Here is a 40,629-nt window from a genome sequence, read left to right on the forward strand (position 1 = left end):
GCGCCGCGGGCGCCGGGCGCCAGGGGTGCGGAGCGGGCCGACGATGCGTCAGGTGCGGCATAAGCACGCCCCGTTGGTGGCACGATGGTTCCAGCGGGGGCGCGGGACGGCGTCGCCGGGCCGGGAGAGCGGACCGACCGAGGGTGTGATCAGTTGTGGCCATTTCACTGTCAGTGGTGCTCTTGTTGGCAGTCATTCTGGTGGTGTTGATCAGAGGGGGATCCATCAAGGCCGGGCCGGCGATCATCGCCGTGCTCTTCGGCTTCTTCCTCGCCTCCACCGGCATGGCCCCGTCGATCAGCCGCTTCATGAACTCGATAGCGGAGACGATCAACTCGATCAGCTTCTGACGCGGGCGGACCCCCGGCCGGCGCCGGGGTCCGCCGCCACACCCCCGGACACGACACAGGGCCAGGCGGAGAAGCGAACCTCCGGCCTGGCCCTGCACCAGTGGAGCGGGCGACGGGAATCGAACCCGCGTAGCCAGTTTGGAAGACTGGGGCTCTACCATTGAGCTACGCCCGCACATGACGCGCGCCGCGCATCGAGCGGCCGCGGCACACAAGGCATCGTAGCGGGTCCTGGCCCGCCGACGCACACTCCTTCACTGGGACCCGCCCTCCGGCTTCCCCGGACCCGCCCTCCGGCTTCCCCGGCACCTGCCTTCGGGCTAACCCGAGGTCTCCGGCTTCGGCTCTCCCGGGACCGCCCGCTCCGAGACGCCCCGCGCGCCGCGCTCCCGGCACCCCGCGCGCCGCGCTCCCGGCCCCCGCGCGGCCGTCTCCCCAGCCTCACCGGCCCCACCGCCTGCGCCAGTCACGTCGCCGCGTCACGCCCCGCTCCCGCCCCGGCACCCTTCGTGACCGTCTCGCCCGCCTCGCCGCCCGCACCGATCACGCTGGCCACGTCGCCGTATCGCACCCCGCCCCCGAGTCTCGCCCCCGCCTTCGCCGCGCGTTCACCCCTACGCCGTTCGTGTGTCGTGCCAGCGGGCACGGCGTGTTCGCGCCATCGGCGTGCGCCCCGGCGTGCACGGGGGCGGATGCGCGGCGGGGCGGGCGGAGGACGGGGGGCGCTCGCGGGGGCGCACGGGAAATACGGCGGCCGTACTGGCCGCGGGGCATGTACCCTCGTCTCGCACCAGACGGGGTGTGGCGCAGCTTGGTAGCGCGTCCGCTTTGGGAGCGGAAGGCCGTGGGTTCAAATCCCGCCACCCCGACCACCCGCCGGCCGCCGGCCGGCGCCGCCTTCCGCGGTGCGTCGGCGCCGCCCCGCGCGCCGGTTTCGATCGGCTTTTGGGGCGTTGAGCGGCTGCGGCTACTATGCAGACTGCGCGGCCCGTGTGTCCGGCCCCCAGGGCCTACGAACTCCTTCGGGCGGCGATCCGCCGGACCCTCGCCGGTTCCGGCGACACCCAAGAAGTCAGCCACAAGGAGACCGAACCGTGAAGAGCGCCGTGGAGACCCTGAACCCGACCCGGGTTCGGCTCACTGTCGAGGTGCCCTTCGAGGAGCTCAAGGACAGCCTCGACGCGGCGTACAAGAAGATCAACCAGCAGGTCACGGTGAAGGGCTTCCGCAAGGGCAAGATCCCGGCCCGGGTCATCGACCAGCGGTTCGGCCGCGGTGCGGTGCTGGAGGAGGCCGTCAACGAGGCCCTTCCGCGCTTCTACACCGACGCCGTCAACGAGGCCGAGCTGAACCCGCTGGGCCAGCCCGAGGTCGACATCACCGAGCTGAAGGACGGCGAGACGCTGAACTTCACCGCCGAGGTCGACATCCGCCCGGCCATCGAGATCCCGGACTACTCCGGCATCGAGGTCGAGGTCGACGCGATCGAGGTCACCGACGAGGACGTCGACAAGGCCGTGGAGCAGCTCCGCGAGCGCTTCGCCTCCACCGCCCCGGTGGAGCGCGCCGCCGCGGACGGCGACGTCGTCACCATCGACCTGGAGGCCAAGGTCGACGGCGAGGTGCTGGAGGACGGCATCGCCAGCGGCGTCTCCTACACCATCGGCTCCGGCGAGCTGCTGGACGGCGTCGACGAGGCCGTGACGGGCCTGGAGGCCGGTGGCGAGGCCACCTTCGCCTCCGAGCTGAAGGGCGGCTCCGCGGCCGGCCGCGAGGCCGAGGTCACCGTCAAGGTCACCGAGGTCGCCGCCCGCGAACTGCCCGAGCTGGACGACGACTTCGCGCAGCTCGCCTCCGAGTTCGACACCCTCGAGGAGCTGCGCGCGGACAGCCGCAAGCGCCTCCAGGACATGAAGCAGTTCGACCAGGCCACGCAGGCCCAGGAGCGCGTCCTGGAGAAGCTGCTGGAGCTGGTGGAGGTCCCGGTCCCCGACAAGCTGCTCGAGGACGAGATCAACACCCGCAAGCACAACCTGGAGCACCACCAGCTCGGGCAGATGGGCCTGACCCTCGACAAGTACCTGGAGATCCAGGGCAAGACCGCCGAGGAGTTCGACGCCGAGACCCGCGAGGCCGCGGTCAAGGGCATCAAGACCCAGTTCGTGCTCGACGAGCTGGTCAACAAGGAGCAGCTCAACGTCAACCAGGAGGAGCTGACCGAGCACCTCATGCGGCGCGCCGCCTCCTCCGGCATGTCCCCCGACCAGTTCGCCCAGGCCGTAGTGCAGCAGAACCAGGTTCCGCTGCTGGTCGGCGAGGTCGCCCGCGGCAAGGCCCTGGCCGTCGTGGTCGAGGCCGCGACCGTGAAGGACTCCAACGGCGAGACCGTCGACCTGGACGACGAAGAGGACGAGACGGCCGAGGCGGACGAGACGGGCGAAGCGGCCGCGACCGCCGGGACCGCGACCGCCGAGGGCGAGGAGAAGGCCGAGGGCTGACCTGCCCGAAGCCGCGCCGCGCCGGCGACGTACGTACGATGGGCCTCGGGGCGCTCCCCGGGGCCCATCGGCCTGTTCCCGGGCCCCGGCGCTACGCCCCCGGCGAACACTCCGGTCTGCGGGATTCCCCGAAGGGAGCCGCGCGTTAGGGTCCATGAATACGAGGGCAGGGGAGTCCCCTAGCAGCGCCGGACGGCCCCACGCCCCGGCAGAACACGTGAGACGGCCCGGCGCCGTCGTAAGACGAGCAGGTGGATACGTGACGAATCTGATGCCCTCCGCCGCCGGCGAGCCCTCCATCGGCGGCGGCCTCGGCGACCAGGTCTACAACCGGCTGCTGGGCGAGCGGATCATCTTCCTCGGCCAGCCGGTCGACGACGACATCGCGAACAAGATCACCGCACAGCTTCTGCTCCTTGCCGCCGACCCGGACAAGGACATCTACCTGTACATCAACAGCCCCGGCGGTTCGATCACGGCGGGCATGGCGATCTACGACACCATGCAGTTCATCAAGAACGACGTGGTGACCATCGCCATGGGTCTGGCGGCCTCGATGGGGCAGTTCCTGCTCAGCGCGGGCACGCCCGGCAAGCGCTTCGCGCTGCCGAACGCCGAGATCCTGATCCACCAGCCCTCCGCCGGTCTCGCGGGCTCGGCCTCGGACATCAAGATCCACGCCGAGCGGCTGCTGCACACCAAGAAGCGCATGGCCGAGCTGACCTCGCAGCACACCGGCCAGTCGGTCGAGCAGATCACCCGGGACTCCGACCGCGACCGTTGGTTCGACGCCTTCGAGGCCAAGGAGTACGGCCTCATCGACGACGTCATCCCCACGGCCGCCGGAATGCCGGGCGGCGGCGGCACCGGGGCCTGAGCCGCACACCGGAGGGCCGCGCGCCCCCAGCCAGCCCCCAGCCGACCGCCCAGCCCCCTTCCAGGAGACATCGTGAACGACTTCCCCGGCAGCGGCCTCTACGACCTCCCGCACCGCCTCCAGGGCGCGGGAGGCGCCCCCAGGGCCCAGTACACCGGCCCGACGGCCCAGTACACCGGCCCGACGGCCCAGTACACCGGCCCGACGGCCGAGTCCCGCTACGTCATCCCGCGCTTCGTGGAGCGCACCTCGCAGGGCGTGCGCGAGTACGACCCGTACGCGAAGCTCTTCGAGGAGCGCGTGATCTTCCTCGGCGTCCAGATCGACGACGCCTCCGCCAACGACGTCATGGCGCAGCTCCTGTGCCTGGAGTCGATGGACCCCGACCGGGACATCTCGGTCTACATCAACAGCCCCGGCGGCTCCTTCACGGCGCTGACGGCCATCTACGACACGATGCAGTTCGTCAAGCCCGACATCCAGACGGTGTGCATGGGCCAGGCGGCCTCCGCGGCCGCGGTCCTGCTGGCCGCCGGCACCCCGGGCAAGCGCATGGCCCTGCCGAACGCGCGGGTGCTGATCCACCAGCCCTACAGCGAGACCGGCCGGGGCCAGGTCTCCGACCTGGAGATCGCCGCCAACGAGATCCTGCGGATGCGCTCGCAGCTCGAGGAGATGCTGTCCAAGCACTCCACCAGGCCGATCGAGAAGATCCGCGAGGACATCGAGCGCGACAAGATCCTCACGGCCGAGGAGGCGCTGGAGTACGGGCTGATCGACCAGATCATCTCCACCCGGAAGATGAACAACGCCAACGTCCGCTGAGCGGACGACCACCCGCCCGTCGCTCCCTGGCACGGTCACGGCGAAGCGAACCGTGCCAAGGGGGGCCCGGACGGGGGGCCCGGCAAGGTACCGTCGACATAAGGCAGCACCAGGAGCCGCTGGACTCAACGCGTCCAGGCGTCTCCCAGGCGAAGGGGAAGCACACCGTGGCACGCATCGGTGACGGCGGCGATCTGCTCAAGTGCTCGTTCTGCGGCAAGAGCCAGAAGCAGGTCAAGAAGCTCATCGCAGGGCCCGGTGTGTACATCTGCGACGAGTGCATCGACCTCTGCAACGAGATCATCGAGGAGGAGCTCGCCGAGACGAGCGAGGTGCGCTGGGAGGAACTGCCCAAGCCCCGCGAGATCTACGAGTTCCTCGACGGGTACGTCGTCGGCCAGGAGGCCGCGAAGAAGTCCCTGTCGGTCGCGGTGTACAACCACTACAAGCGCGTCCAGGCCGGGGAGAACGGCGGCGGCCAGGGCCGCGAGGACGCCATCGAGCTGGCCAAGTCGAACATCCTGCTGCTCGGCCCCACCGGGTCCGGCAAGACCCTGCTGGCGCAGACCCTGGCCCGCATGCTGAACGTGCCGTTCGCCATCGCCGACGCCACCGCGCTGACCGAGGCCGGCTACGTGGGCGAGGACGTGGAGAACATCCTCCTGAAGCTGATCCAGGCGGCCGACTACGACGTCAAGAAGGCCGAGACCGGGATCATCTACATCGACGAGATCGACAAGGTCGCCCGCAAGAGCGAGAACCCGTCGATCACCCGGGACGTCTCCGGCGAGGGCGTCCAGCAGGCCCTGCTGAAGATCCTGGAGGGCACCACCGCCTCGGTCCCGCCGCAGGGCGGCCGCAAGCACCCGCACCAGGAGTTCATCCAGATCGACACGACGAACGTGCTGTTCATCGTGGGCGGCGCCTTCTCGGGCCTGGAGAAGATCATCGAGGGCCGGGCGGGCGCCAAGGGCATCGGCTTCGGCGCGACGATCCGCTCCAAGCGGGAGCTTGAGGCCAAGGACCAGTTCGAGGAGGTCATGCCGGAGGACCTGGTCAAGTTCGGCATGATCCCGGAGTTCATCGGCCGTCTGCCGGTGATCACCAGCGTGCACAACCTCGACCGCGAGGCCCTGCTCAAGATCCTCGTCGAGCCGCGCAACGCGCTGGTCAAGCAGTACCAGCGCCTGTTCGAACTCGACGGCGTGGAGCTGGACTTCGAGCGCGAGGCGCTGGAGGCCATCGCCGACCAGGCCATCCTCCGCCAGACCGGCGCCCGCGGCCTGCGCGCCATCATGGAGGAGGTGCTGATGTCGGTGATGTACGAGGTCCCCTCCCGCAAGGACGTGGCCCGGGTCGTCGTCACGGCGGACGTCGTCCGCTCCAACGTCAACCCGACCCTGATCCCGCGCGACGCCCGCGGCCGGGGCTCGGGCGAGCAGAAGTCCGCGTAGCCGCCCCGGCGCCGCGCGCGAAAGAGCGAGACGCGAAAGAGCAAGAGAAGGGCCCTGGTCGGTCGACCGGGGCCCTTCTCTTGCGCCGGGCGTCAGCCCTTGAGCCGGGCGTCAGCCCTTGACGCGGACGTCCGTGCGGAACTTCGCGGTCATCTCCGCGGCGCCCGGCAGGTCAGGGCTCTTGCCGGTCATGGCGCCGGCCATGTCCACGTGGATGATCACACCGATGGTGCTGTGGTCGCCCCAGATGCACACCGGCATGTGGATCTCGCCGGGCCCGGAGGAGGCGCCGGAGGAGGAGTCCCCCTTCACCTTCATCTCCTGGCACTTGAGGACCGCGCCGTCCAGGCCGCTGGGCCGGTACGCCTTCGGGCTGCCCACGACCTCGCCGCCGCCCTCCTTCGCGGCGTTCTTCCGCGTCTCGGCGAACATGCCGTCGACGACCTTCTCCGGGTCGTCGATCTGGCCGTACACGCCCATGAAGTTGATCATCTTCAGGGCGAGCGGGTTGCTCTTGTCCCCCGACTGGTAACCGGCGTGCACGTCCTGGGCGTTCTTCACCCCGTGCTTCTCGGCGTCCTGGACGTCGCTCTTGTCGAAGCCGCCGCTGTCGGAGTCGCCGGTCTTCTTGTAGGCGCCGGCGAGGACCGCCCCGGGCGTCGTCAGCTTGTGCGGCCCGTCGTCCGCGACCGAGCCGCCGCCGCTCCCGGCGGTCAGGAAGTAGACGGCCACCGCGATCGCCGCCACGACCGCCACCGCTCCGACGACCAGGCCGGTCTTCTTCTTGCCGCCGCCGGGGGCCGGGGGCTGCGGGGCCGCGCCGTAGGGCGGCTGCTGGCCATAAGGGGGCTGCTGCCCGTGCGGCGGCTGCTGGCCGTACGGGTGGGGCTGACCGTACGGGTCCGGCTGGGGCGGGACGCCCTGCGGGGCCTGCTGGGGGTAGCCGTAGCCGGGCTGCGGGGCCTGCTGGGGGTAGCCGTAACCGGGCTGCTGCGGCGCGGGCGGGACGCCCTGCGGGGGCTGCTGCGGATAGCCGTAGCCGGGCTGTCCGGGCGGCGCCTGCGGGGGCTGCTGGCCGTAGGGGCCCGGCTGACCGTACGGGCCGGGCTGCTGGGGCTGCCCGCCGTACGGGCCCGGCTGCTGGTAGCTCATTCCTCGGTTCCCCTCCGGATGCTTATGCGTACCTGACATCCTGGCGCAGCCGGGGCGGCCGCAGGGGGCCGGGGCGCCCACCGTTACACGAACAATCCGGTTCGGGACACGCCGGTGACCCCTCTAAACTGGCCCCGTGACCGACAACGCTCAGCAGCAGCCGCCAGCGCCCGCCACCGAACTGCCGACCCAGTACGCGCCGGCCGAGGTAGAGGGGCCGCTGTACGAGCGCTGGGTGGAGCGGGGCTACTTCGAGGCGGACGCGTCGAGCGACAAGCCGCCGTACACCGTCGTCATCCCGCCGCCGAACGTCACGGGCAGCCTGCACCTGGGCCACGCCTTCGAGCACACGCTCATCGACGCGCTCACCCGCCGCAAGCGCATGCAGGGTCACGAGACCCTGTGGCAGCCCGGCATGGACCACGCGGGCATCGCCACGCAGAACGTGGTCGAGCGCGAGCTGGCCAAGGAGGGCAAGTCCCGCCACGACCTGGGCCGTGAGGCGTTCGTCGAGCGCGTCTGGCGGTGGAAGGCCGAGTCCGGCGGGCAGATCTCCGGGCAGATGCGCCGCCTCGGCGACGGCGTCGCCTGGTCCCGCGAGCGCTTCACCATGGACGAGGGGCTCTCCAGGGCCGTCCAGACCATCTTCAAGCGGCTCTACGACGACGAGCTGATCTACCGCGCCGAACGCATCATCAACTGGTGCCCGCGCTGCCTGACGGCCATCTCCGACATCGAGGTCGAGTACCAGGACGACGACGGCGAGCTGGTCTCGATGAAGTACGGCGAGGGCGACGACGCCCTCGTCGTCGCCACGACCCGCGCCGAGACGATGCTCGGCGACACCGCCGTCGCCGTCCACCCCGAGGACGAGCGGTACCGGCACCTGGTGGGCCGCCAGATCAGGCTGCCGCTGACCGACCGCTCCATCCCGGTCGTCGCCGACGAGCACGTCGACCCCGAGTTCGGCACCGGCGCCGTCAAGGTCACCCCGGCCCACGACCCGAACGACTTCGAGATCGGCCGGCGCCACGGCCTGCCGTCCCTCACCGTCATGGACGAGCACGCCGTCATCACCGCGCACGGCCCGTTCCAGGGCCTGGACCGGCTGGAGGCCCGCTCCGCGATCGTGGCCGCGCTGCGCGCCGAGGGCCGGATCGTCACCGAGAAGCGGCCCTACGTCCACTCCGTGGGCCACTGCTCGCGCTGCAAGACCACCGTCGAGCCGCGCCTGTCCCTCCAGTGGTGGGTCAAGGTCGGCCCGCTGGCCAAGGCCGCCGGCGACGCGGTCCGCGAGGGCAAGGTCGCCATCCACCCGCAGGAGATGGAGAAGCGGTACTTCGACTGGGTCGACAATCTCCACGACTGGTGCATCTCGCGGCAGTTGTGGTGGGGCCACCGCATCCCGGTCTGGTACGGCCCGGACGGCGAGGTCGTCTGCGTCGGCCCGGACGAGGCGCCCCCGGCGGGCGAGGGCTGGCGCCAGGACACCGACGTCCTCGACACCTGGTTCTCCTCCGGCCTGTGGCCCTTCTCCACGCTCGGCTGGCCCGAGCAGACCGACTCGCTCGCGAAGTTCTACCCGAACTCCGTCCTGGTCACCGGCTACGACATCCTCTTCTTCTGGGTCGCCCGGATGATGATGTTCGGCCTGTACGCGATGGACGGCGTCCCGCCGTTCCACACCATCGCCCTGCACGGCATGGTCCGCGACCAGTTCGGCAAGAAGATGTCCAAGTCCTTCGGCAACGCGGTCGACCCGCTGGACTGGATGGACGAGTACGGCTCCGACGCGCTGCGGTTCACGCTGGCCCGCGGCGCCAACCCGGGCGTGGACGTGCCGATCGGCGAGGACTGGGTCCAGGGCTCGCGCAACTTCGCCAACAAGATCTGGAACGCCACCCGCTTCGCCCTGATGAACGGCGCGACGGTCCAGGGGCCGCTGCCGGAGGCCGCGCGGATGTCGGCCGCCGACCGCTGGATCCTCTCCCGGCTGAACTCGGTCGTCGCCGAAGTCGACGCCCACTACGACGACTTCCAGTTCGCCAAGCTGTCCGACGCGCTGTTCCACTTCGCCTGGGACGAGGTCTTCGACTGGTACGTCGAGCTGTCCAAGACGACGTTCCAGGCGGGCGGCGAGGCGGCCGAGGTGAGCAAGCGGGTCCTGGGCGAGGTCCTGGACGTCACCCTCCGGCTCCTGCACCCGGTGGTCCCGTTCGTCACCGAGACGCTGTGGACCGCGCTCACCGGCGGCGAGTCGGTCGTCATCGCCGACTGGCCGGCCGACAGCGGCTTCCGCGACGCCGGGGCCGAGCGGGAGATCGAGTCGCTCCAGTCGGTCATCACCGAGGTCCGCCGCTTCCGCGCCGACCAGGGCCTCCAGCCCGGCCAGCGGGTCCCGGCCCGCCTGGCGCTGGACGGCACCGCGCTCGCCTCGCACGAGGCCGCCATCCGCCAGCTCCTGCGCCTCCAGCCCGAGGGCGAGTCCTTCACGGCCACGGCCACCCTGCCGGTGGCCGGCGCGGAGGTCGCCCTCGACCTCTCCGGCACGATCGACGTGGCCGCAGAGCGCAAGCGCCTGGCCAAGGACCTCGCCGCCGCGGAGAAGGAGAAGGCCCAGGCGCACGCCAAGCTCGGCAACGAGGCGTTCCTCGCCAAGGCCCCGGACCAGGTCGTGGACAAGATCCGCACCCGGCTCGCCAAGGCGGACGAGGACATCGCCCGGATCGCCGCCCAGATGGCGCGGCTGCCCCAGGCGTAGCCCCGCCCCGGCCGCGCAGGGCCCCGGCGCCGTCGTGCTCCGGGGCCTTCCGCCTGCCTGGGCGGCGGCACGAGGCGGCACGACGGTGCCTGACCGCGTACGTAGACTGGGCCTGTGAACGACCTCCCCCCGAACGACGACAGCGACCAGGCCGGACCCGGAGATCCCCTCGACTCCTTCGAGGAGATCGTCTCCGCCAAGACCGACCGCGACCCCGACCTCGCCGTGATCGAGGCGGGCAGCCGCACCCTGCGCACCCAGGGCGGCCCGCCGGACGCGGACGTGCCGGGGCGCCCGGAGGACCCCGAGGTCGACAAGGCGCTGCGCGAGGTGGAGGCCGAACTGGCCACGCGCTGGGGCGAGACCAAGCTGGAGCCCTCGGTCAGCAGGATCGCCGCGCTGATGGACGTGCTCGGCGACCCGCAGCGCTCGTACCCCTCGATCCACATCACCGGCACCAACGGCAAGACCACCACCGCCCGCATGATCGAGGCCCTGCTCGGCGCCTTCGAGCTGCGCACCGGCCGCTACACCTCGCCGCACGTGCAGTCGGTCACCGAGCGGATCAGCCTGGACGGGGCCCCGGTCTCCGCCGAGCGGTTCGTCGAGACGTACCGGGACGTCGAGCCCTACGTCCAGATGACCGACGCCGCGCAGGAGTACCGGCTGTCCTTCTTCGAGGTGCTGACCGGCATGGCGTACGCCGCCTTCGCCGACGCGCCGGTGGACGTGGCCGTCGTCGAGGTGGGCATGGGCGGGAGCTGGGACGCGACCAACGTGATCGACGCGGGCGTCGCCGTGATCACGCCCATCGCGCTCGACCACACCGACCGGCTCGGCGAGACCACCGGCGCCATCGCCGCCGAGAAGGCCGGGATCATCAAGCAGGACGCCACCGTGATCATGGCCCAGCAGCCGGTGGACGCGGCCCAGGTGCTGCTGAAGAAGACCGTGGACGCGGGCGCCGCCGTGGCCCGCGAGGGACTGGAGTTCGGCGTCGTGTCCCGTCAGGTCGCCGTGGGCGGCCAGGTGGCGACCCTGCGCGGACTGGGCGGGGAGTACCCCGACGTCTACCTGCCGCTGCACGGCGCCCACCAGGCGCACAACGCGGTCGTGGCGCTCGCCGCCGTGGAGGCGTTCTTCGGCGTGGGCGCCCAGCACGCGCAGACGCTGGACCCCGACACCGTCCGCCGGGCGTTCGCCGCGGTCGGCTCGCCGGGCCGCATGGAGGTCGTGCGGCGCTCGCCGACCGTGGTGCTGGACGCCGCGCACAACCCCGCCGGGGCGCAGGTCACCGCGGAGGCGGTGCGCGAGGCGTTCGACTTCAGCCGGCTGATCGGCGTGGTCGGCGCGAGCGCCGACAAGAACGTGCGCGGTCTGCTGGAGGCGTTCGAGCCGCTCTTCACGGAGGTCGTGGTGACGCAGAACTCCAGCCACCGCGCGATGAACGCCGACGAGCTGGCCGCCGTCGCCGTGGAGGTGTTCGGCGAGGACCGGGTCCAGGTCGAGCCGCGGCTGCCGGACGCGCTGGAGGCGGCGATCACGCTCGCCGAGGAGGAGGGCGAGTTCGCCGGCGGCGGCGTGCTGGTCACCGGTTCCGTCATCACCGTCGGCGAGGCCCGACTGCTGCTGGGGAAGGGCTGACGTCCCATGCGCACGCTGTGTTCCTCGACCCTGCTCGGCGAGTTCTTCGTCATCGGCTTCGCCGGGCTGGTCGCGATGAAGGACCCGCACCTGTCCACGGCGGCCGTGTGGACGGTCAGCGGCGTCGCGATGGCGCTGTGCGTGCTGCTGTGCGGCATGGTGACGCGGCCCGCCGGGGTGGCGCTCGGCTGGGCGCTCCAGATCGCGCTGATCGCCTCCGGCGCGGTGCTGCCGACGATGTACTTCCTGGGCGCGGTGTTCGCCGGACTGTGGGGGGCCTCGGTGCACTTCGGCCGGAAGGTCGACGCGGCCAAGGCGCGGCACGCGGCACGGGCCGCCGAGGCCGGCTCCGCTCCGGCTGACGCTGCGTGACGGCGGCGGTGACACGCCCTGTAACCTCGTGCCACCGCACCTCAGCAGGAGAAGGAGTCCTCCCGTGACCCAGCGCACCCTCGTCCTCCTCAAGCCCGACGCCGTCCGTCGTGGCCTGACCGGCGAGATCATCGGCCGCATCGAGCGCAAGGACGGCTGGCGGATCACCGCGCTGGAGCTGCGCACGCTGGACGCCGACACGCTGGAGCAGCACTACGGCGAGCACAAGCGCAAGCCCTTCTACGAGCCGCTGGTGGCCTTCATGTCCTCCGGCCCGGTGGTGGCCATGATCGTCGAGGGCGACCGGGTCGTCGAGGGCGTCCGCGCGCTGGCCGGTCCCACCGACCCGATCGCCGCCGCGCCCGGCTCGATCCGCGGCGACTACGGGGTGATCGTCCGGGAGAACCTGATCCACGCCTCCGACTCCGAGGAGTCCGCCGAGCGCGAGGTGAAGATCTTCTTTCCCGGGCGCGCCTGATCCCGTAGCCTTCGGCCATGACCGAGCCATCGGCCATGGCTTCTCTTTCTGACGTATCGTCAGGACGCTGGCGTGCGTGACCTGGGCGGCCGTGGAAACGGCCGCCCAGGGGCACATGGGCGATGCCGATCGGGGGAACGCGTGCCCCCGATGGACCGTCTCCACGAGCGAGGCGGTACGCCATCTGCTGACAATGGCGAAGACCCTCGCGCAGTGTTCGTGCAGGCGCGTCTACGATGGAAGCCTTCACGTCACCGCACCCACCTCGCCGCACCTGAAATGCCCTCAGAAGCTCCCAGGGAAGGCCAGACGAATCCTGATGGGGAACTCAATGTCGTTCATCGGCCGTGACATGGCTGTCGACCTCGGGACCGCCAACACGCTGGTGTACGTCAGGGGTCGCGGGATCGTACTCAACGAACCGTCCGTCGTCGCGATCAACACGAACACCGGCGGCATCCTCGCGGTCGGCGCGGAGGCGAAGAAGATGATCGGGCGCACGCCCGGCAACATCGTCGCCGTGCGCCCCCTCAAGGACGGTGTGATCGCGGACTTCGAGATCACCGAGCGGATGCTCCGCTACTTCATCCTGAAGATCCACAAGCGGCGGTATCTGGCGCGTCCGCGCGTCGTCGTCTGCGTGCCCTCCGGCATCACCGGCGTCGAGCGCCGTGCCGTCATCGAGGCGTCGTCCCAGGCCGGCGCCCGCCAGGTGCACATCGTCGAGGAGCCCATGGCCGCGGCCATCGGCTCCGGCCTGCCGGTCCACGAGGCCACGGGCAACATGGTGGTGGACATCGGCGGCGGCACCACGGAGGTCGCGGTCATCTCGCTCGGCGGCATCGTCACCGCCCAGTCCATCCGCGTCGCGGGCGACGAACTGGACAACGCGATCATCCAGCACGTCAAGAAGGAGTACAGCCTTCTGCTGGGCGAGCGCACGGCCGAGCAGATCAAGATCACGATCGGTTCGGCGTACGACCTCGACTCCGACGAGCACACCGAAATCCGCGGCCGGGACCTCGTCTCCGGACTGCCCAAGACCGTCGTCATCTCGGCCGCCGAGGTGCGCAAGGCGATCGAGGAGCCGGTCAACGCGATCGTCGACGCGGTCAAGACCACCCTCGACAAGTGCCCGCCGGAGCTGTCCGGCGACATCATGGACCGCGGCATCGTGCTGACCGGCGGCGGGGCGCTGCTGCGCGGTCTGGACGAGCGGCTGCGCCGGGAGACCGGCATGCCGATCCACATCGCCGAGGACCCGCTGGACAGCGTGGCGCTGGGCTCGGGCAAGTGCGTCGAGGAGTTCGAGGCGCTCCAGCAGGTCCTGGACGCCCAGCCGCGCAGATGACGCGAGGCGCCGGGTCCGCCGCACGAGACGACCCGCTCTCGTGCGGCGGACCGCTGACGTAGCCGACGTCACCGCACAAGCCCCCGCACCCGGTTCCCTCGGACCCGCGCTCCGCGCCCGCCCCTGGGGCCACTCGATCTCCTACGAGGAAGGCACGGCCGCCGCACGTGAGGGACACGAAAGAGAGCCGGCTGCTCCTGGTACTGCTGGTCGCGATCGCGTTCGCGCTGATCACGGTCGACATCCGGGGCGGCGAGAACTCCCCGGCGGACGGCGCCCGGCAGGCCGCCGCCGCCGTCTTCGGCCCGATCGAGAGCGGCGTGTCCAGCGCGGTCAACCCGGTCGGCGACGCGGTCTCCGCGGTCCGCGACTCCGGCGACCGGCACGACCGGCTCGCCGCCCTGGAGAAGGAGAACGCGGCCCTCAAGGCCAAGCTCGGCAGCGACGACCGCAACCGCAGCCGCCTGCGGCAGTTGGACCAGATGCTGAAGCTGTCCGGCGACGGCCAGTACGGCATCAAGGGCGCCCAGGTCATCGCCATAGGAGCCGCCCAGGGCTTCTCCTGGACCATCACCATCGACGCCGGCGCCGCCGACGGCATCCGCCGCGACATGACCGTCCTCAACGCCGACGGCCTGGTCGGCCGGGTCACCACCGTCGGCCCCGGCTCCTCCACCGTGCTGCTCGCCAACGACCCCGACTTCACCGTCGGCACCCGGCTGGAGGGCAGCGACGAACTGGGCTTCGCCTCCGGCCAGGGCGACCGGCCGCTGCGCGTGCAACTGCTCAACGGCAAGGCGGACGTGAAGAAGGGCGACCGGCTCGTCACCTTCGGCTCGCAGGGCGACAAGCCGTTCGTGCCCGGCGTCCCGGTCGGCGTCGTCTCCCGGCTCGACCCCACCGGCGGCGACCTCACCCGCACCGTCTACGTCACCCCCTTCGTCGGCTTCACCAAGCTCGACGTGGTCGGCGTCGTCGTCCAGGCGCCCAAGAAGGACCCGCGCGACGAGGTCCTGCCGCCCAAGCCCAAGCCGACCCCGACGCCCACGGTGACCGTGACGGCCACCCCCAGCCCGACTGACGGCGCCTCACCGGGGCGGTCCGACGAGCGGTCCAACGCCGACGACCAGCAGCAGTAGGAGCGAGAAGTCCCCATGCGTCTCAACCGGATCCTGCTCTCCAGCTCACTGGTCGTCGTCGCCCTGGTGGTCCAGGTCAGCGTCCTGGCCCGGCTGCACCTGCCAGGCGCCGTCCCCGACCTGCTGCTGCTCACCGTGCTGGCCCTGGCCATGGTCTACGGCCACGTCGGCGGCGCCCTGATCGGCTTCGGCGCCGGCCTGCTCGCCGACCTCGCCCCGCCCGCCGACCACGCCGCCGGCCGCTACGCCCTGGTGCTGTGCGTCGTCGGCTACCTCGCCGGGCTCATCAAACCCGAGAACGGCCAGGTCAAGTCGGCCCTCGCCCCGATGGCCACGGTGGTCGCCGCCGCCCTCGGCTCCACCCTGCTCTACGCGCTGGTCGGCGCCCTCGTCGGCGACACCGCCGCGCGGCACGTCGGCCTGGCCGGGCTGCTGGTCAGCGCCGCCGTCTACGACCTGCTGCTGGCCCCGTTCGTGGTCCCCGGCGTCATGTGGCTGGCCCGGCGCTCCGAGCACGACCCGCTCACCGAGACCGGCGCCGCCTCCAAGCAGGCCACCGACATCTCCTCCGGATGGCTCTCCGCCGGGACCGGGCTGCGCGTCGGCGGCCAGCGCGGCGCGCTCAGCGGGCTCAAGTCCCGGGCCCGGGTCCGCACCGCGCGGGTGGGCCGGATCAAGGGAGTCAAGCGGCTGTGACCACACGTCCGCGAACCGTCCCCGGGGCTCGCCGCCTCGCCGGACACGACCCGTACACGCACTGAGAGGGGGAGGCAGCACCCGTGACCAACATTCCCGAGACCGGCCGCAGCCCACGCGTCCAGACCCGGCTCGTCGTCATCCAGATCCTCGTCCTCTCCCTGCTCGGCACGCTCGGCGGCCGGCTGTGGTACCTCCAGATCCGCGAGGGCGCCTACTACCAGCGGGAGGCGTCCGGCAACCACGTGCAGCAGGTGGTCCAGCCCGCCGTGCGCGGCTCGATCCTGGACGCGCGCGGCGTCCCGCTCGCCGACAACGAGCCCCGGCTGGTGGTCTCCGCCTCCCGCACCGACCTGCTGAAGCAGAAGGACGACGGCAAGGCGGTTCTCGCCAAGCTGGCCGGCGTCCTCGGCATGAACCCGCACGACGTGCAGCAGAAGGTCCGGCTGTGCGACGCCAAGACCCCGCAGCCGTGCTGGAACGGGTCGCCGTACCAGCCCATCCCGATCACCGACAAGGCCACCGCGCGGCAGGCCCTGGAGATCCGCGAGCGCGGCGAGGACTTCCCCGGCGTCACCGCCGAGCCGGAGGCCGTGCGCCGCTACGCCGGACCCGGCAAGTCCAACACCGCGCAGGTCCTCGGCTACCTCTCCCCGGTCACCGACGACGAGATCCAGAAGGCCAAGGACACCTCCTCGCCCTACCTGCGCTCCGACATGGTCGGCCGCTCCGGCCTGGAGCGGCAGTACGACGCGCAGTTGCGCGGCAAGGCGGGCGTCACCCGCTACGAGGTCGACAACCTCGGCCGGGTCATCGGCAAGGCCAAGGCGGACGCCGCGCAGTCCGGCGCCAACCTGGTCACCAGCATCGACTCCCGGGTCCAGCGGGTCGCCGAGTACGAGCTGGACAAGGCGATGAAGGCCGCCCGCCAGCAGCACGACAACAACACCGGCACCAACTACAAGGCCGACTCCGGCGCCGTCGTCGTGATGGAGGCCAAGACCGGCCGGGTCGTCGCCATGGCGTCCGCGCCGACGTACGACCCCAACGTCTGGGTCGGCGGGATCTCCGCCAAGGACTACAAGGCGCTCACCGGCAAGGACTCCGACTACCCGCTGCTGAACCGGGCGATCCAGGGGCAGTCCGCGCCCGGTTCGACGTTCAAGGTGGTCTCCACGGCCGCCGCCATCGAGGCCGGCTACGACTTCAACGGCGACTACCCCTGCACCAGCTCCTATTCGGTCGGCGGCCAGGTCTTCAAGAACTTCGAGGGCGAGAACTTCGGCCCCATCTCCCTGGGCCGGGCGCTGGAGGTCTCCTGCGACACCGTCTTCTACGGCCTCGCGGACAACCAGTGGAAGAAGGACGGCGGCATCAACCCGAAGAAGGGCCAGCCCAAGGACTACTTCTTCAAGGCCGCCCACCAGTTCGGCCTCGGCAAGCAGACCGGCCTGGACCTGCCCAACGAGCTGACCGGCCGCGTCCCCGACCGCGAGTGGAAGCTGCGGTACTGGCAGGCCAACAAGGACGCCTGGTGCAAGAGCGGCAAGAAGGACGGCAGTTACGTCGAGAAGATCGCCTGGGAGAACTGCCTCGAAGGCAACAAGATGCGCGAGGGCGACGAGATCAACTACTCCATCGGCCAGGGCGACACGCTCGTCACGCCGATCCAGGAGGCCGTGATCTACGGCGCGATCTCCAACGGCGGCACCCTGTACACCCCGACCCTCGGCAAGGCCGTCGTCAGCGCCGACGGCAAGCACGTCGAGGAGATCAAGCCGCGCTCGCACGGCAGGCTGCCCATCGACAAGGCCACCCGCGACATGATGGACCAGGCGCTGGCCGGCGTCGCCACCCGCGGCACCGCCGCCTGGAAGTTCGCCGGCTGGCCGCAGGACAAGATCCCGCTGCACGCCAAGACCGGCACCGCGGAGGTCTACGGCAAGCAGACCACGTCCTGGCTGGCCACCTACAGCAAGGACTACTCGGTCGTCATGACCATCGCCCAGGCCGGCACCGGCTCCGGCGCCTCCGGTGAGGCGGTGCGCAACATCTACAGCGCCCTGTACGGCGTCCAGGCCGACGGCGCCGTCGACGGCAAGAGGGCGCTGCTGCCGACCCCGCAGAAGGGCCTGCCGAAGATCCAGCCGGACGGCACGATCCCGGCCCCGAAGATCCCCGGCGACCCGGCCAAGGACCAGGAGAAGGTGGCCAAGAAGGTCGCCGACCAGGGACCGGCCGCCCCCGACGACCAGCAGACGGGCGGCGCCGCCTCGCCGCCGACCAGCAACCGCGACACCCGCAGGCGCCCGCGCGGCGGGCGCGGCCGGGGAAGCCGGAGGACGACCGCATGACCGGCGCGAACAGCTTCTCCGTCTCCGGATACGGACCCCGGCGGGCCGGCTGGACCCGGCTGCTCGCCCGGGACTCGGTGGCCCGCCGGCTGGACTGGCCGATGCTGCTGTCCGCGCTCGCGCTGTCCGCGATCGGCGCCCTGCTGGTCTTCTCGGCCACCCGCAACCGCACCGAGATCAACCAGGGCGACCCGTACTACTTCCTGATCCGGCACACGATGAACACCGGCATCGGGCTCGCCCTGATGATCGGCGTGATCTGGCTGGGCCACCGCGGCCTGCGCAACGCCGTCCCGGTCCTCTACGGCCTGTCGGTCTTCGGCATCCTGCTGGTGCTCACCCCGCTCGGCTCCACCGTCAACGGCGCGCACTCCTGGATCGTGCTCGGCGGCGGCTTCTCCCTCCAGCCCTCGGAGTTCGTGAAGATCACGATCATCCTGGGGATGGCGATGATGCTGGCCGCCCGGGTCGACGCGGGGGACAAGCCGTACCCCGACCACCGCACGGTCCTTCAGTCGCTTGGCCTGGCCTCGGTGCCGATCCTTATCGTGCTGCTCATGCCCGACCTCGGGTCGGTCATGGTCATGGTCACCATCATCCTCGGCGTGCTGCTCTCCTCCGGCGCCTCCAACCGCTGGGTCTTCGGCCTGATCGGCGCGGGGGCCCTCGGCGCGCTGGCCGTCTGGCAGCTCCACATCCTGGACGCGTACCAGATCAACCGGTTCGCGGCCTTCGCCAACCCCAGCCTCGACCCGGGCGGAGTCGGCTACAACACCAACCAGGCCCGCATCGCCATCGGCTCCGGCGGACTGACCGGCGCGGGGCTCTTCCACGGCTCCCAGACCACCGGCCAGTTCGTGCCCGAGCAGCAGACCGACTTCGTCTTCACGGTGGCCGGCGAGGAGCTGGGCTTCCTCGGCTCCGGCCTGATCATCGTCCTGCTCGGCGTCGTGCTGTGGCGGGCCTGCCGCATCGCCCGCGAGACCTCCGAGCTGTACGGCACCGTCGTCGCCGCCGGGATCGTCGCCTGGTTCGCCTTCCAGGCGTTCGAGAACGTCGGCATGACCCTGGGCATCATGCCGGTCACCGGCCTGCCGCTGCCCTTCGTCTCCTACGGCGGCTCGTCGATGTTCGCGGTCTGGTTCGCGGTCGGCCTGCTCCAGTCGATCAAGGCCCAGCGGCCGATGTCCGCCTAGGCGGTTCCGTCCCGGGAGGCCGTGGACGGGGGAGCCGGGTCCCGGCTGAGGGGCCTTGAGCGCGGGAGGTGTCCTGAACGGGGGAGGCGTCTTGAACGGGTGAGGTGCCTTGAACGGGTGAGGCGTCCTGAACGGGTGAGTCGTCTTGAACGGGTGAGGCGCCGGTGGCTTCAGCCGGTGAGGCTCCGCGTCCCTGCGCCGTCCGGGGCCCGCACCGTCACTGGGGGCGGGAAGCACCCCGGTGCGTGAAAGTGCGTGACAGGGTGCGTGGAAGAAGGCCGCCTCTCCCAGGCGGCGCCGCGCAACCGGCCCCGACCAGCGGTTCACCGACCGCGTGCGGCACGGCGCCCGCCCGCTCCCACGGCGCCCAGCGCGCTTTCACACCGCGCCCCGCGCCTCCTCACTGCGCGCGCGGCCGCCCGCGCGTCCTACATTCGTATACATGGCGGTCACGAAGCGAGAGATCGAGCGGAAGTACGAGTCGGCGGCGGGCGGCCTGCCGGACCTGACCGGGGCCGGGCCCGTCGCCGCGGTCGCCGACCGGGGCGTCGACGAACTGGACGCCGTCTACTGGGACACCGACGACCAGCGGCTCGCCGCCGCCGGGCTCACCCTGCGCCGCCGCACCGGCGGAACCGACGCCGGATGGCACCTGAAGCTCCCGGTCGCCCCCGGCGTGCGCGACGAGATCCGGGCCCCCCTCTCCGACGCCGTGCCGCCCCTCCTCGCGAGCCTGGTGCGCTCCCGGGTCCGCGACGCGGAACTGCGCCCCCTGGTCCGGCTGCGCTCACGGCGCGCGGTCACCCACCTCCTGGACGCCGACGGCGCGCTGCTCGCCGAGGTGAGCGTGGACGCCGTACGGGCCCGGCGGCTGCCCCGCCCCGGCGGCACGGCGCGGTGGAGCGAGATCGAGGTGGAACTGGCCGAGGACGGCGACCCGGCGCTCCTGGACACGGTGGAGAAACGGTTGCGCAAGGCGGGCGTGCGCCGCTCCCCGGCCGCCTCCAAACTGGCCCGCGCCCTCGCCGAGACCGCCGGGCCCCGCTGCCCGGCCCCCACGGAGGAACCCGAGCCCGTCACGGCCGGGGACCATGTGCTGGCCCGGCTGCGCGCCCAGCGGGACGCCCTCGTCGCGCTCGACCCGGCGGTGCGCAGGAACGAGGAGGACGCCGTGCACCAGATGCGCGTCGCCGCCCGCCGCCTGCGCAGCGCCCTGCGCAGCTTCCGCACGGTCCTGGACCGCGCCGCCACGGACCGGCTGGACGGCGAGCTGAAACGGCTCGGCGCGGAACTCGGCGCCGAGCGCGACCAAGAGGTGCTCACCGCACGCCTCACCGAACAGCTCGACCGCCTGCCCCGCGCCCTGGTGACCGGCCCCGTGCACGCCCAGGTGCGCGCCTGGGACCGGGAGCGGCGCGGCGGCACGCGCCGCCGCCTCGTCAAGTTCCTGGACAGCCCCCGGCACCTGAAGCTGCTCGACGCCCTGGACGCGCTGCTCGCCGACCCGCCGCTGCGCCCGGCCGCCGGGAAGGCCCCGAAGAAGGTCCTCCGCAAGGCCGTGCGCAAGGACTTCCGCACGCTGGGCCGCCGGATCGAGCAGGCCCTCGCGCTGCCGCCCGGCGACGACCGGGACACCGCCCTGCACCAGGCCCGCAAGCAGGCCAAACGCACCCGGTACGCGGCCGAGGCGGCCGTCCCCGCGCTCGGCGCCCCGGCCTCCGACGCGGCGCGCGCCGCCAAGAAGCTCCAGAAGCTGCTGGGCGAGCACCAGGACGGCGTCATGGCCCGCGAGGCCCTGCGCGAACTCGCAGGGCTCGCCCAGCGGGCGGGGGAGAGCGCCTTCGCCTACGGGGTGCTCTACGGGCGCGAGGAGCGGCAGGCGGACGACGTCGAGGCCCGGCTGCCGGATCTCTGGTCGGACCTGCGGCCGTATGGGAAGGCGCTGCGCACGCGTTAGTCTTGAGGGTCACCCTCCCCCCGGCTCCGGTCGGGGACTGCCCCAGTCAGCTCACGAAGGTAATTCCCGCGATGTCTGTCGAGTCGGTCTTCCCGCAGCTAGAGGCCCTGCTCCCGCATGTGCAGAAGCCGATCCAGTATGTGGGCGGCGAACTGAACTCCACCGCCAAGCCGTGGGAGTCGTGCGACGTCCGCTGGGCGCTCATGTACCCGGACGCGTACGAGGTCGGCCTGCCCAACCAGGGCGTCATGATCCTCTACGAGGTGCTCAACGAGCGCGAGGGCGTCCTCGCCGAGCGCACTTACAGCGTCTGGCCCGACCTGGAGGCGCTGATGCGGGAGCATGGCGTCCCGCAGTTCACGGTGGACAGCCACCGCCCGGTGAAGGCGTTCGACGTGTTCGGCCTGTCCTTCTCCACCGAGCTGGGCTACACCAACATGCTGGCCGCGCTGGACCTCGCGGGCATCCCGCTGCTGGCCGCCGACCGCACCCTCGACGACCCGATCGTGATGGCCGGCGGCCACGCCGCCTTCAACCCCGAGCCGATCGCGGACTTCATCGACTGCGCGGTCATCGGCGACGGCGAGCAGGCGGTCCTGGAGGTCACCGACATCGTCCGCGCCTGGAAGGCGGAGGGCCGCCCCGGCGGCCGGGAGGAGCTGCTGTTCCGCCTGGCGCGGACCGGCGGGGTGTACGTCCCCGGCTTCTACGACGTCGAGTACCTGCCCGACGGCCGGATCTCCCGGGTCGTGCCCAACAAGTCCGGCGTCCCGTGGCGCGTGTCCAAGCACACGGTGATGGACCTGGACGAGTGGCCCTACCCCAAGCAGCCGCTGGTGCCGCTCGCGGAGACGGTGCACGAGCGGATGTCGGTGGAGATCTTCCGCGGCTGCACGCGCGGCTGCCGCTTCTGCCAGGCGGGCATGATCACCCGTCCGGTGCGCGAGCGCTCCATCACGGGCATCGGCGAGATGGTCGAAAAGGGTTTGAAGGCGACCGGCTTCGAGGAGGTCGGCCTGCTGTCCCTGTCCTCCGCCGACCACTCCGAGATCGGCGAGGTCGCCAAGGGCCTGGCCGACCGCTACACGGAGGACAAGATCGGCCTGTCCCTGCCCTCCACCCGCGTGGACGCCTTCAACATCGACCTGGCCAACGAGCTGACCCGCAACGGCCGCCGCTCGGGCCTCACCTTCGCCCCCGAGGGCGGCTCGGAGCGCATCCGCAAGGTCATCAACAAGATGGTCTCCGAAGAGGACCTGATCAGGACGGTCTCCACGGCGTACGGCAACGGCTGGCGCCAGGTGAAGCTGTACTTCATGTGCGGCCTGCCGACCGAGACCGACGAGGACGTCCTCCAGATCGCGGACATGGCGACCCACGTCATCCAGAAGGGCCGCGAGGTCTCCGGCTCCCAGGACATCCGCTGCACGGTCTCCATCGGCGGCTTCGTCCCCAAGCCGCACACGCCCTTCCAGTGGGCCCCGCAGCTCAGCGCCGAGGAGACCGACGCGCGCCTGGAGAAGCTGCGCGACAAGATCCGCGGCGACAAGAAGTACGGCCGCTCCATCGGCTTCCGCTACCACGACGGCAAGCCGGGCATCGTCGAGGGCCTGCTCTCGCGCGGCGACCGGCGCACCGGCGCGGTGATCCGCGCGGTCTACGAGGACGGCGGCCGCTTCGACGGCTGGCGCGAGCACTTCTCCTACGACCGCTGGATGGCCTGCGCGGACAAGGCGCTGGCCGGCTTCGGCGTGGACGTCGACTGGTACACCACCCGCGAGCGCTCCTACGAGGAGGTCCTGCCCTGGGACCACCTGGACTCGGGCCTGGACAAGGACTGGCTCTGGGAGGACTGGCAGGACTCGCTCGACGAGACGGAGGTCGAGGACTGCCGCTGGACGCCGTGCTTCGACTGCGGCGTCTGCCCGGCGATGGACACCTCCATCCAAATCGGCCCCACAGGCAAGAAGCTGCTGCCGCTGACGGTGAAGAAGTCTCCTCTGACCAGTTGAAGCGGGGGAGTGGGGGTGGACGAGCCGTTGCACTGCATCGCTGAGGGTGTGGCCGACGTCATAGAGGAAGACGCGGTGAAGGTGCTGAGCGCACTCGGCACGCGGAGGGGGCGGCAGCGGTTGGCGCAGATCGCGGCTAGGACGCCGCTGCCACCATCTGGTGTCTCCTCAACGATGCAGTCCGACGTGCTGTGGGTTTAAGGGGACTGGCACCCTCGATACGGCTGCCGCCTCCTCTTATCATCACTCTCCCCTGTAGCCGACAGATTTGGCTGAGCGCACGTCGGGAGCGGGAGTCGGCGCGCCTCAGCCTCAACCGTGTGGTGAGTGACTGAGCCTGCTGTCTCAGCGGACTGCTCTCTTATCCGAGACACTTGGATGGAACTACGGCACCGCCCACGCTCTAATTGAAGGGCTAGCCTCGCCCATTCCGATCTCGCACGGATGTCTGAGTCGGCCTTAGCAAGTAGGAACTGCCTTTTCTGCGCCGTACCATCAGGGGCTCTGCAGTATTGACGGCTCTAAAGTTTTGGGTACTTCCGAATGAGGCTTTGCTCGAACGCATTGAATTATTTGAATTTTGTCGAATTGTCATTCGTTTTGTCCCCATTCCGCAGTCCTAGTGCAATTGATGGACAAATCGAGACTGCCAGGGGAGAAGAGGTGTTTCCCGCGAATCTTGGGCCTCTCGGAATGGCCGGAGATGAGCACTGAGAAGCTGTGTTTGCTGGAAAATGGCGACAGGTCGATGACGCGCGCCTCACCGGAATCATCCAGGTGAATTTCAAGGTCTTCAAGATTAGGGAAAGCATTCGCTATTTTACGAAGGCCCGCGACCCCTCTTCTCGGATACCACAACTTCAGCACGGTCACACTAGGAATAACCATATCGGTTCCAAGTAGTTCCAGCTCGAATGATCCCAAACCTAGTACTTGCAAATGATCTTGCGAGGAAAGTATCTCATTCAGGTGGCCAGCTGTCACTCGCATGCGGGCAACGTCTACGATGCACATCGAGCTCAATTGGAGATTGCAAATCGCGGAAAGATCTTCAGGTCCCCAACCTCCAAAGACCTCTAGCGAGACAACTCCTTTCATTCGTTGCGCGAAGTTCAGACTGCCAAGATGCGTCGAGTTATATACTCCCAAAATGGCGGCCTCGACTCCATCAAAAGCGCCACTGTTGCACTCTTCGGATAGGCCATCGAGGACGAGCCTGCGCATGGGTCCCAGCTTTTTTAGTTCAGCCAGTTGATCGACCTCCGAAACCCAAATTGCGATTTCAGAGCAGTCAACTTGTGTCAGCAACTTATCGGCGAATTTACGAGTGTCGAACGACCTCCAAAGCTTGGCGACCCTGTCCAAAACGGCTGTATTTGCGCCTCTCGAAATCGACGTCAGAGCGTCAAAGGCCCGCTCGCTCCTTATTTCCCCAAGAACTTCAATAAGCCAAGGAGGGACGTCAGAGGTGGGAAGAATCGAGATTAGATCGTCACCAACAGCGGCAAGCCTGGCGACCTCGCCTCTGGCGGGATTGCCGACGTGCCCAAGATACTGGGCAACTCGATCGAGAATATCTTCGCGAACACTTGCGTCTAGCCGTGTGGCGTAAGGCAGGCAACTGCCAGCGAGTAGATGCATGTCGCGCCGCGCCCTCTCGTCTTCAGCGGAGTCAGCGATCTTCAAAATATTACGCAGTAGGACTTCCCTGTCCCTGTAGTCACAATGCCCTACAGTCATTCGAATTACATCAGCCCACTGATCCTCGTTCGCCCGACTCGCGAGCATTTTAAAACTGCGTGCTTCTTTGAACTCCTGCGCAGCGAGGTAGTCTTGAAAAGTGCGATGAATAAACTCAAAAGTTTCCGTGGTGGTCTCAGTAATTAGCCCACTACGCTCCACCACGTGATCGTATAGTTGCGTTGCATTAAACTTGTGGCTGATTCGGTTGAGACTCGGAACCATCCTAGCGATTTGGTTCACCGCGTCAGATTTTCCTCCCTCTACCAGCCCTTCGCCGACAAGCCAAGCTGCTATCTCTTGAAGGAGGGCACGGTGTTCATCCTCTTCGAGTTCGAGCTCAACCTGTCGCTCCTGATCTCGGCGGGCAAGTAGCATACCTAGGGCCGCTCTGTAAATCTCCATTCTCCCATTAGGCAAGGCCCCATGCCGGTCTCTGTGCAGAGCACAGATCATCGCGCAAAGCAATGGACTATCCGTCAGGGCTGCGAGTTGCGGTGTTACCTCCAGGGCCCTGAGCAAACCATCCTGAAGTTCTCGCAACTCGCGTGTAGTACGCTCACTTTCGAAAAGTGAACGAGCCACCCCAGGAGGTGATTCGAGGCCAGCTGCCTGATGCCACTTCTCAATAAAGATCGCTCGATCGACAGTATTCATTGGACGAAGAGCCAATTCGTCGAACTCGTAATCCTGAAGCCATGCAGGAGGTATCGCCGAAGGGCGTACAGTTACAAGCGCCCACACGTTAGGGTAGTGTTGTAGTACCCACCCAAGCCACCTTTTGGCCTCATCGCGCTTTTCATCAGGAATCTCATCCATTCCGTCAACCAAAAGTAGCCCCCGGCCACCACGGAGAACTCGATCCGCCCAACCACTGGGTTGGTCATCAGCTATCGGTATATTGCCGATTTCCAAGAATTGATTCGGTCTCGGGTGAAGGTTATCCAAACGGTACATCGCCCTAAGTCGAAGTATAAATGGCACCCGATTATTAAGAACGCCCAGATCTTCAGACAGGGATCCCGAAACGGATTTAATCGCAATCCACTGCATAAGTGTGGACTTTCCAGAGCCCGCTTGGCCGCGAAGAAGGATGCGACGTTTTCCTTTAAATACCTTTTCCACTCTCGCAGAAGAATTAATTGAATCAGCGTCGAGGTTGTACTCGCCAGAACGGTCGGCCGAAGTGGAGACTGCTTCCAGGCTGAGGTAGGCCGTTTCCAAGTCCAAACCGCGATTGTGAGTCCTCGAAATATCCAAACCGAAGATGCGGATCTTTCCGTGTTCTGCGCATATCGCTTGGGCATACCTACGCTCGAAGTCGGCATCAACAACTTCCTGTTCCGTAACTCCGGTAAAGGTTATTGCTTGCCCTGTGCGCTCTCGCACTGCCTGGGCAAACGAATCACTTTCCAAGAGTCTAGTTACAGGTAGAACGCCTACTCTTGAATGACGCCATCGGTTGGGTCTATCATCTTCAACAACCATGCCTACTAGCAGGCTGCGGAAAAACACGGCTGCTCCGGAAATTCCACTCCATGGAGACTCTTCTTCTAGAGATGCGAGGGGCGGAACTGCTTCGCTACTGAGTACAAAATTCCCTTCACCTGCACTCGCTCCCGGCGCTAGGGTGCCCCAGAACTGCTCAGCTCTGGGAATCGCGCCAGAATCCCTTCCGACTCGAGGAAAACCCGTGGCGTAACAACCCGGAACGGGCTCTAGCGTTCTAATTTCGCCCCACAACAACGGCTCGTAATCCTTGTACATTTCCGTCGGCACGACATCTTGCTCAGTGGCAAGGAGAACCGCGTCTAGTTTGGTATCGCCGTTGGGTGGCGCCCACAGAACGGAGCACTCGACATCGCCAATACTCTTGCTCGCGCACGCGTATATGGGTGTACTGTCGGAACCTTGTAGGCCTCTGCGGCCCACGACATGAGCAGCCGTTAGTATGAGTCGCGGAGAGAGCAACACGCCGCTACCTAGCCGCGCTGAGCGAACAGCAGCGACTCGATGTCGTCCCAGGTTCACTGTGTCACCTTTCCGGGGTCGCGTGTAGAGGCTTACGAAAACGGCATGGCTTCACTTAGGCTATTATCGCACTCATCTCCCACCTTGACGCTTTCACCCGTAATTCGCATCTTCGGCTTCAAAGATATTTTCACTCGGTGCGTACCGCTCGTGACGTGAGTAGTGTCAGCGCCCGTGCTTATCACCCATGCTTTGACGCCGCCACTTATTTTCCTGTCGCGCCGCACTTCAACGGTGAATTCCATTTCAAGGCTATCGACATCCATCTGCATCTGGTCCTGCTCGGCATTTGCTGAGGCCTCTTTGAGTTGCAGTCGTACTGCCTTGATGGCCTCTGCAAGATCAATTACGTCGCGCTCGGTAGTCACACGATCCTCCGGTGCGGTTCACGCTGAGCTGATGCGCATGATGCTAGCCGCACTGAGTCAACGCTGTGGTATTTCAACGGAGTTGTCCTCAAGATCGCTGACTCCCTACGCTGTTGCTGGGTAGGTGGCGTCTGAGGCGTGCATGGCGCACGTTCGGGTTGGGTCGCCCGTAGCTGTGTGCCGGTTGAGCGCGCGCGACTAGGGGAGCTGGTACGGGCATGGCGGTTGACGCTGCTCGGTCGGGTGAGACGTTCACGTCCGAGCAAGCCGTGCGGGTGATGAGGGCCGCTTGTCGGGCGACTGGGCTGGATGACAGAGGCGCCCATCTGATCCGCCTCGGGGAGAACGCGTTGTTTCGGCTGGCCTCAGTACCAGTGGTCGTGCGGGTTGCTCGCGGTGAGGAGTACCTATCCAAGGCCCGCAATGAGGTGGGGGTGTCACGGTGGCTTGCCGGGGAAGGGTTCCCGGCTGCGCGCATCGTCGATGACCTGGAGCAGCCGTTGATCGTCGAGGGTCACCCGGTGACCTTCTGGCATCTCATCGTCGAAGCTGAGCGGAAGGCGACCTACGGGGAGCTGGGAGGCATCCTGCGTGGCCTGCACTCCATGACCCTGCCGGGGGGACTTGAGCTGCCGTCGTTCGATCCTTTCGACAAGCAGGAGCTGCGGATCAGCCGGGCTGCGATCCCGGAGGATGACAGGATTTTCCTGCGGAAGCGGTGGCGTGAGCTGCGCGACCAGTTCGGGGCGCTGGAGTTCGAGACCGCTAAGGGGCCGGTGCACGGCGACGCTCATGTGCAGAACCTCATGGTGAACGATCGGGGTGAAGTGGTCCTGATCGACTTCGAGGCCTTCTGCTTCGATCACCCTGAGTGGGACCTGATGGTCACAGCCACCGAGCATCACAGTCTTGGGTGGCAGAGCGACGAGCAGTACGCCGACTTCGTCCGGGCCTACGGGCGTGACCTGCACGACTGGCATGGCTACGACACGCTCCGGCGGCTCCAAGAGTTCGGCATGACGACGTGGCTCATGCAGAACGTCCAGGAAGACCGGGAGACGGCCGACGAGTACCGCCGGCGCATTGCGGCTCTGCGCAACGACGATGCGCCGCGTGATTGGCGGCCGCGGTAGAGCTACTCGTCCTCGTCGTTCAGGCGGGCGAGTGCTTCGTTGACCTGCTGGTCGAAGGCGACGACGGCGGGATGGGTCGCGTGCGCGCTGACCTCGGCCCGGAAGTCGGTGACGTAGCGCTGGAAGCGGTTGGACTGGAGGGTGTCGCCGCCGTCCACGGCGAGGCTGGCTGTGGTGACGGCGGCTTCCAGGTCGCCGTTCAGTAGCTGGCTCTGGGCGAGCACCATGCGGCAGAAGCCGAGGGTGCGGGCGTACTGGGGGTCGGTGCTGTCGACGGCGCGCTGTGCGTGCTCGACGGCTTCGCGGCGCATCTTCAGGTCGCGGAAGCAGTGGCAGAACTCGCCGAGGAGTTCGGCGTCGTCGAAGTAGCTGAGCCATGCGGGGTCGTCGGCGGTGTCGGCTTGGCCGAAGTGGCGTTCGGCTTGGTTCATGGCGCGGCCGGCCCCGGTGCGGTCGCCTGCGTTGGACAGGGCGCGGGCCTCCATGGCCCAGTAGTTCGCCATGGCGCGTGGGGTGGCTCGGCCTTTGGCTCCCTCGACGGCGGCTTGGGCGAGTTGGACGGCTTGGATGTGGTTGCCCAGGTAGTTGGCCTGGTGGCTGAGGTTGCCGAGGATGCGGGCGCCGAACATGCGGTCGTCGATGACCTGGGACAGGCGCAGCGTGGAGGTGAGGTAGCGGTGGGCGAGTCGGTGGTTTCCGACGTCGTACGCGGTCCATGCGAGCAACTGGGAGACTTCGGCGCTGGCGCTGAAGAGTGCGTGGCCAACCTTTTCGCTGTAGCTGGCGCTGAGCAGCGGCAGGACTTCGTATCGGAAGTAGTGGCGTAAGGCTCGGTGGCCGTGGCCTCCGCCGTACTTGAAGTCAAGCTGCATGAACGTGACGGCTGCGTCTCTGATCGCGCGCACGTCGCGCATGCCGACGCGTTGGTGAGTGGGTCGGTCGACCTGGATGCCGTCGGGGCGCGCGATCATCCAGGAGAGAACTGCTGTGCTGAGGTCGGCGTCCGCTACGGCCATGCGGTCGGTGACTGCGGCCTCGGCTCGTTCCTGGGCGAGTCCGTCCAGCATGGACAGTACGTCGGCCACGGTGCTCGGGTAGCCGACTGGGTCTGAGACGGTCGGTTGGGTGTGATCGAAGAATCCGATATCGACCGGCGTAATGCAGCGGCCCAGTTTAGCGCTGAGGACGTCCGCCATGATCGCCGCCGTCTGCGGTTGGATGCCCGCGCCGTCTCGCCATCGCTGCACTGATACGTGCGTCGTTCCGAGGCCGATGCCTCGCTGGTCTGCGGCGTCTTTCATCCGCTTGGCGAGACCCTTGTTCGAGACCTTCGCCTCGTCCATGACCGCGATCAATTGCGCGTTCGGCTCTCGGCTCATGCTCCCCTGCCAACCCGAGAATGACGGCGAATGTTCATGGTGGCACAACAGGATCGCTTGGGAGGGTTCCTTGGTGAACCCCCTTTGCGTTCGACCGTGTTCACGTGAACCCCCTGGTGAACGCTCCCGGTCACGCCCGCTGAGCCGTGTACTGGCTTGCGTGATGCAACCGGCGCCGAACGAGCCGTCTCGGCTCTCGGAAGGGGACGTGATGGATGCGGGCAAGACCGAGGGGCTGGCGGGTGAACTGGAGGCGTATGCCAATTGGTTCGCGGCACCGCCGACCCCGTGTGCCGATGGGCATTTCCTGACGCTCACGCTGTTCGCCGAGTTCGAGGACACTGCGCGCACGGCACGTGAGATGACGGCGGTGTTCCTCCGGAACGCGGGTGCCGACGTGGTCGTGGACGACGCCCGGCTGGTCGTCTCGGAGCTGGTCGGCAACGTGGTGAATCACGCGGTGCCGGACCGTCACTTCGCCGTGGCCGGTGGCTGCCGGCGCATCGACGTGACTTTCAAGCTGTGGCCGAAGTGGCTGTTCATCGGCGTGACCGACGAAGACTCGACACCGCCGTTGCTTCCGGCGGGAGAGGCGTTCTCACCGGGGCTGCTCGGGGAGCTGTCTGAAGCGGTACTGCCCGACAACGGCCGTGGCGTGCTCATCGTGCAGCGCCTGGCATCGGCGGTCTGGTGGTCGCCGGAGGAGCGGGGCGGCAAGACGGTCTGGTGCCGCTTCGACCTGGACGGCGGCACGGGGCGCTGATCGAAAGGGTGATCTTCGCGGTGCCGTCCGGCGCCTCCCTGGCGGTCGGGCGTCGGCGTCACTGGCGGCGGCGAGCGGCCGTCCTCCTCATCGGCTGCGGTCGGCTCACTGAGGGCGACGGCGGCTATGACGCGTAGGGGTCCCGGATGGTGTGGCGGCGCTGGGCGGCTGCGAGGACGTCTGGGGGGAAGCGGTCGCCGGCCACGTAATGGCGGCCCTTGGTCTGTCCGACTGCGGTGAGAACGCCGGCCTTGACGAGGGCCTGCATGTCGCGCGTGGCCTGCTGGGTGTTCAGTCCTTCGCTCTTCTCGTAGCGGGAGCGGCGTACGCGTCCGGCGATCGCCGCTTCGTGCAGGGCGGCGATCTGCCGTTCGCTGACGCCCAGGCTCTCCGCGTGCTCGTCGAGCAGCAGCCAGACGTCGGTGGAGCGCCGCACGCGGTGCCGCACCCGCTGCGCCTGCTCGTGGTAGGCGCGCAGGTTGAAGCGGATCCACGGGCCGGTGTCGCGCTCCGGCGAGTACACGGGACCGCCGACTTCGCGGAGCACCCTGTAGTAGTCCCAGGTGTTCCCGGGCATGCCCAGCCACTCCTCGATGGACGAGAACTCCGGAGCGAGGACGCGCTGACGGGCGATGACCAGAGTTTGCAGGCTCCGGGACATGCGGCCGTTGCCGTCGACCCACGGGTGGATCTTCACCAGGTTGAGGTGAGCCATCGCGGCGCGGACCAGGGGGTCCGCGTCCAGGTCGCCTTCGTTGAGCCAGTCGACCAGTTCTCCCGTGAGCGCCGGGAGCTGGTCCTCGTGGGGACCCTCGTACTCCGTGCTGAGCGGATCACCGGCGGCGCTGATGAAGATCGGTTTGCGGCGCCACTGGCCGGCGGGCCGCTGCGGGGTGTGGTGGTGGCCTTGCAGCATCCAGTGCAGGGCGTTGAGCAGTTCCTTGCTGTACGCGAAGTCGTCCACGTCGTAGAGCGACTGGATGTAGGTCATCGTCTGCTGATAGGCGAGGGTCTCGGCCTTGTCGACGTCGCTGGCGTCCACGCCCTCCCGCTCTCCGGCCATGAGATCGGCTACGTCCCGCACGTCGACCTGAAAGCCCTCGATGGTGTTGGAGGCGGCGATCGCCGAGGCCGTCAGGGCGCGGCGCAGGTCCTGCGTCCATTTCGCCGGCGCCTGGCGCACGGCGTGGCGCAGGTCGGAGCGCATGGCGGCGATCTCGGCGAGGACTGCCTCGTCGGTCGCGGTGAGGGACGGCGTCGCGTACAGCATGAAGGAATGATACCCAGTGACTATCACAACGTCGTTGTTCGGCGGCCGTGTGCGTCGCTGAAGGGATCGATGCGGTGTTTCTCCGCCCGTTCCGGCAGGTCCGAGCGGTGGCGGGTGGCTGGGACAGCGCCCGCGTGCCCCAGCCGGTCGTCCTACGTCCCCGCCGCGCGTACTCCCAGTACCGGCAGGAGGCGGAGGCGTTCGTCGTCCTTGGAGCCGGGGACGGCGGTGTACACCAGGAGGGACTGGTTCTGGTCCGGGTCTGTCAGGACCTGGCACTGGAGGCTGAGGACGCCCAGTTCCGGGTGGCGCACCCGCTTGGGGTCGACCTTCGGGACGCCGATCTCGTGGGCGGCCCACAGGGCGGCGAACTCCTCGCTGCGGGCGTGCAGCAGTTCGACCAGTTCCCCGGCGCGGCCGCCCGCGCCCTGGCGGGAGTAGGCGTCGCGCAGGCCGGAGGCGAAGAAGCGGCTGTGCAGCGGGTGGTCCTCCTCCGCGTAGACCAACCGCTCCGAGGGGTCGGTGAACCAGCGGTAGGTGAAGCTCCGTTCGGGCCCGGTGAACCGCGTCTGATCCCCCAGCAGCGCCGCGGCCATCGAGGTCTGCACCAGCGTCTCGGCGACGTCGTTCACCACTTGCGCCGGGGTGTCGTCCAGCCGTCCCAGGATGCGCATCAGCCCCGGTGTCACGTGGTCCGAGCGCAGGCCGGAGCGGGAGGGGGTGTTGTGCCCGGCGATACGGAAGAGGTGGTCGCGTTCGGCGAGGGAGAGGTGGAGGCCGCGGGCCATGGCGGCGAGCATCGCCTCCGACGGCTGCGGCCCGCGCTGCTGCTCCAGGCGGCCGTAGTAGTCCGTGGACATGCCGCACAGGGAGGCCGCCTCTTCCCGCCGCAGCCCGCGGGTGCGGCGCCGCGGACCGCGGGGAAGCCCCACGTCCTCGGGTTGCAGGGCCTCCCTGCGGGTGCGCAGGAAGTCGGCGAGCTGTGCGCGGTCCACGGTGTCGGCTCTTCCTCTGATGCTGGATAAGGCTGCCTGCGGCTGCTCATGCCGCCTACGGCTGCGAGCGGCTGGGGCCGGGAACGGCGTCCCGGCTCAGAGCATCATCCCGCCAGACGCCTCGATCCGCTGCCCGGTCACCCAGGCGGTCCCCTCGGCGAGCAGTGCCGCGGCGGCCGCGCCGATGTCCTCCGCCTCGCCGACCCTGCCCATCGCGGTGACGGCGCCGAGGGCCTGCTGCGCCTGCTGGCTGTTGCGGATGTGGGCGCCCCCGAAGTCGGTGGCGGTGGCGCCGGGCGCCAGGGCGTTGACGGCGATGCGGCGCGGGCCCAGCTCCTTGGCGAGATAGCGGGTCAGCACCTCTACGGCGCCCTTGGCCGCGGCGTACGCGGAGGTCTCGGCGGCGATGAAGCGGGTCAGGCCGGTGGAGACGTTGAGGATGCGGCCGCCGTCCGCGATCAGCGGGAGGAGGGCCTGGGTGAGGAAGAAGACGCCCTTGAGGTGCACGTCGAGGAGCCCGTCGAACTGCTCCTCGGTGGTCTCTGCGAACGGCGCCTGGACGCCGTGCCCCGCGTTGTTGACGAGGATGTCGAGGGTGTCACGGCCCCAGTGCTCGTCCAGCCCGGCCCGCACCCGGTCGGTGAAGGCGGGGAACGCGGAGACGTCTCCGGCGTCCAGCCGCAGGACGAGCGCCGTACGGCCCAGCTTGCGGACCTCGGCGGCGACGGCTTCGGCCTCCTCGGGGTGCGAGCGGTAGGTGAGGATCACGTCGGCGCCGTCCTCGGCGAGGTGGAGGGCGGTGCTGCGGCCGAGGCCGCGGTTGGCGCCGGTGACGAGGGCGATGCGGGTCATGGGGGCTCTCCGATCCTGGGAAGGGGGCGGTGTCCGCCTGTGCCCTCCACGGTGCCTCCGGTCGCGGGCCGGATGAAGGCCGCGTCTGTCCGGGGACTGGCGGTCCCCCCTTCCGGGGGTCGGCGGTTCCCCGTCCGGGGGTCGGCGGTTCCCCCTTCATGGGGGCCGGCGGTCCCTCCCTTACGGATCGAGGCGACCTTTTCGGAATGAGGCGCCGGCCCGCCTTTCCGGCAGAGGCGTCGGCCCCGCAACCAAAAGTCCGGCGGTTCCGCTCCGAACAGGCGGTTTCCCCGGACGCTCGTGTGTCCGCGTACGGGCCGGGAGCGCGCCGGTGGGAGCCTGACGTCACGGCCGCCGGGGCCGTACGGAAGGCGGGTGCCGCAGTGGCGGAAGAGGCTTCACCGCGCTCCGAGGACGGCAGGGAGCCGCGAGTCCGCCCCGCGAGCGGCGACGGCGTCGAACTCGGCGGCTATCAGCAGGAGTTGAGGCGGACGCTCGGCTCCTTCCAGGTGTTCGCGATCTCGTTCGCGTTCATCTCGGTGGCGGTCGGCATCTTCTCGACGTACGACGACGTATCCAGAACGCCGGGCCGGTGGGCATCTGGCTGTGGGTCGTCGCGACCGTGGGACAGGTGCTGGTGGCCCTGGTGGTGGCGCAGCTCGCCGGGCGGATCCCGCTCAGCGGCTCGTCCTACCAGTGGGCGTCGCGGCTGGCCAACCCGAAGATCGGCTGGGGGTTCGGCTGGCTGACCTTCTGCTACCTGGCGATCGCGGTGGCGGCGATCGACAACGCGCTCGCCAGCCAGGCGTTCATGCCGCTCGCCGGCATGGCGCCGGACGAGGGCGCCGCGCGGACGATCACCCTGGCGGTGCTGCTGGCGCAGGCCGTGCTGGTCGTGGCCTCGACCCGCCTGGTCAGCCTGATCAACTCGTGCGCGGTGGGGCTGGAGCTGGTGCTCGTCGTGGCGGTGGCGCTCGCCCTCGCCGTCGCGGTGGCGGTCACCGGCCGGGGCGCGGTCGGCAACCTCGCCTCGCGCGGCGTCACCGGGAACTCCGCCGACTACTTCGGCGTCGGCGGCGGGCTGATGATCGCGATGATCATGGGACTCGCCACGCTCGTCGGCTTCGACTCCGCGGCGAACCTGGCCGAGGAGGCCAAGGACCCCTTTCGCAGCGTGCCGCGGGCGATCGTCGGCTCCGTCGTGGCCGCCGGTGTGCTGGGCATCGTGTTCCTGGTCTGCCTCACGGTCGCGATCGAGGACATTCCGCGGATCACCGCGAGCGAGTCGCCGGTCGCGGCGATCATGCGCGAGCAGCTCGGACCGGCGATGGAGACGGTGCTCCTGATCGCCGTCTCCTTCGCGTTCTTCGGCGCCGGCATGGTGGTGATGACCGCGTGCTCGCGGATCGTCTTCGCGATGGCGCGCGACGGGCGCTTCCCCGCCCACCGGCTCATGCGCCGGGTCAGCCCGCGCACCCGCACCCCGATTCCCGCGACGGTCCTGATCCTCGGCGTGGGCGTCGTGCTGATGGTCGCGCTGCCGGGGACCGCGCTGCTGAAGCTGATCACGGCGTCCACGATCCTCCCGGCGCTCATCTACGGGGCGACGATCGTCCTCTACCTGGCGGTACGCCGCGGACTGGACCGCCGGAAGGGCGCGTTCGACCTCGGACGGTTCGACCTGCCGGTGGCGGTGCTGGCGCTGGTGTGGTCGCTGTTCTCCCTGTTCGCCCTCGTCGCGCCGGCCGAGGCGCACCTGCCCGCGCTGATCGTGGTGGGCCTGCTCGCCGTGGGCGCGCTGTTCTTCGCCGGGCTGCTGCTGTTCGACCGCCAGGCGCTCGAGACCGAGCCCGCGGACGCAGGCGGCGGCGGGCGCTGACGGACGGGCGGCACTCCTGACGGGCTTCGGCGCCCGGCCTTCCTCACGGGCTTCGGCTCACCGCCTTCCTCACGGCCTTCGGCGCACGGCCTTCAGTGCACGGCCTTCGGTGCACGGCCTCGGCGCGCGCCCTCCGGCCTGCGCGTTCGCGCGTGTCCCGGCACGGCTCGGCGAGGCGTCCGCGGGGGCGGGCGGGAACTTCTGGAATGCCGGACGCGTACCCTGGGAAGAAGAGCCGCAGCCGCGGCCGGGTCCCGCGTGTCGCGCGACACCCGGAGCCGCGCGGCGATGGACGCGCCGACCGGACGCCCCCGCGCACAGACGGGACCCGCGGCACGGCCGGCACGACACAAGGAGAGGTACCCCTGGGCAAGCGACAGCCCGAAGGCCCGCCGCCCGCACCCGTGGTGCAGCGCGTTCGCCTGCGCTACACCAAGCGAGGCCGCCTCCGGTTCACCAGCCACCGCGACTTCCAGCGCGCCTTCGAGCGAGCGCTGCGCCGCGCCGAGGTGCCCATGGCGTACTCGGCCGGGTTCACCCCGCACCCCCGCGTCTCCTACGCCAACGCCGCACCCACCGGCACCGGCAGCGAGGCCGAGTACCTGGAGATCGCGCTCGCCGCGTCCCGGGATCCGGAGCGGCTGCGCGCCCTCCTCGACGAGTCCATGCCCACCGGGCTCGACATCGTCGAGGCGGTCGAGGCCCGCACGTCCGGACTCGCCGACCGGCTGACGGCCTCCGTGTGGGAGATGCGGCTGGACGGCGTCGACCCGGACCAGGCGGCACACGCGGTCGCGGCCTTCAACGGCGCGGCTGCCGTCGAGGTGCAGCGCATGACCAAGAACGGCGTGCGCACCTTCGACGCCCGCCCCGCGGTGGTCAGCCTGGAGAGCGCCCCCGCGCGGGACGCGGTGGCTGATAGGCCGAGCGACCGGCCTTGTGCGATACTGCGGCTGGTTGTTCGGCACGTGACGCCTGCCGTACGACCCGACGACGTCCTGTCCGGTCTCCGCGCCGTGGCCGACCTGGCGCCGCCGGTCCCCGCAGCGGTGACCAGGCTGGCGCAGGGGCTGCTCGATGAAGAGACCGGCACGGTGACCGACCCGCTCGCGCCCGACCGCGAGGCGGAACCGGCCGCCCCCGCCGTTTCAGGAGGAGGGGCCGCCGACGCCGCCGCCGCGAAGGCGCCTGCTTAGGGAAGGCGCCTTCAGGGACGGACGCCGAAGCGCCGCCCTCGTACTCGGGAGCCACCTGGGTCGGGCAGCGCACCGACCACAAGACTTTCGCCAGGCCGTACGCGACAAGGCGTGCGGAACCGGCGAGACAGGACACGGACAGCTCCCGTGCGGCGCCCGCGCCGGACGGCGGCCCAGACGCGAAAGCGCGGGCCGCGGACGTCAACGGTGTCCGGCCGACACGGCCGGCGCCGGACCAGGCGCGGCGCCCGGGAGCCTGACGGGAGATACGCCCGCATGCTCGGACCGAACGAGCCCCTTGAGGGCTCCGCAGAACTGAACACCCCCAGCGACACCCTGCCGCCGCGCCGTCGGCGCCGTGCCGCGTCGCGCCCGGCGGGCCCGCCCGCCGGACCCGCCGACGCGGCCGAGGCCCAGGTCGTCGCCTCCGCCCCGGACGCTTCCGCCCCGGACGCCGCCGAGCCCGCGCCGCAGGCGCAGGACGGCGCCGCGACCGCCGAGGCGGCGCCCGCACGCCGTACCCGCCGCCGCGCCTCCGCGCCGTCCGGCGCGCCGAAGGCGGCCCAGCCGGACACCGACGCCGAGAGCGTCGTCACGGCGGCCGCCCCGGCCGCCGACTCCGGGCAGCAGGCCGCGGAGACCTCCGGGGGCGCCGTCGAGACCGGCGAGGCCGCCGCCCCCAAGCGGACCCGTCGCCGCGCCACGCGCGGCGCCGCCGCGCCCGCCGGGTCCCCGGCCGTCGCCGAGGCCGCCGAGACCGTCGTCCCGGCGACCCCCGCCGAGAGCGAGACCCCGGCGCAGGCCGCGGCCGAGCCGGCCGCCGAGGCGCCCGCGCCCGCCCGCCGTGCCCGCCGCCGCGCGTCCGCCCCCGCCGGGGCGCCGCTGGCCGCCGAGCCCGCCGCGGCCGAGACCCCGGCCGCCGCCGCGCAGCAGACCGGGACCGAGGCGGCCGAGGAGGCCGCCGAAACCGTAGAAGCCGCCCCGCAGCGCACCCGCCGCCGCGCCACGCGCCGCGCGACCGCGCCGGCCGGCGCTCCCGTGGGCGAGACGGCGGCCGAGGCCCCGCGGACCGCCGGGACCGCTGAGACCGCCGCCGAACCGGTCGTCCAGGGATCCGAGTCGCCCGAGCCGGAGCCCGCCGTGGACGCCGCGCCGCAGCGGACCCGCCGCCGTGCCACGCGCCGGGCCGCCGAGCCCGCGGTCGCGGCGGACGAGGCCGTGCAGGAGACCGCGCCGGCCGAGACCGCCGCCGAGACTCCCGAGAGCCGGTCCGCCGAGACCGCCGAGGCCCCGGCCGCCGGTGAGGAGACCGCGCCGCGCCGCGGCCGCCGCCGGGTCGAGCGGCGCGCGGCCACCGGGTTCTCCGAGCCCCCCGCGCAGGTCGCCGCCGCGAAGCGCGGCAGGGCCGCGAAGGGCAAGGAGGCGGAGGCCGGGGAGGCCGCGGCCGAGGGGTCGCGCCGACCCGCGCGTCCGGCCGTCGCCGTGTTCCAGCCGCCCGTCTTCGCCGAGCCGAAGTTCCAGACCCCGCAGCGCGCCGCCGCCGAGGCGGCCGCTTCGGCGGCGGAGGCGGAGCCGGAGGCCCCCGAGGAGCTGCCCGAGGAGCGGACCGTCGCTCAAGACGAGCAGTCCGTCTCGCGCCGCCGCCGCCGTCGCAAGGGCGCCGGCGACGAGGCGCCGGAGCCGCGCGGCGCCCGGACCGCGGAGCCCGCCGAAGCCGCCGAGACCGTCGAGACCCCCGTGGAAGCAGACGAAGAGGGCGACGAGGCCGAGGACTCCGCCGAGTACGCCGACGAGGACGCCGGTTCGCGCCGTCGCCGTCGCCGGGGCGGCCGTCGCCGTCGCCGGGGCGACTTCGCGGAGAACGACGGGGACGACGAGACGGAGGAGACCGGCGGCCTGGCCGCGGCGCAGGCCGCGCAGGACGCCGAGGACACCGCGGAGCAGCTCGACGAGGACGCGGCGGACGCGGCGGACGCCGCGGACGCCGCGGAGAGCGACCGCCCGTCCGGCGAGGACGACGAGGACCACGGGGGCGCGGGCAGCAGCAGCAGCCGTCGGCGCCGCCGTCGCCGCCGCCGCGCCGGGGACGGCGGCTCGGACTCCGAGCCGTCCGCCGACGACCCCGACCGCACCGTCGTGAAGGTCCGCGAGCCGCGCAAGAAGGAAGAGCGCTCGACGGACGTCATCGACGAGGTGCAGTCCATCAAGGGCTCGACCCGGCTGGAGGCCAAGAAGCAGCGCCGCCGCGAAGGCCGCGAGCAGGGGCGCCGACGCGTCCCGATCATCACCGAGGCCGAGTTCCTGGCCCGCCGTGAGGCCGTCGAGCGCGTGATGGTCGTCCGCCAGCACGGCGACCGTACGCAGATCGGCGTCCTGGAGGACGACGTGCTCGTCGAGCACTACGTCAACAAGGAGCAGTCGACCTCGTACGTCGGCAACGTCTACCTCGGCAAGGTGCAGAACGTCCTGCCGTCGATGGAGGCCGCCTTCATCGACATCGGCAAGGGCCGCAACGCCGTGCTGTACGCGGGCGAGGTCAACTTCGAGGCGCTGGGCATGTCCAACGGCCCGCGTCGCATCGAGGCCGCGCTGAAGTCCGGCCAGTCCGTGCTCGTGCAGGTCACCAAGGACCCGATCGGACACAAGGGCGCCCGTCTGACCAGCCAGGTCTCCCTGCCGGGCCGTTACCTCGTGTACGTGCCCGAGGGCTCGATGACCGGCATCAGCCGCAAGCTGCCCGACACCGAGCGGGCCCGCCTGAAGACCATCCTCAAGAAGATCGTCCCCGACGACGCGGGCGTCATCGTGCGCACCGCCGCCGAGGGCGCGAGCGAGGACGAGCTGCGCCGGGACGTCGAGCGGCTCCAGGCGCAGTGGGAGGACATCCGCAAGAAGGCCAAGAGCGGCAGCGCCAGCTCCCCCTCGCTGCTGTACGGCGAGCCGGACATGACCGTCCGCGTCGTGCGCGACATCTTCAACGAGGACTTCTCCAAGGTCATCGTGAGCGGCGACGAGGCGTGGCAGACCGTGCACGGCTACGTGGCGCACGTCGCGCCCGATCTCGCCCCGCGTCTCCAGCGTTGGACGAGCGAGACCGACGTCTTCGCCACGTACCGGATCGACGAGCAGCTCGCCAAGGCGCTGGACCGCAAGGTGTGGCTGCCCAGCGGCGGTTCGCTGGTCATCGACCGGACCGAGGCGATGGTCGTCGTCGACGTCAACACCGGCAAGTTCACCGGCCAGGGCGGCAACCTGGAGGAGACGGTCACCAGGAACAACCTGGAGGCGGCCGAGGAGATCGTGCGTCAGCTCCGGCTGCGCGACCTCGGCGGCATCATCGTGATCGACTTCATCGACATGGTCCTGGAGTCCAACCGCGACCTGGTGCTGCGCCGCCTGCTGGAGTGCCTGGGCCGCGACCGCACCAAGCACCAGGTGGCCGAGGTGACCTCGCTGGGCCTGGTGCAGATGACCCGCAAGCGGGTGGGCCAGGGCCTGCTGGAGTCCTTCTCCGAGACCTGCGTCCACTGCAACGGCCGCGGTGTCATCGTCCACCTGGACCAGGCGCCGGCCGGCGCCGCCGCGGGCAACGGCAAGCGCCGCAAGCGCGCCCGCGCCGGGGCCGACCAGCACGAGCACGAGCACGAGGCCGCGCTGGCGCAGACCGCCGTCCTGACCGCCGAGGAGGAGGCGGAGACGGAGGCCGAGGCGGCTGCCGAGGTCGCGGCGCCGATCGCGCTGCCCGCGCCGGAGTTCGCCCCGGACGAGGAGCTGTACAGCAGCGTCGCCGAGGCGGAGGCCGCGGCGGGACGGCCGGCGTAGCCAACGGTCTTGACGAAGTAAGTGACTTGGCAAATCCGTTCTGCTGGTTCGATTCGGATTTCTGCAGCTCTGACCCCAAAGCGAC

At 69.8% G+C, this 40,629-nt stretch carries 28 protein-coding genes, 2 tRNA genes and 1 pseudogene; 23 read left to right on the top strand and 8 right to left on the bottom strand.

What is annotated here, in order from left to right:
- Window positions 1-155: 155 nt before the first annotated feature.
- Entirely contained in the window at window positions 156-350 is a 195-nt protein-coding gene (locus ABZ861_RS06025) for a hypothetical protein (RefSeq protein ID WP_361624345.1), read from the top strand.
- 101 nt (window positions 351-451) lie between these two features.
- Here ABZ861_RS06025 and ABZ861_RS06030 read toward each other — a convergent pair.
- Window positions 452-525: transfer RNA gene (locus ABZ861_RS06030), tRNA-Gly, on the bottom strand.
- Between the two features lie 620 nt (window positions 526-1,145).
- Between ABZ861_RS06030 and ABZ861_RS06035 the strand changes: the two genes are divergently transcribed.
- The 5 genes from ABZ861_RS06035 to clpX all read left to right on the top strand — a co-directional run bounded on the left by ABZ861_RS06035 (window position 1,146) and on the right by clpX (window position 6,004).
- Window positions 1,146-1,222, top strand: a tRNA-Pro gene (locus tag ABZ861_RS06035).
- Between the two features lie 222 nt (window positions 1,223-1,444).
- On the top strand, window positions 1,445-2,848 hold the full coding sequence (gene tig / locus ABZ861_RS06040) for a trigger factor (protein WP_361624348.1): 1,404 nt from the start codon (window positions 1,445-1,447) through the stop codon (window positions 2,846-2,848).
- 271 nt (window positions 2,849-3,119) lie between these two features.
- Complete coding sequence (locus ABZ861_RS06045; RefSeq protein WP_030217676.1) at window positions 3,120-3,725, top strand: ATP-dependent Clp protease proteolytic subunit; 606 nt, start codon at window positions 3,120-3,122, stop codon at window positions 3,723-3,725.
- A gap of 72 nt (window positions 3,726-3,797) precedes the next feature.
- Complete coding sequence (locus ABZ861_RS06050; RefSeq protein WP_361624351.1) at window positions 3,798-4,550, top strand: ATP-dependent Clp protease proteolytic subunit; 753 nt, start codon at window positions 3,798-3,800, stop codon at window positions 4,548-4,550.
- 167 nt (window positions 4,551-4,717) lie between these two features.
- A complete protein-coding gene (gene clpX / locus ABZ861_RS06055) occupies window positions 4,718-6,004 on the top strand; it encodes an ATP-dependent Clp protease ATP-binding subunit ClpX (RefSeq protein ID WP_361624354.1) in 1,287 nt (428 codons plus the stop codon).
- Between the two features lie 111 nt (window positions 6,005-6,115).
- Here clpX and ABZ861_RS06060 read toward each other — a convergent pair whose 3' ends face one another.
- Complete coding sequence (locus ABZ861_RS06060) at window positions 6,116-7,156, bottom strand: hypothetical protein (RefSeq protein ID WP_361624357.1); 1,041 nt, start codon at window positions 7,154-7,156, stop codon at window positions 6,116-6,118.
- Window positions 7,157-7,292: 136 nt separating this feature from the next.
- Here ABZ861_RS06060 and ABZ861_RS06065 point away from each other — a divergent pair, with 136 nt between their 5' ends.
- The 12 genes from ABZ861_RS06065 (at window position 7,293) to ABZ861_RS06120 (ending at window position 23,317) form a co-directional block, all read left to right on the top strand.
- A complete protein-coding gene (locus ABZ861_RS06065; RefSeq protein WP_361624360.1) occupies window positions 7,293-9,917 on the top strand; it encodes a valine--tRNA ligase in 2,625 nt (874 codons plus the stop codon).
- A 114-nt stretch (window positions 9,918-10,031) separates the two neighbouring features.
- Entirely contained in the window at window positions 10,032-11,561 is a 1,530-nt protein-coding gene (locus tag ABZ861_RS06070) for a folylpolyglutamate synthase/dihydrofolate synthase family protein (protein WP_361624363.1), read from the top strand.
- 6 nt (window positions 11,562-11,567) lie between these two features.
- The gene (locus ABZ861_RS06075) at window positions 11,568-11,933 is read left to right on the top strand and encodes a DUF4233 domain-containing protein (protein WP_361624366.1); all 366 of its coding nucleotides are present in this window, start codon (window positions 11,568-11,570) and stop codon (window positions 11,931-11,933) included.
- A 64-nt stretch (window positions 11,934-11,997) separates the two neighbouring features.
- Window positions 11,998-12,411 (top strand): nucleoside-diphosphate kinase, encoded by a 414-nt coding sequence (ndk, locus tag ABZ861_RS06080; protein WP_361624369.1) that lies wholly within the window; start codon window positions 11,998-12,000, stop codon window positions 12,409-12,411.
- Between the two features lie 331 nt (window positions 12,412-12,742).
- Window positions 12,743-13,762, top strand: a complete 1,020-nt coding sequence (locus tag ABZ861_RS06085) for a rod shape-determining protein (protein ID WP_361624372.1) — start codon at window positions 12,743-12,745, stop codon at window positions 13,760-13,762.
- Window positions 13,763-13,929: 167 nt separating this feature from the next.
- Window positions 13,930-14,901 (top strand): rod shape-determining protein MreC, encoded by a 972-nt coding sequence (mreC, locus tag ABZ861_RS06090; RefSeq protein WP_361624375.1) that lies wholly within the window; start codon window positions 13,930-13,932, stop codon window positions 14,899-14,901.
- A 15-nt stretch (window positions 14,902-14,916) separates the two neighbouring features.
- Window positions 14,917-15,597, top strand: coding sequence for a rod shape-determining protein MreD (gene mreD / locus ABZ861_RS06095; protein WP_361624378.1), 681 nt, complete (start codon window positions 14,917-14,919; stop codon window positions 15,595-15,597).
- Window positions 15,598-15,680: 83 nt separating this feature from the next.
- Window positions 15,681-17,951 carry a penicillin-binding protein 2 gene (mrdA, locus tag ABZ861_RS06100; RefSeq protein WP_361624381.1) on the top strand — a complete coding sequence of 757 codons (2,271 nt, stop codon included), beginning with the start codon at window positions 15,681-15,683 and terminating at the stop codon, window positions 17,949-17,951.
- Window positions 17,948-19,147, top strand: a complete 1,200-nt coding sequence (gene rodA / locus ABZ861_RS06105; protein WP_361624384.1) for a rod shape-determining protein RodA — start codon at window positions 17,948-17,950, stop codon at window positions 19,145-19,147. The genes mrdA and rodA overlap by 4 nt, the downstream gene beginning before the upstream one ends.
- A gap of 442 nt (window positions 19,148-19,589) precedes the next feature.
- The gene (locus ABZ861_RS06110) at window positions 19,590-21,104 is read left to right on the top strand and encodes a CYTH and CHAD domain-containing protein (RefSeq protein WP_361624387.1); all 1,515 of its coding nucleotides are present in this window, start codon (window positions 19,590-19,592) and stop codon (window positions 21,102-21,104) included.
- Window positions 21,105-21,175: 71 nt separating this feature from the next.
- The gene (locus ABZ861_RS06115; protein ID WP_361624390.1) at window positions 21,176-23,116 is read left to right on the top strand and encodes a TIGR03960 family B12-binding radical SAM protein; all 1,941 of its coding nucleotides are present in this window, start codon (window positions 21,176-21,178) and stop codon (window positions 23,114-23,116) included.
- A gap of 81 nt (window positions 23,117-23,197) precedes the next feature.
- Window positions 23,198-23,317, top strand: coding sequence for a hypothetical protein (locus tag ABZ861_RS06120; RefSeq protein ID WP_361624500.1), 120 nt, complete (start codon window positions 23,198-23,200; stop codon window positions 23,315-23,317).
- Window positions 23,318-23,707: 390 nt separating this feature from the next.
- On the opposite strand, the gene ABZ861_RS06125 is transcribed toward ABZ861_RS06120, so the two are convergent.
- Window positions 23,708-26,272, bottom strand: a complete 2,565-nt coding sequence (locus tag ABZ861_RS06125; RefSeq protein WP_361624392.1) for an NACHT domain-containing protein — start codon at window positions 26,270-26,272, stop codon at window positions 23,708-23,710.
- A gap of 647 nt (window positions 26,273-26,919) precedes the next feature.
- The gene (locus ABZ861_RS06130; RefSeq protein WP_361624394.1) at window positions 26,920-27,255 is read right to left on the bottom strand and encodes a trypco2 family protein; all 336 of its coding nucleotides are present in this window, start codon (window positions 27,253-27,255) and stop codon (window positions 26,920-26,922) included.
- Window positions 27,256-27,473: 218 nt separating this feature from the next.
- On the opposite strand from ABZ861_RS06130, the gene ABZ861_RS06135 reads away from it, so the two are divergent.
- Window positions 27,474-28,388, top strand: a complete 915-nt coding sequence (locus ABZ861_RS06135; RefSeq protein ID WP_361624397.1) for an aminoglycoside phosphotransferase family protein — start codon at window positions 27,474-27,476, stop codon at window positions 28,386-28,388.
- 2 nt (window positions 28,389-28,390) lie between these two features.
- Here the strand turns inward: ABZ861_RS06135 and ABZ861_RS06140 are convergent, their stop codons facing one another.
- A complete protein-coding gene (locus tag ABZ861_RS06140) occupies window positions 28,391-29,767 on the bottom strand; it encodes a sporulation protein (protein ID WP_361624400.1) in 1,377 nt (458 codons plus the stop codon).
- Between the two features lie 211 nt (window positions 29,768-29,978).
- Here ABZ861_RS06140 and ABZ861_RS06145 point away from each other — a divergent pair, with 211 nt between their 5' ends.
- On the top strand, window positions 29,979-30,530 hold the full coding sequence (locus ABZ861_RS06145) for an ATP-binding protein (protein WP_361624403.1): 552 nt from the start codon (window positions 29,979-29,981) through the stop codon (window positions 30,528-30,530).
- A 124-nt stretch (window positions 30,531-30,654) separates the two neighbouring features.
- Here ABZ861_RS06145 and ABZ861_RS06150 read toward each other — a convergent pair whose 3' ends face one another.
- The 3 genes from ABZ861_RS06150 to ABZ861_RS06160 form a co-directional block, all read right to left on the bottom strand.
- Complete coding sequence (locus ABZ861_RS06150; RefSeq protein WP_361624406.1) at window positions 30,655-31,800, bottom strand: Fic family protein; 1,146 nt, start codon at window positions 31,798-31,800, stop codon at window positions 30,655-30,657.
- Between the two features lie 152 nt (window positions 31,801-31,952).
- Complete coding sequence (locus ABZ861_RS06155; RefSeq protein ID WP_361624409.1) at window positions 31,953-32,795, bottom strand: helix-turn-helix transcriptional regulator; 843 nt, start codon at window positions 32,793-32,795, stop codon at window positions 31,953-31,955.
- Window positions 32,796-32,891: 96 nt separating this feature from the next.
- On the bottom strand, window positions 32,892-33,647 hold the full coding sequence (locus ABZ861_RS06160) for an SDR family oxidoreductase (protein ID WP_361624412.1): 756 nt from the start codon (window positions 33,645-33,647) through the stop codon (window positions 32,892-32,894).
- A gap of 592 nt (window positions 33,648-34,239) precedes the next feature.
- On the opposite strand from ABZ861_RS06160, the gene ABZ861_RS06165 reads away from it, so the two are divergent.
- The 3 genes and pseudogenes from ABZ861_RS06165 to ABZ861_RS06175 all read left to right on the top strand — a co-directional run.
- Window positions 34,240-35,526, top strand: coding sequence for an APC family permease (locus tag ABZ861_RS06165; protein ID WP_361624415.1), 1,287 nt, complete (start codon window positions 34,240-34,242; stop codon window positions 35,524-35,526).
- 407 nt (window positions 35,527-35,933) lie between these two features.
- Window positions 35,934-36,722: a TIGR03936 family radical SAM-associated protein gene (locus ABZ861_RS06170; protein WP_361624503.1), complete on the top strand. Its 789-nt coding sequence runs from the start codon at window positions 35,934-35,936 to the stop codon at window positions 36,720-36,722.
- 276 nt (window positions 36,723-36,998) lie between these two features.
- A pseudogene (locus tag ABZ861_RS06175) lies at window positions 36,999-40,535 on the top strand (Rne/Rng family ribonuclease); the annotation flags it as partial.
- Between the last annotated feature and the right edge of the window lie 94 nt (window positions 40,536-40,629).

Source organism: Streptomyces sp. NPDC046985 (assembly GCF_040644415.1).
Lineage (GTDB): Bacteria > Actinomycetota > Actinomycetes > Streptomycetales > Streptomycetaceae > Streptomyces.

Bases quoted from the DNA above. Each gene is read 5' to 3' on its own strand.
- mreD (WP_361624378.1), top strand. From the start codon at position 14,917: ATGCGTCTCAACCGGATCCTGCTCTCCAGCTCACTGGTCGTCGTCGCC.
- ABZ861_RS06110 (WP_361624387.1), top strand. From the start codon at position 19,590: ATGGCGGTCACGAAGCGAGAGATCGAGCGGAAGTACGAGTCGGCGGCG.
- ABZ861_RS06115 (WP_361624390.1), top strand. From the start codon at position 21,176: ATGTCTGTCGAGTCGGTCTTCCCGCAGCTAGAGGCCCTGCTCCCGCAT.
- ABZ861_RS06145 (WP_361624403.1), top strand. From the start codon at position 29,979: ATGGATGCGGGCAAGACCGAGGGGCTGGCGGGTGAACTGGAGGCGTAT.
- rodA (WP_361624384.1), top strand. From the start codon at position 17,948: ATGACCGGCGCGAACAGCTTCTCCGTCTCCGGATACGGACCCCGGCGG.
- ABZ861_RS06075 (WP_361624366.1), top strand. From the start codon at position 11,568: ATGCGCACGCTGTGTTCCTCGACCCTGCTCGGCGAGTTCTTCGTCATC.
- ABZ861_RS06045 (WP_030217676.1), top strand. From the start codon at position 3,120: ATGCCCTCCGCCGCCGGCGAGCCCTCCATCGGCGGCGGCCTCGGCGAC.
- ABZ861_RS06150 (WP_361624406.1), bottom strand. From the start codon at position 31,800: ATGCTGTACGCGACGCCGTCCCTCACCGCGACCGACGAGGCAGTCCTC.
- ABZ861_RS06085 (WP_361624372.1), top strand. From the start codon at position 12,743: ATGTCGTTCATCGGCCGTGACATGGCTGTCGACCTCGGGACCGCCAAC.
- ABZ861_RS06140 (WP_361624400.1), bottom strand. From the start codon at position 29,767: ATGAGCCGAGAGCCGAACGCGCAATTGATCGCGGTCATGGACGAGGCG.
- ABZ861_RS06060 (WP_361624357.1), bottom strand. From the start codon at position 7,156: ATGAGCTACCAGCAGCCGGGCCCGTACGGCGGGCAGCCCCAGCAGCCC.
- ABZ861_RS06160 (WP_361624412.1), bottom strand. From the start codon at position 33,647: ATGACCCGCATCGCCCTCGTCACCGGCGCCAACCGCGGCCTCGGCCGC.
- ABZ861_RS06135 (WP_361624397.1), top strand. From the start codon at position 27,474: ATGGCGGTTGACGCTGCTCGGTCGGGTGAGACGTTCACGTCCGAGCAA.